Source organism: Ureibacillus chungkukjangi (genome assembly GCF_044795995.1).
In the GTDB taxonomy this organism is placed as follows: Bacteria; Bacillota; Bacilli; order Bacillales_A; family Planococcaceae; genus Ureibacillus; species Ureibacillus chungkukjangi.
This window is the reverse complement of the sequence record NZ_CP085009.1, coordinates 2,206,171-2,263,841: the sequence shown is the minus strand read 5'-3', so window position 1 is coordinate 2,263,841 and position 57,671 is coordinate 2,206,171. Positions and strand designations below refer to the sequence as shown.

The window sequence follows — 57,671 nt, the reverse complement described above, 5'->3', positions numbered from 1 at the left end:
GCATGAAGTTGGAACGACACGAATACATGACGGATATAGCATGGCCAACGTAGATGTATTCCAAGCTAAAATCTTTGGAACTGGTGGACATGGTGCATATCCTCATCTTGGAACAGATCCTATTTGGATGCTCGGACCGGTACTACAGGCGCTACACGGGATTGTTGCAAGAAATATATCTCCATTAGATGCAGCAGTTGTAAGTATTGGTGAAATAAAAGCAGGCTCCGCGAGTAATATCATTCCAACTGAAGTCTATTTACAGGGGACACTTCGAAGCTATACACCTGAGGTTCGTATAGAATTGGAGCAACGTTTAGAAAAAGCATTTTCAATTGTAGAAGCATTCGGTGGGTCTTATGAATTAGAGGTTTTACATGGGGAGCCCGCTTTATATAACAGCCCACTAGTAAATACCACATTAAAAGAAGTAGTATCAGAGCTTTACCCAACAATGAACATTATTGATATCCCCTTTGGTTTAGGGGGGGAGGATTTCTCTTATATGACAAAAGTTGTTCCTGGCTCAATGATTTTCTTGGGTTGTTCGATTCCAGATGGTATGAAGCGGGATCTCCATACACCTATTTTTGATATTGATGAAAGATGCTTACCGATAGGGACTGCAATATTAACTCAAACATTATTAAATTATTTGCTTGGAAGAGCACAGCTTCCGCAGAATTATCTGAATAGTGAAAATGAAGCGATGTGAATGGAAGGAGGAAGATTTATGAAGCATCATATTGCAATACTTGGATTTGGAGTGGTCGGCCAAGGATTCGCCGAAATTATTCAAAACAAGAAGCGACAACTAAAAGAGCAATTTGGACTTGATGCAGTCATAGTAGCGGTTAGTGACGTGATGAAGGGCTCACTCTATCATCCTGAGGGACTTTCAATAGAAAATTTATTAAAAGTCGTAAAAGAAACAGGAAAGCTAGATGCATATCCAGATCAAAAGGGGTTAGTTCGCGGGTTAAATAGTTTTGAAACAATTCGAAATTCTAACGCAAACACAATTGTTGAGGTTACTTTTACTGATGTAAAAACGGGCCAACCAGCAATCGATCATTGTAAATGTGCCTTTGAACATAGAAGAAATGTCATCATGAGCAATAAGGGACCAGTTGCTTTAGCTTATCCCCAATTGCATGCCTTAGCACAGAAAATGCAGGTACAATGGGGCTATGAGGGCTCTGTAATGAGTGGTACACCTGCTCTACGTATGCCAATAACTTCATTGGCAGGAAATGATATTTCAGAAATACAAGGTATTTTAAATGGTACTACAAATTATATGCTGACACGCATGGAACAAGGCTTCTCTTATGAAGAGGCTTTGAAGGAAGCGCAAGCTCTTGGCTACGCAGAGGCAGATCCAACAAGTGATGTTGAAGGATTTGATGCTCTATATAAAATTGTCATTCTATCGAATGTTATTTTAAACTATCCATTAAAAATTACTGATGTACAGTGTCAGGGTATCTCTCACTTAACTAAAAACCAAATTGAACAGGCAAAGGCAGAGGGGAAAACCTGGAAGCTAATTGCCAAATTGAAAAAAGAGGAAGATAACATTATCGCCTCTGTAAAACCAGAAATGATAGCTTTAGATCATCCTCTAGCTAATATTACTGGCGCAACAAATGCTATTACTTACACTTGCGATCTTGCAGGACCAATTACTTTAATAGGGGCTGGAGCAGGAAAGGTAGAAACAGGTTTTTCTATATTAATCGATTTGATAAATATTCATCGAACGAGAAAGTCTGTGGAGGAGGGAGCTTGTGGAAAGGACATTATTACAGAAGAGAATGTTGTTAGCAGGTGAGTGGGTAATCGGTACAAATTTAATAGATGTTGAAAATCCACAGGATGGAGAGATTATTGCTCAAGTGCCTGCTGCAACTAAGGAAGAAGTGCTTTTTGCTATTCAAGAAGGGGTACAGGGTGCAGAGATTGCAAGTCGTTTATCAACCTTTGAAAGAATGGGCATTTTGAAAAGGGCAGCGGATTGGATTGATGAAAAGCAATCACTTTTTGCAGAAACCATAGCTACAGAAGGCAGTAAAACAATTCGTGAAGCTAGAAAAGAAGTTATGCGCTGTATTGAAACTATCCGAATTTCTGCCGAGGAAGCAAGACGAATCCATGGTGAAACAATCCCCTTTGACCAAACGGCAGGAAACGAGAATCGAGTGGGCTATTACCAGCGGTTCCCGATTGGATTAATCGTTGCAATTACGCCCTTTAATGACCCTTTGAATTTGGTTGCCCATAAATTAGGACCAGCAATTGCAGCTGGTAATTCAATCATCATCAAACCATCCTCAGTAACGCCAATTAGTGCTTTGTTGCTTGCAGAAGCATTCACACAGGCAGGCCTACCTAAAAAGATTTTGTCAGTTATTACAGGTCATTCAAGTGAAATTGGAGATGTTCTTGTTTCACATCCAGACGTTCGTATGATTTCCTTTACTGGCGGCTATGAAGCAGGAAAAATAATTTCATCTAAGGCAGGCATTAAAAAACTAAGTATGGAGCTTGGATCTAATTCTCCTTGTATCGTGCTAAAGGATGCAGACATTCTTGAGGCGGTTAAAGCAATTGCTTCAGGTGCATTTTGGGCAGCGGGACAAAACTGCCTGGGTGTCCAAAGAGTTTATATTGAAAAGGAAGTTTACAAGATTTTTGAAGAATTAGTAGCAGAAGCAACGAAGCAACTTTCAGTAGGAGATAAGTTAAGCGAAGAGACGGAAATGGGTCCTTTGATTACAGAAAGAGAAGCTATTCGAATTGAAAAACTAGTACAGGAAGCGCTAAGAAATGGGGCATCACTTCTTTGTGGGGGTACGAGAAAAGGTGCTTTCTATTCACCTACCGTCCTAACTAATGTCGATTCAAATAGTAAAATCGCTCAGGAGGAAATCTTTGGTCCGGTTTTAATCCTTGAAAAAGTTAATGATTTAGAAGAAGCAATACAAAAATCAAATAATGTCTCCTATGGTCTTCAGGCAGGTATCTTTACACAAAACCTTGATAATGCCTTTAAAGCCATTCGCGAATTGGAATGCGGTGGCGTTATTGTAAATGATAGCAGTGATTTCCGAATTGACGCAATGCCATTTGGTGGTGTTAAACAGTCAGGGATTGGAAGAGAAGGGGTAGCATTTTCTATACAGGAGATGACCGAGCAAAAGGTAGTATGCTTTAAACTTAACTCTAATTTCTAATCTAATAGATTGTTCATTTAAAAAACTAGGAGGTTGGTTTTCGATGAAAAAAATTGCACTAATGTTTTTAGCAGCATTAACCATGCTTGTATTGGCAGCGTGTGGTGGAGAGGGTGAAGCATCAACTGATGGTGCCGGAAAACTTGCACAGCTACAAGACGCAGGTAAAGTTAAAATCGGTTTTGCAAATGAAGTACCTTATGCATATGAAGAAAATGGTGAGATAAAAGGAGCCAATGTAGATATTGCAAAAGCTGTATTTAAAGAGCTTGGAATTGAAGAGGTTGAAGCACAATTAGCGGACTTTAGTCAGCTTATTCCTGGAGTACAAGCGAATCAGTTTGATGTTATCACAGCAGGAATGGCCATCAAGGCAGATCGTTGTGAACGTGTTTTATTTAGCGAACCTGAGATGAAATACGGTGAAGGATTAATCGTTGCAGCTGGTAACCCAAAAAATATTCAAAGCTATAAAGATATTGCAGCAAATTCAGATTTAAAAGTGGTAGTAATGGAAGGCACAACTGAAATTGAATTTTTAAAACAAGAAGGGGTAAGCCCAGAGCAAATTATTACAGCTCCTGATATTCCTGCAACCTTCTCTGCTGTTCAAGCAGGTCGTGCAGATGCAACAACAGGTACTGAAATGACGGTGAAGATGGCATTGGAATCGGCAGGTACTGACAAATTAGAATTTGTTGAAACATTTGAGCAACCAGCAGTTGATGGAGTACCGAGCTATGGTGCAGCAGCTTTCAACTTAAATAACGAGGAATTACGTACTGCCTATAATGAGAAGCTAGAAGAGCTAAAAGAAAACGGAACAATTGCAAAAATACTAGAGGAAAATGGCTTTAGTGAAATTAGTAACATGGTTGAAGTTGGATCAGTTACAACTGAGCAGCTTTGCGGTGGAGAAGGTTAAGCTGAAATTAAATACTAGTAAAAGAAATGGTTTCTTAATAGGGACAAGCTTCTTTCGTGAGGAAGTCCCTTTTTTTTCATAACCATTTATAGTTTTCTAATTATTCAATAAGAAAGGGATGATCAATATGAATGCCATTATTGAAATACTTCCACAACTACTGCGAGGCTTACAGATAACTGTTTCAGTTTTACTAGCTTCAGCAATTATTGCCTACATAGTAGCGTTTATTGCAGGTCTTGCAAGAGCATCTAAAAATACAATTTTAAATAAAATTGCAGGTGTCTATATTGAAATCTTTCGAGGCACTTCTTTGATCGTTCAATTGTTCTGGCTGTATTACGCTATTCCTATGCTCTTTGGCATTCAATTGGGTTCAAATTGGTGGACGGGTGTAATTGCGATTGGACTTAACTATGGTGCTTATTTAGCTGAAGTTGTTCGTGGTTCTATTTTAGCTGTAGACAAAGGACAGACAGAAGCATCAATTGCTTTAAATATGTCGAGTTATCAAAGAATGCGTTTGATTATCTTGCCACAAGCAGTCAGGATGATGCTCCCGGAGGTTGGAAATTATACGATTCAAATGATGAAAGCAACCTCACTCGTATCGCTTATCGGAATGAGAGATATTTTATACTACGGAGATATCATGCGTAGCACTAATTTAGCTCAGGCTCCTTTAGTGTATGTTGTTGTTTTACTAATGTATTTCATTCTTGCACTTCCATTCATCTGGTTAACTAGAAAAGGAGAAACACTATCGAAGAAAGGGGTGGCTAGCCAATGAGTTCAAACTTTAGATGGGAAACATTTGTAGAAGCATTTCCACTTGTATTGCAAGGGTTAGGTTTGACTGTCGGATTGACCTTCGCATGTTTTGGATTTGCATTACTCTTCGGTTTTGTATGGATATTCTTAAGACGGATACCTAATAAGCCAATCGTTTGGATTTGTACATGGGTAATGGAGTTTATCCGGTCGACCCCACCATTAGTTCAGCTATTCTTTCTTTACTATGCTTGGCCAGTGGTACCAGTTGTGGGTGTTACATTAGAGCCTTTTACATGTGCTGTTTTAGGTATTGGTATACATTACAGTACGTATATTGGTGAAATTTATCGTTCAGGGATTGAAGGTGTTGACAAAGGACAATGGGAGGCTTCGACTGCACTAAACTTTTCAAATGCAGATAAATGGAAAAAGATTATATTGCCTCAAGCCATACCGCCAACAATCCCAATGCTAGGAAACTATTTCATTATTATGTTCAAAGAAGTTCCATTAGCATCGGTAATAGGTGTGGGAGGAATCCTATTTATGGCAAATTCCTATGGAGCTTCACATTTTGCATATCTAGAACCACTAACAATTGTTGGAATAATTTTCTTAGCATTAAGCTACCCATCATCCATTTTAATTAGGAAATTAGAAGTGAAAATGAATACACGCTTTGACAAGAATGCAGTTTTATCAAAATCGAAAATGAAAACAATCCAAGGAATGAATCTTGAGGGGAGCGATCGTATTGTCTGAGACATTAGTGAAAGATAAAAAGAGTAGTATTTTATTAAATTCTGAGCCAATTGTTAAATATCGTGATGTCACGAAATCTTTTGGTGACGTACATGTACTCAAGGGCATCAATCTTGATATCCATCCAGGTGAGAAAATTGCGGTAATTGGACCAAGTGGTTCAGGTAAAACAACAATTATTCGCATGCTAATGACTCTAGAGGAACCGAGCTCAGGGGACATAATTGTCAATGGAACAAATTTATGGAAGATGGACAAAAAGGGTTTAAGTATTCGTGCAAATGAAAAACATCTACGTGATGTTCGCGGAGACATTGGAATGGTCTTTCAGCATTTTAATTTATTCCCCCATATGACGATTTTAGAAAATTGTATGTCTGCACCAATACATGTCAAAAAAGAAAATAAGGAAGAGGTCCGAGAAAGATCTATAAAAATGCTGGACCGTGTAGGACTGGGCGATAAATTAGAATTCTATCCATCACAGCTTTCTGGAGGACAAAAGCAACGTGTAGCAATGGCTCGCGCTTTAGTCATGAGACCGAAAATCATGCTGTTCGATGAAGTTACATCAGCGCTTGATCCTGAATTAGTAGGTGAAGTATTAGAGGTAATCCGTGATATCGCAAAAAATGACGATATGGCAATGGTATTAGTTACACATGAAATGGACTTCGCTCTTGATGTGGCAGATAAAGTATTATTTCTAGATCAAGGGGTAATTGCAGAACAGGGGGCAGCTAGGGATGTACTCGAACATACAGAAAATGAACGAGTACAAGCATTCTTAAAAAGATTTAGAAGGGGATAAGCAAAAAAACGAGTAGAATTTCACTTAACTGAAATTCTACTCGTTTATTGATATTAATATACTTTATCTCCATTGAAGATAGAATTTTTTACTACTACATAGTCGACTGTACGGATTGAGTCTAGTTTACTTCCACCAGCATAAGAAATAGATGATTGTAAATCCTGTTCCATTTCTACTAAAGTATCCATTAAAGATCCTTTATGTTCCACGTACATTTTTTTACCTTCAACGTTTTTCTTTTCGCCCTTTTGGAACTCAGAAGCAGAACCAAAGTATTCTTTAAACATTTTACCGTCTTTAACAACTGTTTGGCCTGGAGATTCCTCATGACCAGCAAATAGAGAACCGATCATTACCATTGAAGCGCCGAATCGAACTGATTTTGCGATGTCACCATTTGTACGAATACCACCGTCAGCAATAATTGGTTTAGTTGCTGCCTTTGAACACCAACGAAGTGCTGCTAATTGCCAACCACCAGTACCAAATCCTGTTTTAATCTTCGTGATACATACTTTACCTGGTCCAATACCAACTTTAGTTGCATCGGCTCCTGCATTTTCAAGCTCGCGAACTGCTTCAGGAGTACCTACATTGCCAGCGATAACAAAGCTTTGTGGTAAATGATGCTTAATATGCTTAATCATATTAATAACAGCGTTCGAATGTCCATGAGCAATATCGATTGTTATGAATTCAGGAATTAACTCTTCTACAGCTAATTGCTCAATGAATGCATACTCTTCTTCTTTAACACCAACAGAAATAGAAGCAATCAATTTGCGAGAGTGCATATTTTTTATGAATTCTGAACGAGTTTCCGGGTTAAATCGATGCATGATATAAAAGTAACCATTTTCAGCTAGGTTAATGGCAATCGTTTCATCAATAATAGTTTGCATGTTTGCAGGTACTACTGGCAATTTAAATTTATGACCCCCAAACATAATGGAAGTATCACATTCTGATCGACTATTTACTATACATTTATTTGGGATTAATTGAATATCTTCATAATCAAATACGTTTTCCATTTAAGAACACCTCTAAATCACGAATATTTTTTAGTAATAGGCATTAATTGTTCGCCCTTTGGTAATTTACCTTATTTTTGAGACTATGTCAAAGTATTTCTAAATAAAGCGCGTATTTTTTAGCTTGTCCGAAAGAAGTGAGTATATAAACCAAAATAGATGAAACTTTTAATAATATATATTATGTAAGAATTATTGACATAAAGTTAAATATATTTGAATAAAAGTAGGGCATTGTAATCATATTAAATTTCGAAGGAGATGATATGATGCCAAGAAGATCAGAAAATCAACATGTAGAAGCAACACCACATTTTGATGGCAAAGAGACGTTAAATAATCCACCAGGTACTGCAAACGAAAAGCTAACAGTCATACAATCAAACACTCGAGAAGAATTTGGAATTGAAAAAAATCCTTTTAAATTTAAACCTAGAATCGATCCTGTGATGCAACGATTTGAAAAACTGATGCGAGGAACAAAAAGAGACTAAAAAATACATCTCGTTCAATTTGAACGGGATTATTTTATCGTTTGGGGGGAGTTTTGTATAAGTAATTATTTTGAATCAAAAATAACACGAAACTAAAAATCAATTTTACATATAAGGCTAACGCACAATAGGCTTACATCTCTCCTCATAAACTAGAGGAAGGAGGGAGCTAATCGATGCTTGATAAAATCAAACTTTTAATTGGTCAGCCGATTGGCGTTGCGTTTAAAAATGGACTTAGCGTCTCGGGTGTCTTATGTGATGCAGATGAAGACGAAATTTGTTTATTAGAATACTTATATCAACAAAAATTTGTACAAAAATATTATGATTATGAGCTAATACAAGGTATTTATATATTCCCTAGCTGTGATAATGATTTACTAAATTAATAAAAACTTGAATAATATACAATGAGGTATCTTAATAGTAGGGTACCTTATTTTTTTTAAAACCACTCTAAAAAGGCAAAATGTGCGGACAAGTATTTAATTTTGTCCGCACATTGTCTCATTCTTTAAGTTTTCTCCATAATGTAGCTCTGTTTATGCCAAGCCGCTCAGCTGTTTTCGACTGATTAAAGTTTTCTTCTTTTAATACAAGCTCAATGATTTCCTTTTCGATATCCTTTAATGTTCCCTTAAAGGATAGAGCCTTTAAAGCAAGTTTTTCTACATTTAAAACATTTTCAACTGTCTCATGTTGAATGACAATATAATTTTCTTTTAAAGCAATTTGTTTCATGACAAATCGTAAATCATCAATATTGAAGGGATAGGTAGTTTCCTTTAACAAAGACAACGATTCGTCTTTGATCTTAACAGCAACAGTTCCATATTTTTCATGGAAGGAGGATAAAAAATATTGTACAAAGCCTTCAATATCCTCTTTTCGTTCATTCAAAGGTGGAAGTTCAACTATATTAGAAATTTTACTTGTAAAAGGTTCAAATTGAATGATGTTTTCTAATAGTACAAACACATGTATTTTTAAGTTAAGGCACATTTCGATAAAAGCTGACAACTTATCATGATTATCTTTGATTCGTGATAAATTTTGAAATTTAATTGTACGGACACTGTTTAAGGGAATCTTATCCAATTGGTTGATATTATATTTTTCAAAATTAATTGTTAAAAGTAAGCCTTCATTACACTGGTCATGTATATAAGTAGAAATAAAATCCTTACCGGTTCCTTTTTCACCGATTAAAAGGATAGGCTCGTTTATTTGATAAAGAGTTTTGATTTGCTGCAATATAAACTGGATTCTATCTGAATTAGCAATTAATGGCGCATATAAATTTTCTGTATGTACCTTTAAGCCTTCTTGATTTAAAAGCTGGTCATGTTTATTGAAGATATATATTTTATATGAAAAGGTGGGCGAATAGTGTCCCTTGATTTCGATTATACAATCTTCTACAACATAATTTTTTGTAGCTTTTTCATTATTTAGATTAATGTCCGTATTTAATATGTACATCTCACTCTTTAAATCATTAGTAAATTGTATTGTGGTAAAATGCTCATAGACGATATTGTTTTGATTATCGAGAAGAACAAAATTTTTATAATTTTTCTTCGTGATAATCTCGAATATTTTACTAGGTATATTTACTTTATTTATGTAATGAAATAACTCTGTTGCTTGTTCTAATGATCTAATAATCGTTACCTTGCTAGCGTGAATTAGAAATCCTTTTAGACCGTATGCTTCACTTGTTTTTAAGGTAATTGTATCTCCAATAATTTGCTTATAGCCTTTATTTTTCAGCTCTACAATTAAAGGGGGAACTTCATCAGTATGTTCAATTGTGAATACTGAAATAGGAAGATCCATTAAATCGATTGTCGACTTCGCAAATGTGGTTATATCAGGAAAACTAATAAGTGCAGATTTATCGCTTAAATTTGAAGCTAGCGTAAGCGAACGAATCATATCGTAGCCTGTAATATTCATATCAATAACGGGCGTTTTCACTGCCTCTTTAATGAGCCTGGCTGTAGTGCCTCTACTAATGAATATATTTGTTTCATATTCTTTTGATAATGCAATATCAACACCCGCTTGTAATTCTCCTATAGATACACAGATCTTCATATCGGGAAAAAGTGGAGTACATTCTTTTATTATAGGTAACATTGCTTCATAGGGTGCAATTATATGTACATTTATCTTCATACTTTGAGCCACCTTTCTACATTTAAGTATAGCTTTACGAGGTCTATGTAGTATCAAATCAGATTTTAATATTTATTGTATCATGAAGTTTAACTAGTAGAAATGAATAGGTGTAAAATCAAGGGAAAGTCGGTTTATTTTGAAGTTTTCCCTCTATTATTCAAGTTACAAAAAACCATTTTCATAACTGATTTAGAAGTTTGTTTCTTCTAAATCAGTTATTTTTTTTGCTTTAAAAAATGGGAGAAAACGCTATTACATAAGTGTTTCAGGTGGAATATAAAAATATTTCATTTATTACAAATATTACAATTTATTTCTATTTTTATATCAATATGTATATTTCTGTAAGTCCGTGGACAGAACTTATTTCGTAATTCAATTACAAATTTCGAGATTAATTGTCAGGAGGACGAAGAAATGAAAACTAAATTAACCTTAATGATGCTACTTATCGTATTTTCGATATCTACAACAAATGTATATGGGATGGAAATTGATCGAGCTGCTATGCATACCGATGATGAAGAGGAGAGCTTAATAATCACAGATCCATTAGGTGACGGATTATTCGATGATGCGTTAGATCGTGATGTTGCATTTTACAAGATGCTACAACCAGAAGTTTACAAGGTAAAAGAAGGGGATAACCTATTCCGAATTGCTATAAATAACCAAGTTGAATTGAAGGACTTAATGGAGTGGAATGAACTATCAGATTATACAATACATCCGGGTATGGATTTAATTCTTTATGATGATGGAAGTGAAAAGGAAGAAGTAACGATAGTAGCGAATGCTTCCGTAAATACAACGCAAAATGTAGAAAAGAATGTGGCGAAAAAACAGCCAAGTAAAACGGAATCTAGTCAACCTAAAGTAACTCAGAGTTCGTCTGAAGAACCCGCTTCTGGAAAAGAGCTATTAGTAACTGCAACGGCTTATACGGCTTATTGCGAAGGCTGCTCTGGGACAACAGCAATTGGAATTGATTTACGTTCTAATCCAAATCAAAAGGTAATTGCAGTAGACCCAAATGTCATTCCATTAGGCTCAAGAGTGTGGGTTGAAGGATATGGAGAAGCGATTGCTGGTGATACTGGTGGAGCTATCAAAGGGAATAAAATTGATGTTTTTATCCCAACTCGTAACGAAGCACTTCAATGGGGCCGCAAACAAGTTAGAATAAAAATTATTAATTAATAACAAAAGCTCTAGGGATTATAAATCTCTAGAGCTTTGCTTTGTTTCGGTTAATTATTAATAATAACTAATATTTATACATAAAAGAAATTAAGCTGTAAACCAAATTTACATGTGAGTATCTTTTTATCTCAAAAGTTTGACATTTATGAATCGGAACTTTTTTCCCATGGTATAGTTTGAAAAATGTACATCTACGTAAGGTATAGCCTATGAATTTTATGAAATCGCATACATGTGGTATTGCTAGTTGTCTTAGTTTAAAGACAAAAAGCTTATCAGATAAGTGTTTATATAGTTATGTTAACTTTTCTGACATTGATGAAAATAATTTATGAAAATTGTATTGACATAAGGGGAATATAATGTAAAATTAAGTTAAATAAAGCGTGTTACATTTCCTAACATCATAGAATAATATAACGTAACATGAAGAATCTTTTTTTAAGAAGGGAGAATGAATTTTATGGAAGCTGTTGTAGTGCTAATGGATAACCTGTGGGTAGCGATTGGTGCAATTTTAGTATTCTTTATGTTAGGCGGATTTATTTTACTCGAAGCAGGTTCAACAAGAATGAAAAATGCTGGTCATGTAGCTGGCAAAACAATATTCACTGCTGGTCTTGGTACTTTAGTATTTTGGGCTGTAGGTTACGGGTTTATCTATGGAGATGGAAATGCATTTATCGGATTATCGAATTTCTTCTATGGAGATACAACAACCGCAGCAGATGCAGGTGGGCTAACACCAGCAGTCGATTTCTCTTTCCAAGTGATGTTCGCTTTAGTTGCACTGACAATTGCGTTTGGTGGATTTGCTGAGCGTGCAAAACTATCTGTCTACGTAATCTTTGCTATTCTTTTCTCTGCTTTAATTTATCCGGTAGTTGCACACTGGATTTGGGGTGGTGGCTGGTTAGCTGAACACGGTAAACAAGACTTTGCTGGCTCTACAGTAGTTCACTTAACTGGTGCAATGGCTGCTTTAGCTGCAACGATAATTTTAAAGCCTCGTATTGGTAAATATAACAAGGATGGCTCTTCAAATGTCCTTGCTGGGCATAACCAAGTATATACTACTTTAGGTGTTTTAATTCTTTGGGTAGGTTGGTTTGGTTTTAACGGAGCAAGTACTTTCGGTGTTGCTGATGGCTTCTTAGGATATGTTATCCTAAACACTCAATTAGCTGCTGGTGCTGGTGCAGTTGCCGCAATGTTTACAGCTTGGGTTAAAACTGGTAAAGCAGATGTACCAACAACATTAAATGGTGCACTTGCTGGTTTGGTTGCCATTACAGCTTCTTGTGGATTTGTAGCTCCTTGGGCTGCTGTAATCATCGGTTTAGTCGGTGGTGTAATGGTAGTATTCAGCATGCAATTATTTGAAAAACTTAAAATTGACGATCCAATCGCTGCTTTATCTGTTCATGGTACTGTAGGGGTATGGGGTACACTTTCTAACGGTTTATTCGCTTTACCTGCATTATCAACTGACATCGGTTGGGGTCAAGCTGGATTGTTCTATGGCGGTGGCTGGGAACAATTAGGCGTTCAAGCTTTAGGTGTTGTTGCTTCTGGTGCTTACGCATTTGTAGTTGCATTTGTTCTTCTTAAAATTATGGATAAAGTTATGGGTGGTCTTCGAGTTACAGAAGAAGAAGAAATCATGGGCTTGGATATTTCAGAGCATGGTAGCTATGGATACCCAGAGCAAATGGCTTTAGAAGAAGTAAAATTAACTACTGCTGCAACAAAAGATAAATTCTAGTAAACTACTAATCAAAAAAACCTTATACTTAAACAAAAAGCCTCTGACATTCAGAGGCTTTTTCTATAAAGGAAGTGATCTCTATGGAAACGTATGAGTCTATAAAGGAATGGAAGGATGCCCATATACCCTCCTACCTATCAAATAACGTTGAGCTCAATACATTTCATGATCAGGTAATGCTAAAAGTACTGGAAATTGCAATAGAAAGAACAACATTAAAGAAATCACCGTGTAAATTTACTTGGTTTATAACGGGTAGTGGGGGGCGCCTTGAACAAGGGTTAATCAGTGATCAGGATCATGGGATTGTTTATGAAAAATACACTACCGAAAATGACTTGTATTTTAAGAAGCTTGGTGAAGAATTATCAAAAGGATTAAATATTGTTGGATATCCATATTGTTCTGGCAATATAATGAGCTCAAACCCGATTTGGTGTAAATCATATAAGGAATGGAAAGTCCAGTTGTATAAGTGGATGGAAGAAAAAAGCTGGGAATCCATTCGATACTTGCAAATTTTTTATGATGCTAGAGCTTTGTATGGTGATACAGAATATATAAATCAATTAAAAACGATGATTTATGAACAGCAGAAAGACTATCCAACATTGTTGAAGCGTTTAATGGAAAACGTAAAGCTACTTAAAAATGCCATTGGTCCAATGGGTCAGATCTTAGTGGAGCAACACGGGGTTTACCAGGGGCATATTAATTTGAAATATGCTGCATTTCTACCTTACGTCAACTCGGTTCGACTTCTATCTATTAAAGAAGGTCTTATAGAGACCTCCACGTTAGAGCGGATTGAAGTGCTGCGAGAAAAGAAGGAATATGAAGAATTGCTTAAAGACAGCTATAGAAATTTCGAATTACTCATGAACTATCGTTTAACTTTATTTCAAGTAAAAGAGTATGATGATACGCACTATTTAAATTTAAAAAATCTAACGAAGGACCAAAGAAAAGAGATTAAACGAATTCTTAAATATGGGAAAAAACTCCATGATGCTGTAATTGAATTAGTGAACGTGAAAGAAATTTAAGGAGTGCAAATGAAAAGGGTGTTGATATGGCATTTGAACCATTTATGCAATTACTAAGAGGGATTCAAGGAAAGCGTGTACATGGTGGTATTGGTGGTATTCAGAATTCTCAGCAAATGGCTTATTTGAGACATTTACAAAAAGAGATTAATAAAGATGATGCATTGAATACACCATTAGATAAGTTGAAAGTGGTGGTTTTTGATATTGAGACTACTGGATTTTCTCCTGAAAGAGGAGATGCAATTTTATCCATCGGGGCAATAAAGATGAATGGGTTAACAATATTGGAGGAGCAACAATTTTATTCTCTAATTCATTATGAGGACGAAATTCCACAAGAAATCGTTCAACTTACCGGAATTACAAATGATTCCGTACGTGAAGCGCCGCCAATTTCAAATGTCTTAATGAACTTCTTCGAATTTGTACAGGATTCTACTCTTGTTGCCCATCATGCAACTCATGAAAGAAGTTTCATGCAATATGTAAGCTCAAAGCATTTTAAAACACTGTTTAAGCATCGAATTGTAGATACATCCTTTCTTTATAAATTAATAGATCGAGATTTTGATAATGTTTCATTGGAAAAACTTTGTATAGAAAATAATATACCGATTGTTGAGCGTCACCACGCATTAGGAGATGCAAAAATGACCGCTCAAATTTGGCGTATTTATGTAGAGAAAGTTATCGAATTAGGTTGCGAAACATTAAATGATGTATACAATCAATTTGCAAGAATATAATAATAGATTTTTATTTAGAGTGTAAACAAAGTCTTTTTCTTTGTTTACACTTTTTATGTGTGGATGAACTGCTTTTAATTTCCTTTTAAACATAAGCTATATTTATAGTAAAAAATCTTATATCATATTAATATAGTAAGGATTGAATAGTAATAGATTAACTTATTGACTTGATATAATAAATAAAATTCAATTTATAAGTTGGTTATTCTCATAAATGTAAAGAAAAGATAGGTGATAGAAAGATGGATAATATATCAAATGTTAATAATATTTTAAAAGATAAAATGAAGATTGTTCCTTTCAATGATGTGGAGAATTTATGTCTAGTTGGTCCAGTAAAGCTACCGGTAAAGCAAGAGGGTTTTGAAACAACTTTTCAATGGTACACATGGGTAACAACAGAGAAACAACATGATACAAAGGACTCTATACTTAATTCGATTGTCAAAGCAGAATTGGCATCAAAGCAGCAGTCTTCAGTATTGGTGTTTGGTGATTTTACAAACGCAGACGACGCAATTATTCGTATGCATAGTATTTGTCATACGGGCGATATTTTTGGGAGTCAGCGTTGTGATTGTGGCTATCAGCTTCATGAGTCTATGAAAATGATTGTTGAGCATGGCTGTGGTGCTATCTTTTATTTAGCGAACCATGAAGGTCGTGGAATTGGATTGTTCTCTAAGTCCTTGGCATATATTTTACAGGAAGAGGGCTATGATACGGTAGAAGCCAATCATGCACTAGGATTTGAAGATGATTCAAGAAATTATGAAGAAGCGATTCGTGTACTTGAGGCATTAAGATCTAAACCAGTTACATTGATTACAAATAATCCTCAAAAATTAGCTGCCTTAAAATCTCATGGTCTTCTTGCACATAATCATATTCCCTTATGGGGCGGTTTAACTGAAACAAATCGTCATTACCTTGAAACCAAGGTGAAAAAGTCTGGACATATTTCAGAAGAACAACTAACTGTTTAAGGAGTGTGTATGTGTAGTGATGAAGACAGACAGTGATTACATGCAATTAGCTTTAGAGTTAGCTGCTTCAGCCAAGGGAAACACAAATCCCAATCCATGTGTTGGAGCAGTTCTTGTAAAAGATGGTGTCATAGTTGGTACCGGCTTACATAGAAAAGCAGGTGAACCACATGCAGAGGTACATGCTTTTAATATGGCAGGGGAACACGCAAAGGGAGCAACCTTATATGTTACGTTAGAGCCTTGCTCACATTACGGCAAAACACCGCCTTGTGCAAATCTGGTCAAAGAATCAGGAGTTAGTCGTGTTGTAGTCGCTACTATGGACCCAAACCCATCAGTTGCTGGAAGAGGTATTAGTTTATTAAGAGCTGCAGGTATTGAGGTTGAGGTCGGCTTATTAGAACAAGAGGCACGTAAATTAAATGAACGCTTCATTCATAATATGGTAGCTAATAGACCGTTTGTTATTTCGAAATTTGCGATGACAATGGATGGGAAAATAGCGACTCATAATGGCCATTCTAAATGGATTACGAGTGAAGAGGCACGATTACAAGTACACAAGCTTCGTCATGAAATGGATGGAATACTGGTTGGAGTAGGGACCGTTTTAGCGGATAATCCATCCCTTACGACAAGGCTCCCACACCGTGAAGGGGAAAATCCTATTCGTATCATTTTAGATAGTGAATTAAAAACGCCGTTAAATGCTAATGTTGTCAATACGGCTGTAGCACAAACGATAATTGTTACGAGTGATGAGGTTGATGAGGCAAAGGTGAACCGGCTAACTGAAAAAGGAGTTCAAATCCTAACTGTTTCAAAAACGGAACAAGGGTTAAACTTGGAAGAAATGCTTGACGAATTATATGAAATCGGTATTACGGATATTTTAGTAGAAGGTGGAGCAGAGGTAAATGGCTCCTTTTTAAGAGCAGGATTAATTAATAAGGTTCTTGTTTTTATGGCACCTAAATTAATAGGTGGGCGTAATTCGAAAACGCCTTTTGCAGGTATGAATATTGATAGTATTGAGGATGGACTTCAGCTAGAATTCGATTCGATTGAACAAGTTGGTCCAGATTTATGTATTACAGCATATCCTGCGGTAGAAATTGTTTAAGCCGGTTGGTATTTACACAAGATAACCGATAGTAATTATCAAAAGAGAGATTTAGAAAGTAGGAGCTTTTTGTGAGATTTGGTTTTGATATTGATGATACACTCATTAATTTAAGAGAGCATGCATTTCATATTTATAATCGAAAGCTCAATCAAAGTATTGGGCTTGAAATATTTCGTGAATTAAAAACAGTAGAAATCCATGAAGCATTTGGATTAGATAGCGTAGCTGGCGGCAAGATGTGGAACAGCTTATTAGAGGAAATCTACTTCACGGATTGTCCAGCTTTTGTTGGAGCAATAGAGCTGTTAAACCAACTTGAACGTGAGGGACATGAAATCTTTTATATTACATCTCGTCCCAAAGGATACTGTCAAAAAACACGACAATGGGTGAAGGACAAAGGATTTCCCGTACATGATGAGCGTTTTTTCTGTGGTATGCAGGACCAAGAAAAAATCGATATTATAAAACAATTAAATTTAGATTACTACTTTGATGACAAGCCTGCAGTTCTTGATACATTAAAGGAGATTACAACAAGTATTTATGTGAAGGACCAATCCTATAATCAACAAGTGAGTATACCGAGAGTAAAGGAATGGACGGATTTTTCATATTAAAATATTCGAGATATCTTAGTTGCGATGGAATAAATCATATTTTTATGATATATTGATATCCTGATGTATTGAAATCGAAAGTTTTCTTGCATCGTCTGGCAGTGTGGTATATAATTATATCCGCTGTTTTTATTTGGTTTTATTGTTTAAGATAGGGCCATTCAATGACAAAAGATATACTATCAATATATCTTGCAAATATAAATGATAGGTGGAATATAAATGAATTACAGAGTTTTACTTTATTATCATTATACGACAATTGAAGATCCAGCTGCTTTCTCAGCCGAACATTTAAAGGTATGTAAAGAGATGAATCTAAAAGGTCGTATTCTAGCAGCAAATGAAGGTATCAATGGTACTGTTTCAGGTACGATTGAAGATACAAATGCTTACATGGAAATGATGAAGAATCATCCATTATTTAAAGGAATTGTCTTCAAAATTGATGAAGCTGACAATCATGCTTTCAAAAAAATGCATGTTCGTCCACGTCCAGAGCTTGTAAACCTAAGCTTAGAGGATGATGTGAATCCACATGAAATTACTGGTCGATATTTATCTCCAGAAGAATTCTTAAATGAAATGCAAGATGATAATACAGTAGTACTAGACGTTCGTAATACTTATGAATATGATGTGGGTCACTTCCGTGGTGCGATTCGTCCGGAAGTAGAAACATTCCGAGATACACCACAATGGGTACGTGATAACCGTGAATTATTTGAAGGAAAACGAGTGTTAACATATTGCACAGGTGGTATCCGCTGTGAAAAATTCTCTGGCTGGTTAAAGCGTGAGGGAATCGGTGAAGATGTTGGTCAATTGCATGGTGGAGTTGCTACTTACGGTAAAGACCCTGTTGCAAAAGGTCAGCTTTGGGATGGTCAAATGTACGTATTTGACGAGCGCTTAACAGTGCCTATTAACCAAGTAGAGCATGTAATCGTCGGAAGAGATCATTTTGATGGTACACCTTGTGAGCGTTATATTAACTGTGGAAACCCAGATTGTAACAAACAAATTATTAGTTCAGAAGAAAATGAATTAAAACATTTAGGCGGTTGCACAATTGAATGTTCAAAACATGAACGCAATCGTTTCATTGAAAGACATAATTTGACTGAAGAATTCGTTCAACAACAGTTAAAATGGCTTGAGGAGCAAGAAGTAAACGCATAATAGATAGCATGAATGGTGGGGAGATTTTTTCCTCACCATTTTTTACATACTATTGTTAAAATGCATCTACAACTAGAAATATGATAATATTTAAGATAATTAACGAGATAATGTGAGGTGAAGGGCATGACGAAGGCGCGTATTATATTACATGTCATATGAATAGTGAAGAAAGTGTCTTTAATTCTATTAATCTATGTATATGAAATATTTTTTGAATTTAATTGTGAATTATTATGGTGAGTGAAAATATGTCTAAATAATTTTTAAATATTTATTATGAAATAACACCCTTTCAAAATGAATAGGGTGTCTTGTATGTCAATCTATAAATAAGTGCAATAATATTTGTTATTTATATTTTTTTCTAATCAATAAAATCATTTATATCTATATTAAAACGTTTTACAAAAACGTCATCCTCTAGTCCAAATTTACTTAAATGGTTATTTCTCCCTATATGGCAATCTGAACATAATGTTATTGAATTTTCAATTGTTGATTCTCCTCCTAAAGAGAAAGGTATTATATTTGCTACTATCAATTGAGTTGAAGGGGCAGATAATCCACAAGCCTGACAAATAAAATTATCCCTAACAAAAACTTCATAGCGTCTTATGGATATAGATTTTATTTTATTTTTCAAATTAATATCTTTCGTTTCAATAATTAAAGAATCCGGATTATTTAGTAATAAGAGCTCCTCAACCTTTAGTTCAAGTTCATCTGCTATTTTTTTTAATAAACTATTCGAAGGATTACTTACGCCTCTCTCTACTCTACTTAATTGTGAGTGACTCATACCTATTCGATTTCCTAATTCCCTTAAACTAAGACCTTTCACTTTTCTAGAAATCATAATTTTTTCCCCTAAAGCATTCATCTAAAGCCTCCTGTAACGCTAATAGATAAATTATAAAATAGAAAGATTAAATTAGACAGTTTTTCAATCTAAAATATTATTGACTAAATATACATTTATAAATAAAATAATTTAAAACACCAATATGCACCGAAATGCACCAAAAAGAACCGGTGCGAACACATTTTTTTAGAAAATTATGATTTTTAAGTATAAAAAATTTTTAGACTTGAAATTCACTCTTCATAATTTGTAAAAATAATCAAGGTAAGAAAGGAAAGATTCGGTGGGCTTAATAAAAAAAATAGAAACAGCAGTAGGTACAATTTACGAAAGATATGATAGCGATAGTAAGATGATTCAAAGGACTGGCGCTGTTGGATTTGTAAAAGAATATAAAGGGAAAGTGTATTACATAATTACGGATATAAATGGGGTTAGTATTAAGGAAGCAAATAAATTTCTTAATTTTTCATTAGAGGATTCCAGTATTAAAAAGCGTGAGCAAGCTTTTTCAGCATTAAAAATATTTTATTCGTATATTAGTTTATTCCAGTTAAATAATTATAGGGACGGAATCGATAATGAGAACCTTAATAAGCTACTCAAATTCTTAAAAGGAGGGAAACAAAATGGTAATATCTTAGATTTTGATTTTAAATTGGAGAGGAAACATTCTACTTTACGACCTTATTTGTCAGTCTACAGAGAATTTTATGATGTAATTTTTAATATTAGAGAAGGTCCTTTGTTTAAAAAAACATTAGTTCAAAACTATCAACATGATACAAGTGTATATAAAACCGAAAAATATAGTGTAAATCCTAAAGCTTTAAAAATTACAGTTTTACCTAAATATATTAGAGAAAATGAATATCAAAAAATATTAGAAATTATTGATGATAAATTCTCGATAAGAGATAGGATCATTGTTATGTTGATGTACCAATATGGTCTTAGAATTGGTGAAGTTTTAGGTTTAACAATTGAAGATATCGATTTTGATAAGAATGATCTTGGTTACTTTGTCCTTAAATTAAGAAATAGAATAACTGATAAAAGTTTCCAACATGCTAAAAGATTGATGGTCCCTCAAAAAAGTGAAGATTATACAAAAGAGTATTACAGCTGGGAAGGTATTGGATTATGGACAATCCTTATAGAAGATGAAGAACTTATAGATTTAATTGAAGAGTATTATGAAGAATCTAGAGATGAAATTATTTTCAATAAATCCAAAAAAAAACTAGAGAACCTTAAAAATAAATCTAAAGCCGACAAAGTTTCTGAAAACAATAATGTTAGGGAAAATCAATATTTGTTTTTAAATCAACAAAATTACACTCCCTTAACTGCTTCTGGTTGGGGTTATAGGATAAAGCAAATCTTTGAACTAGTAGGAATAAAAACTGATAAAGAAACGAAAAAAAATAATTTAAGTCATCGTTTTAGGCATGGATTTGCAATGAAAAAAATTTCCGAAGGTTATGATGAAATGAGATTATACAAGGCATTACGGCATTCTGGACCGCATAGCGTAAAAATTTATTATAATCCGACTCCTGAAGATCAAGCGAGTATTTTAAAAAATCAAAAAGTAAACTTAGAAAATCGAGGTTTGAAATGACAAATTATTTTTATAAACAAATTCTTTATGAAGAGATTAATACCTTACGGGATAAAGATGAAAATCTTATTCTCCTTTTAAAAGGTTATATCGAAGGTTATTTCCCATTATTAGAGAGTGTAGGATCAGGTAAGGAAAGAGAGAAGTACATGTTTGCTAGTAAAAAGTTAATACAATTAGTTAATGAATATATAGAAAATGGAATGTCAACACTAAACTGGACAATCTTTATAAGGACCTGTTCTTGAATTCCACTGGCGATAAATAACCTAGTGTTCCGTGAATTCGAATGTTATTGAACCAATGAACATAATCATTAAGTTCAAGAGCGAGCTGTTCAAGAGAAGCGAAGTGTGCTCCGTTTGCGAATTCGGTTTTAAATACTTTGAACATCGCTTCGGCCACGGCGTTATCATAGGGACAACCCTTCATACTTAATGATCTTTGAATCCCAAATGTTTCTAGTGCCTCTGAAATTAGTTTGTTATCAAACTCTTTTCCACGGTCTGTATGGAACATCTTGATGTTATGTAAATTCCCTTTAATGCTGGCTAATGCTTGATACACAAGGGCTGCTGTCTTATTAGGACCGGCACTGTGACCAATAATTTCACGGTTGAAAAGGTCGACAAATAAGCATACATAGTGCCATTTTTTCTCAACACGGACGTATGTTAAATCACTTACAACTACAGCTAATTGCTCTTCTTGTTTAAACTGACGATGTAACTCATTTTTGATGGGTGCTTCATTACAGGTTTGTTTATACGGCTTGTATTGTGCCACGGTATACTTTGATACCAGTCCTAATTGTTTCATGATTCGACCGATTCGACGTCTAGAAACTACCATCTTCTGCTTCTTTAATTCTACTTTTAGTTTACGAGTACCATAGTTACTACGGCTTTCTTTAAAGAGTCGTTCAATCTCGTTGGAAAGTTCTACTTCCTCTGTGTTATGTGCTTCTTTTTCACTCAAATTGGCATGATAATAGTATGTGCTTTTGGCGATGTTGAGGACGTTACACATTGCTGATATTGAATATTTGTGAGCGTTATTTCGAATCACATCTATTTTCGTCCCATGATCAGCGCTGCTTGCTTTAAAATGTCATTCTCCATCATTAAACGTTGATTTTCTTTACGTAATTTTATTAACTCATTTTCTTCATCAGTACGGTTCTCTTTCGCAGTGAAGGCCCCAGTTTCTTGATGGTTTTTAATCCAGCGATCTAATGCAGATGGCGTGATTTCATATTCTCTACAGATATCTGCACGAGACTTTCCATTTTCATAAAGCTTGACTAATTGAAGTTTAAATTCTGGTGTAAAAGTTCGACGTTGACGTGACATAGTAGCACGCTCCCTTAGGTTAGTATGTTAAGTCTACTAGCCCTTATAGTATCTGTCCAACTTAGTGTAGCCGATTCAAAACACTAGCGAAATAAATTGGTATAAATTCTGTGATATGATGCAACGGTTAAATGAAATGATTGAAATTAAAGATAATACCAATAATTTTTCAAAAGTAATAAGAAATATGATAATAAATTTCTACCTTTATGTTGCTAATAATTTTTTATTAGAAGAAGAAAATATAAATAAAATTAAACATTTACTTATTAATAGAGAAGTCCGCTATGTAATACCGTATTCAAAGATTAGAGAAGGTGCTTTTTTTTATACTAATTACCCTAAATGTAGTAACCCTGAAAATATTTATCAATTACTGATTGATGATAAAAAAAGTGTAGCCTCACGGTTGGTAAATATAAATTTTAACACTAATAACACCTTCTTGTTTAAATTATTTGAACAATTCACCTTACATTGTATTAGTAATTTAGTCTATGAGGACTCTTTTACAACACCAAAAGAAAGAATAAATCACGTCTGTTCACGAGCTTTTTTTTACTTTTTTGAGGAGAGTTTAAAAGGAGATGTATTTATAAAGGAAGATATATCGGAAAAAGTTGATGATATTCAGCAATTAAATACACTGGCATATTTTAATCCTTCTAAGTTTATAAAACAATATAAATTTTTTAAGAAACTAGATAGAGAAGTGAATGCTAAGTCGTTTAATTCTGGTGCTTACTTAATTAAATTTTATTTATACATAGATGAAATATCTATAAAAAAAAATGGTGTCAGTATACTTGATAAAGGTATATTCCGTAGGGATTTCTTATTCTATAATAAAATGCTAACTCATATAGAATTAGGTTATGAAATATTAGTTCTTTCACCGTTTGAACCAATTCCTTTAAGTAATAAATGGTGTGTAGTACCAAACAATAAAGAGAAATTTACTTCTGAATTAAGTAGGAGTAATTATTATATTAATTTCACAGAAGTTAAAAACAAGTATCTAAGAGATGAATTGAAAACATATATCTGGAATTATAAAAATAGCCATTCTGTATTAAAAGGGGTCGTGCCAAGGTTAATTAATTTCCTAAATGAATTTGATAAATATCGAAAGGAGTTTGAGAAACTCACAACTTTCTACAATAATAAACTATCCTTACTTGACGATTTTCTTTTACTTTATTGTGTAACACTTAAAAATCGCAAAACAAATAAGGGAGAAACATTAAAGGAAAGTACTTATTTACAAACAATTAATCAGATTAAACAGTATCTACGATTTTATCAAGAAAAATATAATATTCCAGAACTAACAATTCAAAATTTGAAAGTGAAAACTAGTCGTTTAGATGGTGGAAACCCATTTGAAGCGGATGATTTTAAAGAAATAAAAAATGAATTTATAAAGCTTAAAGAAAATTCAAAAACTGTTGATGAACAAATTGATTCGGAACTTATTAACATTATTTTTTCCTTGTCATGTCAAACTAAACTCCGTTTAGGAGAGATTTGCAATTTAAAAAGAGACTGCATAAAGTCAATTAGTGAATCAATGGGCATAGGTGAGATTAGCTATATATCAAAAACATCCAACGGTGAAAGTGTTCCCACCTATCTATTAGTAGAAGATATCCAATTAATTCAAAAAGCTATAGACCTTACTGAGGAATATAATGATGAAGCAACATTAGACAATAAAGGATACGTATTTCTAACAATGTTCCCTACTAAAAGAATGTCAAATAGAAGGATAGGTAGAGTCTACGCGAAATATAGGTTGAATTTTAAAAATATCATTAAATCGCTTCACAAAGCCGGCAGAATAAGAACTCGATACGAACCCAATGATGCTAGAGATACTTTTATAGATAGTGCATGGAAGCAAGTTGAGTCTGGTAATATTACCCCAGCTATAGCTGCTCAGATTTCAGGTAATACAGCAAGGGTTGCAGCTAATTCCTATAGAAAACAACTCGACAAGGATTATTTAGAAGCTACTTATATGATTACTATAGGCGGTAGAGAAGTAGATGGAAGTATTGTTGATAATGAAATGGAAATAGAAAAATTACAACAAGTAGTGTCAGGGGCAGGAGCTTGCAATAGCAAGAACTGCATTAAGCAAAATGAGGTATATGAAGGGTCAGTAGATAGTGAATATTTATGTTTGACATGTAGGAAATTTGTAACTTCCTCAGATAGAGTGGATATATTTGAAAGGTATATGAATTTTTATCATGAAAAAGAAGAAGAAGCTGAGACTATAAATGAAAAAAGGTATTATAATTCGTTAGTTGAATTATATGGTTCTTATTTAACAGAAATTTTGCATTTTCAAAAGGAGAATATTCTTTAATGAATCTAACAAAACTAACGACAAGTTTGAAAAATGAAAGTTTTAACGAAGCAATAGATTTGAATACAAGTGATTATTTAGATATATCATATGAGATTGTAGAAGGAATTAATTTTAGAGACGATTATTGGGATTTTTCAAACCTGATGAAAAAAGAGACTATTAAAAAAACACATACTATATACAAATTTAATGATTTAAAATCTAATATCTTTAAGTATTATTTAAAAAAATTAATAATAAGACTATTATATAGTGGGGAAATACGGGCTAGTACCATTTATGGTAAATATTGTAGAATTAAGAATTTTATTAAATACTTAGAAAATGAAGTGCATATTACAGTTCCAACTGCAATCTATGATCAAATTATTCAAAACTACCTTAAAAAATATGAATATGAAAGGTATAGATATCATATACAATTTAGCATTAAAGAATATCTTATAGAGATTGAACATAAAGATAATGCATTTAATTTAAATGATCTCAGAAGCTTATTTACTCCTAGAGACATGCATAAGGTACAATATGAAATTGAAAATGGGAAAACTCCAAATATACCAGATAGAGTGTTTAAAGCGATACTTCAACAAGCAATTAGAGATTTAGAAAATGAAGATATTAATTTGGTTGATAGAATGACAGCTGGATTAATTATTCTTCTTTCACAAATAGGTTTAAGAATAGGTGAAGCTCTCTTGCTTGAAATTGGAAGGTTAAAAGAGGAAGAGATATTTAATGGAAAGAAAAAGTCAGTTAAACTTGAATTTTGGACTTATAAAACTACTGGTACTGAAGATGGTAAATGGACTATTACTTTTATGACATCATTAGCTATTAAGGCATATAAAAAATTGGAGGAATTGGGTGAGATTCGTAGAAAAAATGGTAGTAAATATTTATACCCTAACCCTGAAGGTGGTGCGTACAGTAGTACTGCTTGGGGTACTAATTCACTTAGATTTTTTATAAGGAACCAGGAAATAATTGGAATGGATACACTTTCAGAAATTGAAATGAATCAAGTTGCTAAAATAGAAGTAACAGATAATCTGGTAAATAATATGAGAAATTTCACCTCAGAAGATATTGGGAAAGTTTTTTTAAAAGTTAATGCCCACCAGTATAGAGTAGCAGTCTGCAATTATTTAAGAAAAAAACCAGGGATAAATCTACAATGGATAAAAAAACACATGAATCATTTAGAAGAAGAAATGACCATGCATTATTTTAGAGATGATAATAAAATTATAGAAGAAACAATTTTGAAGAGAAGTTCGAAACAAAGTGATTTATTAGAAACTGAAAAAACAAGAATATTTGATGATGAAATTCGAAAAGAACTAGATGATCCATATTATATTGAAGCATATAATACTATAAATAAGTTTTTAAAGAGAAACAAATTAAAAATTTATAAAGATTTGAATCATATTATAAGTGTGTTTCAAAATACACCTATTTTAGATAGTGAAATTGGCTTTTGTACAAGTGCTATGGCGAAGTTATGTGAAAGACAGGAAAAGCTTAATCAATTAGAAAGATGGTTTTATTTAAGACCACATGTACCTGATATTATAAACTTCAATTTAACTAATAGGAGACTTATAACAAAACTCGAACTTGTAAAACATAATAAGAAAGTATCAGATAATGACACCCGATATCTACGGGAATTTGAAATACAATCAAAAGCTTTCAGCTATTTTTTTAATGAAAAGTTTATTCCAGAATATGAACTATTAAAAAAACAAATAGAAATTAACGGAACAACCAATCTAGTTAAAGATAATCCTCATTTAGAACCTATATTAAAACAATTGAAAGAGGTAGATGAACTTGTACTGGAATGTAGTGAATGGTTGAAAAAAATATAGTCGAGATAGTTATAAGTGAAGTGAAAAAGTTAGAAATAAATAACGGTGATTATGAAGGATTAAGTCCTAAATTAAAGGAACAACTGTTTAAAGCAGAATATTACATTCAACAAAATATTGAAAAACAAAAAGAGATATATAAAGAGATTAAAAATAACAAGTTAAATATACTTAATATAGCTGAAAAAGCAGGAATTCCACGAAGTAGTGTATACAAGTCGAAAGATACCCTTGAAAAATACATCAATGGTCGTATTGTTGAGGTTGATAAGGAGGATATATTATCTTTACATAGATTAACAAGGCAAAAAAAATCACTAGTTGAGCTAAATGAATTTATTGAAAAAATACAAAATCATTTAATAGAAACAGAAATATTAGAGTATAGAATATTTGAACTTGAACAACAAATAAAGAGCTTAATTATTTCAAATCAAGATTTGATTTCAAGAGAGTATAAAGCTCAACAGGAAAATGAGTCGTTGAAAATTCTATTAAGAAAAGCTGGAATATCTAATGTATTAAATTTTAATAATAATTAACATTTTTCTAATTTAGATAGTAATATATATAAATTACTAATATAGCCTTATTCTGTTTTGCAGAAGGGCTATTTTTTATGCTTAATGCTATTCTTTATTAATTGATAAAAATATTTGTTATTATGAAAAGTAAATACAATCAGTTTGGAAATAGGATTTTTCTTAAGGAGTAGGTAACGCGTTATGCCTAAAAGAACAATTCTCCTAGTGGATATGAACTCCTTTTTTGCTAGTGTTCATCAAGCAGAAGATCCCTCATTATTAAATAAGCCAATTATTGTTGGAGGAACTCCAAATAATAAGTATAAGGGTAAGGTAATTGCTGCTAGTTATGAGGCTAAAGATAAGGGTGTATATACTACGATGAGTATGTATGAAGCACTTAAAAAATGTCCGAATGCAATTATTGTAGAACGTGACCATACCCTTTATAGTAGATATTCGAAAATAATTATGGATTTTTTACGTGTAATAGGGCCCATTGAAATAGCTAGTATTGATGAGGCGTATGTAGATATAACAGAAAGAGTTGCAAATGGAACAGCGCCTATCAAAATAGCTAAGTATATACAAGAAATATTGTGGGCTAAGTTAACTCTGGGATGTAGTATTGGTTGTAGTAGTACTAAAACATCAGCTAAAATGGCAGCGGATATAAAAAAGCCCTTTGGGTATGTTCATCTAGAACAATTACAGTTTTGTTCATTCTTTCACCCACAAAAGTTAAGTAAATTACACGGATGCGGTAAAAAAACAGAGGAGAAATTAAATAAACATAATATATACACAATTGGAGATTTAGCTAAAGCCGATCCACTTCACTTAAAATTAATACTTGGTGTTCGAGGAGAGTGGCTTCAGAAAGTAGCTCTAGGTAAAGGTTCTGATAACCTAAATACCATAAGAGAAAAAGGAGATAAGACAATAGGAAAAGAAAAAACCTTCTCCCAGCCAACTTCTGATTCAGAAGAAATTCTGGATTTAGCAAAAAAAATGATTGAATTATTGTGTAGTAGATTAACTAATAAAAATTTAAGAGCTGGAACAATTGCAATTGTCTATAAAAAACACTGGGAAGAAGGTAGACATTCTAAAAGTATTACCTTAAAACATGGTACTTCAAATCCTGAGGATTTATATAGCATGGTAGAAAAGCTTTACGAGGAAAATTTGAGCGAAATACCTATTGTGTTATTTGGTATACGTTTGAGTAATTTTAGGGAAAATAGCTTTATCCAGTTAACTTTATTTTGAATTTACTAAAGGTAGTCGGGAAATATTAAATTTTATAATATTCCTCGACTTTTATTATGAAAACAAATGAAATTTTAATTAATTTTGTAAAATGGCGCTAAAGAGCAAAATTTGATTATAAGATTGAGAACAAACTACACTAAGTATGCATATAATGTATCAATTCAACTTTACATACCACACCGGGGTATGGTATTATCTTTTCGAGATAGGAGGTTTTATAATGGACGAATTAGTAAATGATGTAAATTGCGATACATGGAATGATTCGTCTTGTCGAAAGAGTCATCATCCAGAACGTGTTAAAAAGGACTTAACAACTCGCTTAAATCGTATAGAGGGGCAAATCAGAGGGATTAAAGGAATGATTGAAAAGGATGTATACTGTGATGACATAATTACACAACTATCTGCAACTCAATCAGCATTAAATAGTGTAGCGAAAATCCTTTTAGAAGGTCATATAAAAGGTTGTGTAGTAGATCGCCTGTCAGCAGGGGAAGAGGAAGTTTTAGATGAATTAGTATTAACAATTCAAAAACTCATGAAAAAATAATTTTTTCAGCTCTATATACCCCTATAGTGTATAATTGAAATTTTATTCTAAAAAAGGAGAGAAAAATATGAAAAATGTAACTATAAATGTTCAAGGAATGTCTTGTGGTCATTGTGTTAAAGCTGTTGAAGGAAGTGTTGGAAAATTAGAGGGTGTTAACAAAGTAATTGTAAATTTAAATGAAGCTAAAGTAGATATTCAGTATAATGAATCACAAGTTTCTTTAGATAAAATCAAGGAGACGATTGAAGATCAAGGATATGAGGTAGAATAAGAGTGCTTTTAAGCACTCTCTAATTTTCAAAAATATATACCCCTATGAGGTATCGAATGGGTGTGAATAACATGACTAATAATTTTAAAGAAGCAAGTATACAAATTGAAGGAATGACTTGTGCTGCATGTGCAAATCGTATTGAAAAAGGGATCAACAAAATGGATGGAGTAGAAAAAGCAACGGTCAATTTAGCTCTTGAAAAATCATCTATTAAATATGATCCTTCAAAACTTTCTGAAGAAGATTTCGAAAAGAAAATTAAGTCTCTTGGATATAGTGTTGTAAAACAAAAAGTAGAATTTGATATAACTGGTATGACATGTGCTGCTTGTGCAACTCGAATCGAAAAAGGTTTGAACAAAATCACAGGTGTGTCAACGGCAAATGTCAATTTAGCACTTGAAAAAGCAACACTTGAATTTAATCCAATAGAAGTAACAATTTCTGACATTATTGCAAAGGTAGAGAACTTAGGGTATGGTGCACACCAAAAGAAAGATGACAAACAAGATGTGGACTATCGAGAAAAACACATTAAAGATCAACAGCGTAAATTTATTATTTCAGCTATTTTATCTTTACCGTTATTGTGGACTATGGTAGGACACTTTTCATTTACATCATTTTTATATGTTCCAGAATTATTAATGAATCCATGGGTACAATTGATTTTAGCAACACCAGTTCAATTTATCATCGGAAAACAGTTTTATGTGGGTTCTTATAAAGCTCTTCGAAATGGTAGTGCAAATATGGATGTACTTGTTGCTATGGGTACTTCAGCTGCTTATTTCTATAGTTTATACCAAACTATCGTAAGAAGTGATACACATCATGGTCCCCAACTATATTTTGAAACAAGTGCTGTATTAATTACGCTTATCTTATTAGGTAAATTATTTGAAGCAAAAGCAAAAGGACGTTCATCTGAGGCAATAAAAAAATTAATGGGACTTCAAGCTAAAAATGCAATTGTACTTCGTGATGGTATTGAAAAGGAGATACCGTTAGAAGAAGTAGTCACTGGTGACATCATCTTAGTAAAACCGGGTGAAAAAATTCCTGTGGATGGTGAAGTATTAGAAGGAACTTCAGCAGTTGATGAATCGATGTTAACTGGTGAGAGTCTACCCGTTGATAAAAATACTGGCGATATTTTATACGGTTCGACTATAAATAAAAATGGATTTATTAAAATGACTGCGACTAAAGTTGGCCGAGATACTGCTTTAGCACAAATTATTAAAGTAGTAGAAGATGCGCAAGGTTCTAAGGCGCCAATTCAACGTTTAGCAGATAAAATATCAGGGATTTTTGTTCCTATTGTAATAGCTATTGCTATTCTTACTTTCTTAGTATGGATCATCTTGATAAATCCAGGTAATTTTACGCAAGCACTAGAAGTATTAATTGCGATTCTAGTAATTGCTTGTCCATGTGCACTTGGTTTAGCAACGCCTACTTCAATTATGGCTGGATCAGGACGTGCAGCTGAATTAGGAATTCTTTTTAAAGGTGGAGAGCATCTAGAACAAACACAAGGTATTGATACAGTGGTAGTTGATAAAACAGGTACAGTAACTCATGGTAAACCTGTATTAACAGATATTCTTTTAAATACCAATCTCGATGAAAATAAATTTTTATCGTTAGTTGGTGCTGCAGAAAAACAATCTGAGCATCCATTGGCTCAAGCAATTGTTCAAGGTATACAAGATAAAGGAATCGAACTAGGTCATGTCCAATACTTTGAGGCAATCCCTGGTTATGGTATACAGGCAACAGTTTCAGGTCAAGGTGTTGTAATTGGTACACGCAAATTGATGCAACAATACGGTATTGATATCCAAAAAGTTCAACCAACTATGGCGGAGCTAGAGAGTAACGGAAAAACAGCTATGTTAGTTGCGATAAATGGACAGTATGCTGGTTTAGTAGCCGTTGCAGATACTATTAAAGAAACATCTAAAGATGCTATATCTCGCCTACAAAACATGGGTATTAAAGTCATAATGATGACTGGAGATAATCAACGTACTGCTCATGCTATTGGAAAAGAGGTTGGCGTTGACTCGGTTATTGCAGAAGTACTTCCTGAAGGTAAAGCAGAAGAAATTAATAAGTTGCAGCATCAAGGTAAAAGGGTAGCAATGGTAGGTGATGGTATTAACGATGCGCCGGCACTCGCAACAGCGGACATTGGCATGGCAATTGGTACAGGTACTGACGTTGCAATGGAGGCTGCGGATATTACATTAATTCGTGGCGATTTAAATAGTATTGCAGATGCAATTTTAATGAGCCGTAAAACAATGAGAAATATCAAGCAAAACTTATTTTGGGCATTTGCCTATAATACAATTGGGATTCCAATTGCAGCAATAGGTTTACTAGCTCCCTGGGTAGCTGGAGCTGCAATGGCATTTAGTTCAGTATCAGTTGTACTCAATGCTTTACGTTTGCAAAGAGTAAAATTGGGAAATACGCTACAAAAATAACTTCTGTACTATACTTTGATTACCGTGTACTAAAAAAAGTGGGTTAATTTCCATTTATGAAATTAAAGATTACACATAGATACCATTAACTTTTAAAAAAAGACTAAGAAAGAATGCCCTTTTATAAGGGCATTCTTTCAGACTGTAGACAAACTCGAAATTTCGAGTTTGCCTACAGTCTTTTTTATTTTAAAATATAATTATTAATTACAGTGAAATTTACTAGAGGTGATAGATATGATGACGAAAAACAATAATCATGAACGTGATCAAATTGAAATGATAACTATTGATCAACTTGTGCCACAGAATCATCTTGTTAGAAAGCTTGAAGCGGCGATTGATTTTTCTTTCATCTATCCACTAGTAGAACCATTATATTCTACTTTAGGTCGACCAAGTGTCGACCCAGTTGTATTAATCAAAATGACTTTTGTTCAATATGTATTTGGCATTCGTTCAATGCGACAAACAATAAAAGAAATCGAGACAAATATGGCTTATCGATGGTTTTTAGGTTTCGGTTTTCATTCGGAAGTACCTCACTTTTCTACCTTCGGTAAAAATTATGAACGTCGTTTCCAAGATACCGACATCTTTGAACAGATTTTCTATAGAATTCTTAAAGAAATCGCAGATAAAGGATTACTTAGTGCCGATCATATTTTTATAGATTCAACTCATGTTAAAGCCAGTGCGAATAAACGCAAATTTGAAAAGAAGATGGTACGAAAAGAAACTCGTGCATATGAAGCAAAACTTCAAGAAGAGTTAAACCAAGATCGAGTTGATCATGGGAAGAAACCATTTCCTCCAGACAAATTTGATAAGGAGGAAATGAAGGAAATTAAAGAGAGTACGACAGACCCTGAAAGTGGCTACTATGTAAAAGATGAACGGACGAAGCAGTTTGCCTATTCATTCCATGCGGCAGCTGATCGCTATGGATTTATACTTGGATCTATTGTCACACCTGGGAATATTCATGATAGTCATATGCTTCAACCCCTTGTTGAAAAGGTAATGGAAAAAGTGAAAAAGCCACTTGCGGTTGCTGCCGATGCTGCTTATAAAACACCTGCGATTACGAAATTCCTATTTGACCAAGATATTCAACCGGCACTACCTTATACACGTCCAAAAACGAAGGATGGATTTTTGCGCAAACACGATTATGTATATGATGAGTACTATGATTGCTACCTTTGTCCGGAAGGGCAAGTCCTTAAATACTCGACTACCACTAAGGAAGGTAAACGCCAATATAAATCGAACCCAACTCAATGTGCAACCTGTCCTTTACTTGCTCAATGTACAAATAGTAAGGATCATCGAAAAATTATTGAACGTCATATTTGGGCAGAGTATGTTGAAGAAGCGGACCACCTTCGTCATCAAAGTGATATCAAACAAATATATGCGAGACGTAAAGAAACAATTGAACGTGTCTTTGCAGATGCGAAAGAAAAGCATGGTATGCGATGGACAACCCTACGTGGGATTAAAAAATTGTCCATGCAAGCGATGCTTACTTTTGCTGCCATGAATTTAAAGAAGCTTGCTAATTGGACATGGCAAGCTCCAGAAATGATCTAAATTAGAATACTCGAAGAGTACTTTTACTTAGAATAAGTCTGTAAAATACCCAAAAAACTTTCAAAAATACAAAAGGCCTTCAGAATGTGACCATTCTGAAGGCCTTTTGTCGACAATCTGGAATGCCCTTTTATAAGGGCATTCTTTTTTTTGAACAAAAACTCTTTAAAAAGTAGTTACGAATATTTAACTCGTATTTTGAATCCATAGCTGCTCCGTCTCATTTTCCCCCTAAAACCTGCGTTATATTTCGTGTACTTGCTCCGAATCTACACAATTTAACATATCTGATTCAAAATGGTTATTAAAAAAATTATCAAATATATCAAATTTAATTCAATACTAATGACCCCTAATAAAAAATTGGAATTGTCCTTTTGATTTAAACAGGGATGTTAATTGGATAAAATTTAAGATTTACTCACTTATTACAATTATATATCTAAATTTAAAGTAATGTTACAGCTTTAAAACTGCACATTTTCTCCATATTTTTATTTTAAAATTAACGAATCGCTAAATAAAAGATAAATAGTTATGGAGATTTGGTATATATGAGAAAAACAATCCTTTTAATTATTGTGTTAATTGCATTTTATTCATTAAATGCAACGTATGTCTTTGGTGCTACCACTTCAGGAACTCCAAATATTGTGAGTGAATCTGCAATAGTAATGGAAGCAAATACAGGAAAAATACTATTTGAAAAAAATGCTAATAAGCAAATGTATCCTGCAAGTTTAACCAAAATTGCTACAGCCATATATGCGATAGAAAATGGTCACTTAGACGATGAAGTTATTGTAAGTAGTAGTGTTAGAAGTGTAGAAGGAACAAGAGTGTATTTAGAAGTAGGAGAGAAAGTGACATTAAAAAAGTTGATTCAAGGGTTATTGATAAATTCCGGAAATGATGCTGGGGTTGCAATAGCAGAGCATTTAGACGGTAATGTTGAACAATTTTCTAACAATTTAAGTACATATCTGAAAGATGTAATTGGAGTCCAAAATACTAATTTTGAAAATCCACACGGATTATATAATAAGGACCATTTTACAACTGCTAAAGATCTTGCGAAAATAACCAAATATGCTTTGCAAAATGACACTTTTAAAGAAATATTCAGTACAAAACAACTGGATTGGATAGGTGATTCATGGGATACGACTCTTATTACTCATCATAAAATTCTTAAAGGCGAAATTCCTTATGAAGAAGTTACTGGTGGAAAGACAGGGTATATTAATCAGTCAGGTTTTACATTAGCAACAACAGCCGAAAATGAAAATCTAAGTTTAATTGTTATTACTTTAAATAATCCTACTGAGGAAACATCTTACCATGACACAATAGAACTCTTAAATTATGGATTCGAAAATTATATAACTGAAAGTATCGAAAAAGGTATTATTTTTACAGTTGGGGATAAAAAATTTAAATCAGCTAAAAATCTTTATTATACTTCTTTACTAAATGAACAAATTAGTAAAAAAGCAACTAAAGATGGGACTTTAAATTTTACAACAAAAGAAGGAAATTTAGTTGATACTTTTCAATTAGAAAGTGTAAAGACCACAATTCAGAAAGAACAAAATAAAAAAATTGATGAGGTAAAATCTTTCTCAAAAAATAGTATGGAAATTTTACTTTATCTAGGTATTCTTTTCTCAATTATAGTATTTTACTTTTGGTTTAAAGCTTCAATCATAATTAATAGGAGTAAACATCAATGAGATTAAAACAATTAATTAAAACTCTTGATATAAAATCTGTACTAGAACCAAAAGTAGAAAACCTCTCAATATTAGGAATAGCTGATAATTCTGTAGATGTTTTTAAAGGATATCTATTTGTTGCTATTGAAGGCTTCACTGCAGATGGTCATAATTATATTCCACAAGCAATTGAAAATGGGGCATGCGCAATAATTGGTGAAAAAAGTATGGATTCTTTACCAATACCATATATCCAAGTTTCTAACAGCAGAAAAGCGTTGGGTATAATTGCAAATAGTTTCTATAAAAATCCTTCTAGTAAAAAAGTAATGGTAGGAATTACAGGTACTAATGGTAAAACAACAACAAGTCAAATGCTAAAACATATTATGGAAAGTAACGGTCATTCTTGTTCTTTAATTGGAACAATCCATAATGAAATTAATGGACAAGTCCTTAAAAGTAATAATACAACTCCAGGTACTTTAGCTTTACATAAACTACTATCTGAAAGCAAAGATGAGGTAGTCATTATGGAAGTATCATCACATGGTTTATCTCAGTATAGAGTTGAGGGGATAAAGTTTGATTTCTGTTTATTTACAAATCTTGAGCATGAACATTTAGATTATCATAAGACAATGGAGGACTATTTTCAGGCAAAGTTATTATTGTTTGATTATTTAAAGGATAGTGGTCAGGCTATTGTGAATAGAGATAATGAATGGGGCGAGAAATTAATAGGTATTTTGAACGAAAGAGGAAAAAACGTCTATTCCATAGGCTATTCAGATAAAAATACTTTACAAATAATAGATCTTATTATTGAAAAATCAATAATTAAATTCACTGAAAAAAAGAACACTAATTGTCTTTCATCTCCGATAATGGGTGTTCATAATATGTATAATACTGTTATGTCATACAGTGTAGCTAAATTATTAGGAATTGAATATAAGAATATAATTAATTCGTTAAGAGGTTTTCAAGGAGTCAAGGGTAGGTTTCAAATCATCAAATTACGGAATGGTGTAAATGTGGTAGTGGACTATGCACATACAGCAGAAGCAATTTCTAATTGTATAACAACAGCCAAAAAATATGGAGCTAATAAAGTTACTCAAATTTTTGGTTTCAGAGGAAATAGAGATAAAAGTAAACGAGAAGGAATGATTTTTGTAGCTAAGGAGTTAAGTGATCAATTTGTACTAACTTTGGATGATTTAAATTCAGTTCCAGAAGATGAAATGATTGAGTCATTAAATATTATAAATTCCCACTGTGGTAACGATCAAGGAATCGTAATACCTGATAGAACTAGTGCAATAAAATGGGCGATTGAAAATAGTGCTCATAATGATTGGATAATAATCACGGGAAAGGGACATGAAAATTATAACCAAAAATTTCATTTACCTACAAAATCTGACGAAGAAACTGTTTTATATATTGAAGATAATCTCTATCAGTAATTTTTCAACTGTACATGAGCAATAAAAATGAAATAAAAAACCTCGTTTGTTGAAGTGACCCCTAAAAGTTAGACACGGTTATTTCATTAGGCAGCTTGGGTAAAATGAGTTCGGTATTGTACCGGACTCATTTTTAATTTTGCCTTTATCCGTTTCATGTTGTAGTATTCGATATATTTTTCTAATTCTTTTTTAAAATGCTCTACACTCTCAAACTCCTTTAGATAAAGGAGTTCTGATTTCATAATTCCAAAGAAATTCTCCATCACCGAGTTATCGTAACAGTTCCCTTTACGTGACATGCTTTGTACAATTCCTCTTGTCTCAAGAGCGTGTCGATATTGTTTCATTTGATAGTGCCAGCCTTGATCGGAATGTAATAGTAGCTGGTGGTCTTCTGGTAAGCGCTCGAAAGCTTGGTCTAACATTTCTGAAACAAGAGAATAAGTTGGCCTAGAGCTAATTTTATACGTAATAATTTCTCCGTTAAACAAGTCTAATACAGGTGATAAAGCTTCTCGCCGTATAACTTAAATTCAGTAATATCCGTGACCCATTTTTCATTTGGGGCATCTTCAGTGAATTTACGATCCAAAATATTTGGCGCAATTTTACCAACTGTCCCTTTATAAGATTTATATTTCTTCATGCGAACAACACACTTTAAACCAAGTTCTTTCATGATGCGTTGAACTTTTTTATGATTCACTTTTTGACCACGGTCCGCCAATTCATCCCGGATGCGACGGTAACCGTAACGGCCTTCATGTTCGTCGTAAATTGCCTGGATTTCAGCTTTTAAATCGGCATCTGGATCAGGACGATTCATCTTCTTTACTAAATCGTAGTACGTGCTACGTGTAATTTGTGCGAATGCCACAAGCGCCTTCACCGAGTATTTATGCCTTAATTCATAGATGACCTTTACTTTGTCTTCTTTGGTGATTTTTCCTTGTTTTGAACTAAGGCGTTCAACTTTTTTAAATACTCATTTTCCATACGTAAACGTTCGATTTCTGCTCGAAGTGCTTCTGTAGAGCCTTCAACTGGTGTTCGTTTATGTTGTTTATTGGATTCTTTTTTCATGGATGGACGCCCCTTTTTCTTTGATTGAAGGGCATCAAATCCTTGTTTTTCAAATTGTTTTCTCCAAACACTAATCGTTGAAGGAGCAGCTATGTTAAAGACCGCAGCTGTTTCGTTTAAGGACATACCGTTTTCAATCATATAAGTTAGTACGTCTAGTTTAAACTGTTGTGTGTAGTTTGTATATTGTTTGACGAAGGCTTTTTCACCATTGTGTTCAAATTGTGTAACCCATTTTAGAATCGCTTTATTATCAGTTCCTAAGGATTTAGCTATTTCATGAGAACTTTCGTTTCCATTTAAATAACGCTCAACTGCTTGTAATTTCTCTTCTGCCTTAAATTTAGCCATAAAAAACTGCACCTCCAATTGTTAGATGTGTCTAACAATTGGGGTGCAGTTCATTGTAAACGAGGTTTTTTCTATTTATAATCATAAAGTAACTTCTATGCTACCAATCATACCGGATTCTGCATGTCCAGGGATAGTGCAAACATATTTATATTCTCCTGGAGTAACAGGAATAAATGAGATAGCTTGTTTCTCACCAGGAAGGCTATGAATATGAATCTGATTATTTCCTTTATTATGATGATGCTGGGAAGATTGTGTTTCGATACTCGTAGCTTCAATATTAACAATCTCAAAATCATGCTCACTCTTCCCAATGTTGTCTAATGTAATTTTCAATTTCTCTCCAGCTTTTACTTTTATTTTATCTGGTAAGAAAATATTATCATTTGCAGTTACAACTAGGTTTCGAATTGAACCATCTACTTGATTGGATTTTGAGGTTGGAACAAAGGATCCAGATTGATTATATGTAACTATTGTTATCAAAAATAGAAAAGTCAAAACAATAGGATTGCTTAATAAAGATTGTTTTTTGATAATTTGCTTTTGCATGATTCTGTACAATAGCAACATGATTGCTACGTAGAGTATAAGCGTCAATTTTATTAATTGGTCGTGATATTCGGAATCCATCATCGCCCCTATCATTGCACCCATTGTTCCACCCATTAAACCTGCTAAGATACCGTCGAAAATCGCCAACCAACCAATTGGGACCCCTACTATAAAACCAGTAGCTATACCGACAAAAGCTGAAATAATCGTAGAATAAAAGAAGGCATCAGTTAGTAATATTCCAGTGATTATGCCTGTAGTGAACCCAACCATCATACCCAACACCATAGAAATCATCATTCCAGCCATAATTGTTATTTTTTTTCTGTAGAGTACTGTATCGATTATCAATTTTGATGTGAAAATAAGAATAAGTAAAAAGGTCAAAAGTACAGTAAATGTCAACTGGTTCTCTCCTTTAAAATAAATCTATTTTCAATATATGTTTCAATTTTTTTAGTATTCTTTTTTGATTATCATTAAAGATTTTATTGGTTTAGAAATCTGCATAATTTTTTCATATTTTTAACTTATAATTAAGCTTTCTGAGAGGGTGGTGTCTATTTTGAATAAAATTTCAACAAAGTTGGCGTTATACTTTTTTGCTGCTGTACTTATATTGGAGTTATTTCTGATGTTTTATCTTCACCGAAACATTATACACAGTAGAGTGGATGAAGAATTTTCTAGATTGTTAGCTAATGGGGAAAATCATAGAGATGTATTAATTGAAAATTATTCTGAATCTACAATAAAACATATCGTATTGATGGAAAATAATAATGATAGAGAAGTAATGATCATTAATAATGAAGGTGTGGTAATTAGCAGTTCTGATGAGAATAATCCAACCTTAGAGAAATATGTCCCGTTAGTTATGAAAAGTAAGTCTAAAACAGATAGAATTTTAGTTTCAGACTATAAGGATTCACCCTATATCGTAAGTTTACATCCTTATCAAAATGGTGAGCATTCCGGTTATGTACTAATGTATCAAAGTACAAATTCAATTAATCGAATGGTGAATGAGTTAACTATGCACTTTGGACTAGCAGGTGCAACGAGTGTAGTAATTATTCTCATTATTTACGGATTACTATCAAAAGTCCTTACACGACCTTTAATCATTATGAAAGAGGCTACTGAGAAATTAAGTAAGGGAGATTTTAAAGTTACACTTCCATATGCAAGTAAGGATGAACTTGGAGAATTGGCAGTTGCGATTCAAAAGCTTGCAAAGGATTTAGAACGCTTAAAGAAAGAAAGAAATGAATTCTTAGCCTCAATTTCACATGAGTTAAGTACGCCTCTAACTTATTTAATTGGTTATGCAAAAGTGGCGATGAGAAAAGATCTAAATGAAAAAGAGCGAGATCGTTACCTTTCTATTATTGCTGAAGAAGCTGACGGTATGAAGGATTTAGTAAAAGATTTACTTGATTTAGCAAGGATTGATGAAAATTCATTTACAGTAAATAAAGAATATTTTTGGTCTCAGCCTTTCCTAGATAATATATATAAACTCGTAGAGCCGTCATTTTTGAATAAAGAACTAAAATTAAAAACCGAAAGCAAAAAGAACTTTCAAATTTACGCTGATCCATTACGTTTACAACAAATTGTTATTAATCTTTTGGATAATGCAATGAAATATTCCGACTATGGTAAAGAAGTACGATTAGAGGCCTATAGTTTGAATGGTAGAGCAGTTATTTCAGTAAGTGATGAAGGTATCGGTATCCCTTCAGATGAAATTGAGTTTATTTTCGATAGATTGTATCGGGTTGAAAAGTCACGTTCTCGTACATATGGTGGCTCAGGGATTGGACTATCAGTTGTTAAAGAGTTAGTTGAGGCGCATGGAGGTACGATAGAAGTAGAAAGTAAACTGGGGAAAGGAAGCACATTTAAAATAATGATTTAATTAGGAGGCTCAAATAATAATGCAAACAGCTCTTTTAGTAGATGATGAACAAAGAATGTTAGATTTAGTTGAATTATTTCTGAACCCTCAAGGAATCAAGTGTATCAAGGAAACGAATGGGAAAAATGCTATTGAAATACTAAAAAAAGAAAAAATACACTTTGTGTTATTAGATGTAATGATGCCAGGAATGGATGGCTGGGAAGTATGTAATGCAATTCGGGAATTCTCAAATGTGCCAGTTATTATGTTGACAGCGAGAACAGATAAAACAGAATTAGTAAAAGGTTTAAACAGTGGTGCTGATGATTACATTACGAAACCTTTTGATGAAAGAGAATTAGTTGCAAGAGTTAATGCAGTTTTAAGACGATCTCCAGATGAAGAAAGAGAGTCAAATATCCATTACAATGATTTTACGTTAGATATTGAAAGGTATTCTTTACAATACCTTGATTTAAAAGTTCAGCTAACGTTAAAAGAGTTTTTTATTTTAAAGGCGTTATTATCTAGACCCAATAAAACATATACGCGTGAAGAATTGTTGAATTTAGCTTGGGAATACGAAAGTGAAACAGATATCAGAACAGTTGATTCTCATATTCGTAATTTAAGGGACAAACTAAAAAAGGCTGGATTTCCTACTGGTAATTTTCTAAAAACAGCATGGGGTATCGGTTATAAATGGAGTTAAGGAGAAAATGACAATGAAAAAGATAAAAACCTTATTTGGACTACTATTGTTATCTAGTATCTTAGTAGCTTGTAATTCTGAACAAAAATATTCTTTTGATAATGTAAAAAACGAACAAATTGACCATGTTCATGGTTTAGGGTATGCAAATGGAGGAAATGAGTTCTTAGTTGCAACCCATAATGGACTCTATCAATTTGACGAAAAGACATGGAAAGTAGCGAATAGTCAAAAACACGATTATATGGGATTTGCAGCTGTAAGAGACGGCTTCTATTCAAGTGGACATCCAGAGGAAGGTTCAAATCTAAAAAACCCATTAGGTCTTATTAAAAGTACAGATAAAGGTGCTAATATGGAACAATTAGCCTTTTATGGGGAACTAGATTTCCACTATCTTGCAGTGGGTTATGATAGTAATATAATTTATGTCTTTAATGAAACACCTACGGATAATTTAGAGGGCGGTTTACATTATTCAACTGATGAAGGTAAGACATGGACTAAAGTAGCCCTAAATGGATTCAATTCATCTTATATATCTAATTTTTCAGCACATCCATCAAAAGAAGGACTTCTTGTAATCGGTAGTAAAGAAGGAATTTATTTGTCAGAGGACTATGGACAGAATTTTTCTGAATTAATTTCTAATGAAATGGTAACCTATGTAACTTTGAATGAAGAGGGAGGAATTTATTCCAGTATTGATGAGAGTCAACAAGTATATTTAAAATTATTTACATTAGAGAATAAGAAAGTAAAGGATATTAAACTTCCGAAGGAAACAAAGAATGATCCAATCATTTATCTTGCAGTGAATCCAAATGAGCAACAAGAAATAACAATAGTTACAAATAATTTGTCAATTTATCAAACAAATGATCAAGGAAATTCATGGAATAGCCTTGCTAAAAATGGAAACTTAGCTATTGAATAAGGTAGTGAATAATAGAAATGTATAACTTTTTATCACAAATCAGTCAAGTCATCAGTCAGCCTATTTCTGTATATTTAAATTCATATGAACATTCTCCAATTGTTATTGCACTTCTACTTGGATTAATCGGTGCCTTTGCTCCATGCCAACTAACAGGGAATATCAGTGCAATTACTTTGTACGGAAATCGTACAATTCAAGTTGATAAAAACTGGGGAGAGATTCTTACCTTTATAAGTGGAAAAGTTTTAGTTTATTTTTCAATTGGATTATTAGCTTGGATCTTTGGCCAATCCTTGGAGTCTAAAATAACAGAATACTTTCCAATATTTCGAAAAGCGATTGGTCCACTTTTAATCTTAACTGGATTTGTACTTCTTGGAATTATAAGGTTGGGAATTTTGAACAAACTTTCTAATTATGTCCCAGCGAATATTAAGACTGGAAAGTTTGGCTCTTTCTTGTTAGGGGCTAGTTTTGCAATTGCTTTCTGTCCAACGATGTTTGTACTCTTTTTTGTATGGTTAATGCCAACAGTTGTTTCTACATCCTATGGAATTGTACTACCAGTAATATTTGGTATTGCAACATCCATCCCACTAATGATTATATTAGGTTTAGTTTGGTACTTTGATGTGAAAAGTTTAATTATGAAAAAAAGTATGAAACTTGGAAGAATAATTCAAAAATTTGCAGGGGGTGTCCTAGTAATAATTGGTCTCTTTGATTTAATTACTTATTGGGGTCTATAAAATATAAAAGTATTAAATAAAAACTAGGGTAAATACTTAACAGTAATAATTATAGCTATTATTGGAGGTATTTTTAAATGCAAATGAATTTTGAAGAGTGTATTAGAGCATGTATTGAGTGCATGGAGTCTTGTAACAAATGTTTTGACGCATGTCTAAAAGAGGATAACGTAAAAATGCTAGCAGAATGTATTAGAACATTAAGAGAGTGTGCTGACATTTGTGCATTAGCAACAAAATCAATGCAAACAAATAGTCCATTTATTAATCAAATTTGTCAATTGTGTAGTGAGATATGTCAAGCATGTGGTGACACATGTAATAAACATGAACATCATCAACATTGTAAGGAATGTGCAGAAGTATGTTATAGATGTGCTGAATCTTGTAGAAAAATGGCTGTATAGTTGTAGTTTTATAAAAACAATTGATAATTTAGAATAAATTTTGATTAAAAATCCTGTGTTGATATACAGGATTTTTCTTATTCCAGAATCTGGTCAGTTTGTAGAGCAACTCCTTTAATGAAAATTAAATCTAATTGTTAATTTTAAAGGAACTTATGAAATTGTATACTTAACGTTACGGGGCAGTTTAGTAAAATAAGTCCTTATATGGGAGGCTAGTAGTGTGACATATTGTATTGGTTTTAAATCTAAAACTGCAGTATTTTTGATAGCTGATAGTATGACTTCAAGTGGACGAAATCAAGAAATTGATGAAGCATTTGGTGAATATACTACTTTTGGTGAATTTGTTAAGGAAGAAAATAAAACTATGCAAGATAGAAGGTATAAAGTCTTTAAATTGCCTGGTAATGTTTTAGTTACATTTGCAGGTGATGTTGAAGATGCACTCGAGGTACTGGAAATGTATAGAAAAGAACTCGAAAAGGGATTAAAACCAATAACCGCTTTCGAAAAAGTGTTATCAGCCGGTCCATTCTCTCGTGTAGAATTACTTATGGGTTTTATGGAACAAGATATGCCTAAGTTGTATTCATATAATTACATGGGTAACGGTCAGTTCAAAGAAGAACATTCTTCAATACACCTAGGTTCGGGAAGAGAACACCAATATTTAAGTGATAAAAGCTCACAGTTTGTAGATTTCATAACAAATGATAATTTTGGAGATGGAATATGTTTAGTTTATACGCTTGCATTTTTACAAAATTTCGCCATTAAAAATCCTTTAAAGTTGTTTGATGTAGGTGGCTTTTTCTTTGGGGGATATGTACATACAGGAGGAGTACAAAGAATGTGGAATACCACTTATTTAATGTACGCTGTAACTCAAAGTAATGGGGAAAGAAATCTTCATTTAAATTATCAAGTATCATTAACTCGAAAAGAAGATCTATTGTTAGTTTCTTCTAGCTTCTTAGATCATGAAAGGGTTTATTTGCAAGAAATTAATTTGGAAGAAGAACCAAATCTTATCGATTTGGAAAACCGAGTAAATGAATTACGTGATGATTATTGGGAAGGAAAATTTACATTTATAGTTTTATTAAATCAATTAAATTACGGGTTTACTGTATGTTATATGGAAAATCCAAATAAAAAATCTGAAATAAATATTGTAACTGATAAAGCTAAAGGGGAAGTACGCTACATTTTGTCGTCTGATTTAGTAAAATATCTATTATATTCCCCTATTGTAAAAGAAGAGGATATTGATCCAACATGGGATAGGAATAATCCAGCACACCTTGAGATTCCTATGAGATGGTTTCGGTAAAATTTTATCAGGACAGTTGGAGCAACATACGATACAAACATTTAGTTGCCAAATTAGAGTATATTTTTATTTAAAAAGACAGGGCAGTAAGATTGGTTAAACGAAATTAATGAAATCAATTTAAAATCCTCGAAAAGTGTATCTTATTTTTAATATAGGTAGTGAAAGTAAATGTATCTAATTAGAGGTGAATTAAAATGAAAATAAATAATGAGGAATTCATAAATGGGGGGAGACCTTTCACTGATTCAGACGATGTTTTAAGAGGTAAAAGAGGGGTATTTCATAATATAACCAGAATTGGAAGGGTTATTATGGAGAAGAGGCTTATAACAGATTAGTGAAAGAGAAAATTGAAAAACGGTGAAAAGCAGTTATAAAACTCTGTTGCATTTCCTGGTTATCTTAACTCAATGGGGTGAAAAAATGAGAGATGGAAATAAAATCTGCTTTCCTGATAAAAATATTTACATAATGGACAATCATAAGTGGGCTTTCTATATATGGGAACTTGCGAGAGAAAAATCAATTATTAATCCTAATGCTACATTAATCCATGTAGATGCACATCTGGATGACTGTCCATTCGTATTACAAGACAATCCAGAATATTTAGAAATTGAAGAATTGTCCTCTTTAAAAAGATTTACAGAAAACCATATAACCTATGACACATTTATTTGGCCAGCATTCGGTAGAGGTACAATCGATAATATTATTTATGTTTCTGACTTTAGCAGCGAACCGTTTGAGGATTGGGCAACTAATTATGTTAAGGGGAGAACATATACAGGATTAAGAGTACGAACTATGTCTAAATTACAAGAAATTATTGAAAATGGATTAGTAGAATCATTTGTAAATGACAAATCATTAATACTTAACTTAGACTTAGACTTTTTTAATGAAGAGAACTTTCATGGGAGAAACCCTAGATTGAAACCTGATGAAGAAGTATACAATTCCTTAACTTATCTTAAGAATGTTTATAATTGGGATCTGATTACAGTTGCTATTTCTCCTGAATGTTGTGGTGGTGAAGAGCCAGCACAACATCTATTAGATATATTTATCGATGTATTTGAGATTGATATTGCCAAATTAATTTCATGGGACATTGTTTAGTTCAAAAATTTAGGATGATTTTACATCATTTTAAATAAAATCTATTCACCAAATGTAGATTTATAATACAGATTGATAATTCATAAAATCCTGTGTGATATGCAGGATTGTAAGCGTCAAGTAGAATTGGACACATTTTGCTAATTAATTTTGAACAATTTCGTTGATTCTTCTCCCACTCCTTTGTAGAAGTAGGAGAAAGAATTATTAAAATGGCATCTTGCCAAGTTCTAGTTCTAATTCATGCTTTTCATCTTGAAGTTTGGATACTTTCGCCTTTAAAGAGGCAATTTCCTCAAGTAATCTATCGATCTTCGTTTCATTATTGATTCCTCTTTCATATGGTGAACCAATCCACAAAGTGTCGAATATGAAATCTTCGATATCATGCTCAATAATCTTGTAAAGATTGCCATCCTGGATATTTTTTATAGAGCCATCCGATAACCAGCTCTCAACTTTTTGATGGTCACAAGATTAAACCTAATTCTAATATGATTTCTCTTACTTCATTTATATTTAAAATCTTCATTTAAATGAAATCTCCTTATACCCATTTGCTAATGTTAAAACATACCTTGACGATGCTTCATTCGATAGCTATCATCATTCATCTGTACAACTTCTACTCTGTGTAAAATGCGATCTAAAATAGCTGTAGTTATACCTTCATCTCCCAATAATTCGCCCCATTGATCAGGACTCTTGTTAGAAGTCAAAATAATTGAGCTACGCTCATAAAGATGATTTATCAGATGAAAGAATAGATTTGCTTCACGTGAATCCATTGCCATGTACATTAAGTCATCAATAATTACTAAATCAGAAGATTCAATTCGGTTTAATTGCACCTGTGATTTCCGTGTAAATTCTCTGGTTTTTAAAAGATTGATTAATTCACCCATAGTCACAAACATGACGTTAAATCCTTTTTGAATTGCTTCAATTCCTAATCCTATGGCCAAATGGGTTTTACCAACACCAGGCGGTCCTAATAGAATTAAGTTATATTGTTGCTCTAGCCAATTTAGCTCTTTTAGTTGGTTTAATTGCCTTTCGTTTAAAGAGGTTTGATCAGATAAATCAAATAGTTCCAGCGTTTTCATATAAGGAAACTTCGCCCAACGCATTCGTTTTTCAATACTCTTTTCTTCACGTTTAGTTAATTCGAATTCAACGATTTCTTTAATAAATTCCCGATAAGTCCATGTGGACTGTTCCGCTTTTCTTAATATATTAGGCAGCTCAGTGGCTGTTTCTGTTAATCTTAGTTGTTTAAAATAGTTTTGTAGATTTTCTAAGCCATCATTCATGAGATGACACCCCCTAAAATATCTGTGTATGTGCTGATAGAACGTGTTTCTACTTTGATATTCCTTGTTTTTAACCTACTCGATTCGAGAGGTGGAACTGGTAGTTCTTTGCTTTGAATCTTGCTTATATACTTTGCAATATCATGAAAATCATTGGCACTTGTGAAATGCTCGTCAACACATTTTATTAGGGTTTCATCGATATAATCTGGATAATCATTGGTTGTTTTATGGATGATGGCCAGCTGGTCCCTTTTATATCGAGGATACTCAGCTAGGACCTGATTAATATATGTAGTCGCTAGTTCAGTATTATTAAACTGGCGAATCACTGTTTCTTTATAGGCTTGGATACCTTTTGAACGATCACGTTCATGATTTCGATTTTTGACTAATTTTCCTTTGGCTAATTCAAGACGATGCTTCGCTAGAACTTCACCATCAGGACTTCGTTTAATCACCAGTTGCTGCTGATTGCTTTCATCTACAGCCATTTCAATTGAAACAAGGTTTAGACCTCTTGGTCTATATGTTCCCAGTGGGACAGAGTAACGATTAGATTTATAGTGTATGGTGTTGTCCTTATTAACGGTTCTTGTTATACTAATTGTATTGTTACTCTCTATTGAGAGTGGGTTAGAGACTGGCTTTAAGTGTTGCTTTTCGAGGAGAAACACTTCTGTCGGTCTCTTTTTTGTACCGTTATGTACTTTGTAATTACCCGTACGTTTCAGCCACTCTATACATCGTTCATTCCAATTATCTATAGTAGTGAAAATACGGCTATCTGCGAAATTTCCTTTCACATACTTCACTACATTTTCAATTTTACCTTTCGATTCTGGATCTGCTTTACGACATAAATATATTCTGAACTTACGTTGTTGTTTATAGGATTGAAATTCACCTGTTAAAATAATATCCCCGGCATTTTCACTGACTGTTATTAAATGATCTTGGTCGTAGACAATCTCTTCTGGCATCCCTCCAAAATACTGAAAAGCATTTTCGTGGCTTCTTATCGTATCGCGTGTTGTAAATGGTCGATCTTGCCATTCTACATATTTGTACCGAGAGTGCGATAATACAAAACAAATACAGTACAGTTTCACTTCAGTATTTTCTTTCGTTTTTTGACGAGTTTCTCCCCAGTCAACTTGCATTTGTTTTCCCATTGGCTGTTCGATTATGGCCTCATATTGCCTAACTTTTTTGGTTTTCTCAATTTGATATTCTTCTCGTAACTCACTGACATACATGCGCATCGTACTTTCTCCAACAACCAATTTAGGATGACGTTCTAGTAACCAATCATGCAGTTGTGCAGCACTTAAATGAGGATGTTCTTTGAGCCAAGCGACTAACCAATCTTTATAAGGGTCTAATTTTTTCTTTCTGGATTTTAATGTATTCGCCCACTCATAAGCCTGTTCAGGCGACATTTCCAAATAGCTATAAACCGTCGTTCGAGATATTTTAAGCTGTTCTGCAATCTGTGTTACAGTAAATCTTTGTTCTTTCATTTGTTGGATTGCTAAATATAACATCAATTTCTTTTTCACCTTTCATCATGCCCCCGATTACCAATCTACTACCAATTTAGTATAAAGGATAAGGGTTATTTTTGGCGAAAGTGTTCAATCTTATTTAGCGATATCTGTCCATTTTATTTTAGCGTTTACAAGGATTTTATCTTATTCCAAAATCGGACGTAATTCTTGCAAAAGAATTGTGTCTTTTTCTGTTTAAGGGCCATTTAATTGAATAGCTTAGTAGATTCTTACGATATTCTCGTTCTGAATAACTAAAAAACGATAAAAAAGAAACCAAAATTAATAATCTAAATAAGTTTGGCTTCTTTTAAGATGAGCTGATATTTATGTTTTTTTATTAAGAGCATTCTGTTTTTTTCTTTGTTTTCCAAAATAAAATTACAATCAAAAGTATACTAATGATAATTTTCCATTTCGTTTCAAAAAACATCAAACCATATAATGCACTAGCTTCAATTATTAGTGAAGGGATTTTTCCAAGGGTACTTGCAATAGTGAAAGTTCGTAAAGAAACCTTAGACAAAGCACTTCCTAGTGTCACTCCTCCTGAGGGGATAAAAGGTAAAAGTCGAAAACATAAAATTAACCAAAATGCATTCATTCCTTCGGTTTTTTCCAATTGTTTTAATTGAGGATGTTGTAGCCTTTTTTTATTTTTCCATTTATTAAGCCATTTTCTATAAAGGATAAAGCTAATAATTGAACCAAGTGCTTCTCCCAAAATAGAAATAAGTAATCCATTCATATAACCAAAAAATAATACATTTGCAGCTGTAATAAAAACACTTGGTAACAAACCCAAGATACTTATTAGAATATTACTTATTAAACTAAGCCAAATAGCAAAAGGTCCAACTTGTTCAAATAGTTGTATTAATGACTCTTCCATAAAACCTCTCAATCTTTTGAAACTTATTATTCATATTTACTCTATAATACACCACACATATGCGTATAATAAAACCCTTATAAATTCAGAAAGTCACATTTTTTTATAAAATTTAAACATCAACTTACATTTTTTTACATAATACATATTTACTTCAAATTTAATGGATAAATTATAATTAACCCCAAAGTAATTAATCTTAAAACAAAATATTTTTTCATTTATGAGGTATTAATAATATAGATATCAAAAATATTGGTAATAGGTATGAATCAAATTTGAGGGGTTGTTAACATATGAAATCAATTCTAATTGTTGAAGATGAACAATATATGTTGGACTTACTAAATATTCATTTGAGAAATGATTATATTGTTTCAATGGCAAAAGACGGAGCAGAAGCATTACAAGTAATAAGCCAAATTGAATTTGACCTTATCATTTTAGATATTATGCTCCCATACGTAGATGGGTGGACAATTTGTCAAAAAATTAGAGAGAAAAATGATACACCAATTCTAATGTTAACAGCAAGAACGGAGTTAACTGATAAAGTTCGTGGTTTGGAGATTGGTGCAGACGATTACTTAGTAAAACCTTTTGAGTTTGATGAACTAAAGGCACGAATGAAAGCGTTATTACGTAGAACCGACCAAATGAAGAGCAGAGAGGTGTTGAACGAAAATATTCTTTCATTCTCAAACGGTCTTTTCAGAATGGATTTAAATAGTCGTGAGCTTTATATAAATAAGCATTTAATTGAGTTAACCACGAAAGAATTTAATTTACTTTCACTCTTAGCAAATTCGCCAACTCGGATATTTACAAGAGATATTCTATTAAATCAAATCTGGGAAGAGTACGAAGATAGGGACTTAAGAATTGTTGATACTCATATAAAAAATATACGAACAAAGGTAAAAAACATTATGAACGGAGAAAAGTTCATTAAAACAGTTTGGGGTATTGGTTATCAGTTCATTGTACCAGGAGAGCAAAAGTGAAGATAAGAGGTATCGTTGTAAAGTTTGGTCTAATCATTATGCTTCTGTTTTTAAGTATCCTAATCCCCTTTGCAATATTAATTGATCGTATTTTTCTTAATGTTTATTCGCTACATGTTAATGAAAATGTAAATGAATTGGCAGATAAACTCGAAATAGCGGTAAGTCATTCGATGAAAAATGAACCCGAATTTTATGAATATCTAAGTGCAATTACAGATGAGGAGATTGTAGTCTTTAACGAAAAAGGTGTAATCATTTCCAATCATGTTTTTGAATTTCATACGGGTACATCCATTCCGAAAGAATGGCTGAAAACAATGCAAAAAGGTGAAGAATTTGAAAGGGAACGTTTTGATCCAATAACTTTTGAGAAGTATTTTTTTGTTGGACAACCAATTATGGTAAGCGATGAGTTTAAGGGAGGCGTCCTTGTTTTTTCTTCAATTGACGAGATTCATCAAAAAATGCATGCGGTAAGAGATTGGATTATTATTTCAATTTTTGCAGCTATTATTTTGGCTTTAGGTTATGCAATATTTCTTGCCAAAAGACTCTCTAAACCGCTACTAAAGATGGAGACGGCCACTAGAGAAATCGCAAGAGGAAATCTAAGTACAAAAGTACAAATTAATTCAAACGATGAAATTGGTTCTTTAGCTAGTGCCATTAACGATTTAAGTATCGAATTAAATAATTATCGGACGAATAGAAGTGAATTGCTTGCTAACATATCGCACGAATTACGCACTCCTATTTCTTATTTAAAGGGGTATGCACAGGTAATTAAAGATGGTCAGTATAAAGATGAAGAAGAATTAAAGGTATACTCGGGGATTATAGAAAAAGAATCAGAACGACTAGCTAAACTTATTGAAGAATTATTCGAATTGTCAAAAATGGAAGAAGGTATTATCAACTTATATGTTCAATCTATTGAAGTTGAAGAAGTCATCGAATCCGCACTTCAAAAAGTAGAATTAAAAGCAAAGAAAAAAAATATCTCACTACTTTATGAAACAGAGAAAGGAATATCATCCATTCTTACTGACGGACTTAGATTAGAACAAATACTATTAAATCTTTTAGAAAATGCGATTAATTATACAGAAAAAGGAAGTATCTCGGTGGAAACAAAAAAATGTAAATCAGGAATTTGTATCACGGTTGAGGATACTGGCTTGGGCATTCCAGAAGTCGATATTCCTTTTATTTTTGATCGTTTCCATCGTGTTGAGAAATCACGTTCAAGACATATGGGAGGAACTGGTTTAGGTCTAGCAATTGTCTTTGAACTTGTAAAGCAATTAGAAGGAACAATTACTGTTGAAAGCGAGTTAGGTAAAGGTTCTAAATTTCAGTTAACGCTTCCTGATGAACTCCAAAAAAAATCATACAAAAATAAAAATTAATATAAAATTTGCTTTTAGTTATAAGTAAAACATCAATGTAAATATACAAAATAGGAGATAGGTTATGTGCGGATTTACAGGATTTATCGGAGAAGTAAATAATCCGGAAGAAGTATTAGGTGAAATGATGAATCAGATTATCCATCGGGGACCCGATTCAAGAGGGACATTTGTAGAAGGAGTAGCAGCACTTGGTTTTCGTCGATTAAGTATTATTGATTTAGAGCATGGAAACCAACCGCTTTATAATGAGGATAATTCACTTGTACTTATATTTAATGGTGAAATATATAACTTTGAAGAAATACGCGACGATTTAATTGCTAAAGGACACATTTTTACAACGCAAACAGATAGCGAAGTGTTAATTCATGGTTATGAAGAATACGGTGAACAGCTTGTTCAAAAACTTCGTGGAATGTTTGCCTTCGTTATCTGGGACAAAAATAAAAAGAAATTATTTGCAGCTCGAGATCAGTTTGGTATTAAGCCATTTTATTTTGCTTATATGAATCGAACATTGATGTTTGGATCAGAAATTAAAAGCTTTCTACCGCATCCAAATTTCATAAAAAGATTAAATCAACAAGCTTTGAAGCCTTATTTAACTTTTCAGTTTCCTGTTTTAAATGAAACATTCTTCAAAGGAGTATATAAACTGCCGTCAGCGCATTATATGACTTTTGAAAACGGTGAAATTAAAACAACACGTTACTGGGAGCCTACTTTTGAGCCTGTAGAACGTTCTATAGGAGAAATAGTCGAAGAAATCGATGAAGTAGTCTATGAGTCTATAAAATCCCATCAAATTTCAGATGTTAAGGTGGGTTCATTCCTCTCAAGTGGGGTAGATTCCAGTTACGTAGCATCCGTGCTAAGACCAGATAAAACGTTCACAGTAGGTTTTAGTGACCAAAATTTTTCGGAAATTGATAATGCTGTCGATCTTTCAAAAGAATTAGGGATAGAGAATATAAATAAAGTTTTAGATCCTGATTTGTGCTTTGAACAATTAGATGAAATTCAGTATATGATGGATGAACCACATTCCAATCCATCAATAGTACCCCTTTATTTCTTAGCAGAATTAGCCCGTAAACATGTTACTGTTGTACTTTCGGGTGAGGGAGCAGATGAACTCTTTGGGGGATATGCTGAATATGATGAAACCACTAATATGCGAAAATATAAAAAGTTTCCTAGTTTTATCCGTAGACCATTAGGTGAATTAGCTAAACAACTACCCGAAATACGTGGTAAGAATTTTCTTATGAAGGGTGGATTACCGATTGAGGATACATTTATAGGACAAGCAACAATTTTTGAGGAAAAAGAAGCAATTAAAATTTTAAATGAAGAATTCAAAAAAGCCCCATCGGTTAAGTCAATTGTGAAACCAATTTATGATAAAGTGAAGAACCAAGATGATGTTACTAAAAAGCAAATACTAGATTTAAATTTATGGTTAGTCGATGACATCTTATTGAAAGCGGACAAAATGAGTATGGCTCATTCTATTGAACTACGAGTGCCTTTTTTGGATAAAGAAGTAATGAGAGTTGCATCTACAATTCCTACTCGTTATCGTGTTAATGAAAAAAATACTAAATATTCTTTAAGACTTGCGGCTAATAAAACTCTTCCAGAAGCATGGGCAAAGAGAAAGAAATTAGGGTTTCCTGTACCGATTCGACTTTGGCTTCAAGAAGAAAAATATTATAAAGAAATAAAAAAGACATTTGAAAGTAAAACAGCTAGTCATTTCTTTAACCAGTATGAAATTTTAAAATTATTAAACGACCATTATGAAGGTCGTGCAAAAAATCAACGTAAAATTTGGACTATATACATGTTCCTAATATGGTATAGTCGATACTTTGAATAGTATACTAAGTTCGTATTTAAGTTAGGTAGCAGAGGATGTGAATCAATGTCTACAAAATTAAAGGGTACAATTAGTCTACTAACGTTCGCCTGCCTATTAGCGGCTTGTTCATTAGAAAGTGAAATTAAGACAAATACTTTGAATACAACCACAGATACTTCAATTACCAATCAAAATGAAAATGTATTAACAGTCTTAACAGTTGAATCTAGTAGTCGTGAGCCAGTTCCAAATTTGAAAATCACATTATCAGATGTTTTAACCGGAAAAGAAATTCATTCAGTAGTTAGCTCAAATGAAGGTGAAGCACAGCTGAATGGATTGGAAGAAGGAAAAACATACTTAATAACTGCATCAATATCAGAAAGTAACTATCCGTCTGTGGAAAAGTTAACTTTTAAGAATTCTAATCCTTATCATGTTATTATTATGAATTCTAATTCAAATCAAAATATCGAAGTTCCGACAGTAATGCAAAATCCGGAGTTACCGAATGGCTGTGAAATTACATCACTAACAGCGGTCTTAAATTATTATGGTTTACAAGTAACTAAAACAGATATGGCAGATAATTATTTACCACAACAAAATTTTCGCTTTGAGGAAGGTATACAATTTGGAGCTGATCCAAACGTTGCTTATACGGGAAGTCCTTATGAAAAAAGAGCTACATCATATGTTTTTGCGGCACCTATTGTGAAAGCTGCAAAAAGTGTAATTTCAGATAATAATTTGTCTTTGCAAGTAACAAATGCAAGCGGACAATCACCCCATGAAATATTAAATCTAGTTAAACAAGGTGTACCTGTTGTAATGTGGGTAACTCTTGATTTATCAGAACCAAGGAAAAATAGCGGATGGATAATAGATGGTACAGATCAATACCATGAAATGTATCAGAATTTACATGCGGTTGTATTAATGGGGTACTCAGAGAATAAAGTGACAATTATGGATCCACTAAAAGGTAAGGTGGAACATGATAAACAAGATTTCCTGACAAGTTATGAAGAGTTAGGAAAACAAGCAGTTGCTATTCACAAATGAAAATAGGGTTTGAATTTTTATGAACCAAGCTTTTCTTAACTGCTGATGGTTTTTCGATAAAGTACAAACCATAAGGTTTGTACTTTTTATATAAAGGAATTTCTTAATGAGATTAATAGTTACGGAGGTGTAGTATAGGAAAAATAAACCTTATAATTATTATCTTTTAGCATTCTTTTTAGTGGCCAATATTATTTGTTGCAAATAAATTCATCCTCACTAATTGTGAGTTAATCTGCTTTTTTAAAAAAATAGTATGAGATTTAACAAGGGGAACTACTATGTATATTGTAAGTTTGCTTGATAATGAGAGTGAAAATAGAAAAGAATATATACTAAATAATTTCTACATTCCAATTAATTTAATTGAATTTAAAATAGATGTTACAGATATCAAACGAGCATTTGAGGTAGCAAAAAATCGATTATCTAGAATTATTAATTCTATTGAGGAAATTGAAATCAAAGTGATTACTGTGAATAATTGGATTTTTTCTTTTAGAAATAATGAGGATGGAATGAAAGTGGTTTATCGCATCTCTACAAATAATGAAGAGAAATAAAGAATGAAAATAATAGTGAATTTTAATTAAAAATCCTGTGTATGCAGGATTTTTTCTTGTGATAAATTTCTAATTATGTGAATCGGCTACACTAAGTTGGACAGATACTATAAGGGCTAGTAGACTTAACATACTAACCTAAGGGAGCGTGCTACTATGTCACGTCAACGTCGAACTTTTACACCAGAATTTAAACTTCAATTAGTCAAGCTTTATGAAAATGGAAAGTCTCGTGCAGATATCTGTAGAGAATATGAAATCACGCCATCTGCATTAGATCGCTGGATTAAAAACCATCAAGAAACTGGGGCCTTCACTGCGAAAGAGAACCGTACTGATGAAGAAAATGAGTTAATAAAATTACGTAAAGAAAATCAACGTTTAATGATGGAGAATGACATTTTAAAGCAAGCAGCGCTGATCATGGGACGAAAATAGATGTGATTCGAAATAACGCTCACAAATATTCAATATCAGCAATGTGTAACGTCCTCAACATCGCCAAAAGCACATACTATTATCATGCCAATTTGAGTGAAAAAGAAGCACATAACACAGAGGAAGTAGAACTTTCCAACGAGATTGAACGACTCTTTAAAGAAAGCCGTAGTAACTATGGTACTCGTAAACTAAAAGTAGAATTAAAGAAGCAGAAGATGGTAGTTTCTAGACGTCGAATCGGTCGAATCATGAAACAATTAGGACTGGTATCAAAGTATACCGTGGCACAATACAAGCCGTATAAACAAACCTGTAATGAAGCACCCATCAAAAATGAGTTACATCGTCAGTTTAAACAAGAAGAGCAATTAGCTGTAGTTGTAAGTGATTTAACATACGTCCGTGTTGAGAAAAAATGGCACTATGTATGCTTATTTGTCGACCTTTTCAACCGTGAAATTATTGGTCACAGTGCCGGTCCTAATAAGACAGCAGCCCTTGTGTATCAAGCATTAGCCAGCATTAAAGGGAATTTACATAACATCAAGATGTTCCATACAGACCGTGGAAAAGAGTTTGATAACAAACTAATTTCAGAGGCACTAGAAACATTTGGGATTCAAAGATCATTAAGTATGAAGGGTTGTCCCTATGATAACGCCGTGGCCGAAGCGATGTTCAAAGTATTTAAAACCGAATTCGCAAACGGAGCACACTTCGCTTCTCTTGAACAGCTCGCTCTTGAACTTAATGATTATGTTCATTGGTTCAATAACATTCGAATTCACGGAACACTAGGTTATTTATCGCCAGTGGAATTCAAGAACAGGTCCTTATAAAGATTGTCCAGTTTAGTGTTGACATTCCAATGAGAAACCATGTTGAGTTAGAGCCTAATACTGTAAGAAGAGAAGTAACTATATTGGAACTCACTTGATCTATACACTTTCGAAAATCTCTTCAACTAAATCAGAAAATGGAAGTTATTATTTAATTATAGTGGCTTATCTTAAATAAAATAGCGCTTATTTTTAATAATTAAATTTTTTACTTCTATTAGTAAACTATTTTATCTTTTATTGATGTCTTTATTTTTGCCTATGAATGCCTCACATATTCTTCATAAACTATAGTAGTAAATATAGTAAGGAGGAATAAATATGTCAACTTGTCAAAATCTTGCGGATATTATCGGTGGTGAAGTTATTCAATCTACTCTTGTTTGTGTAGTGATGCGTCTTCGAGATATTGGAGCAACCATTTTAGGTCGTCGCACTCTTTCTCCATTAGTACTACCATTTATGTTATCTTTTGAAAAAAATGGTCTTAACCTAGGAGAAACTGTGCTCCTTGAAAAAGAAGTTAATCCAATGCTCGATGCTTTACAAAAAAGAGGGCTTAAAGTAACTGCATTCCATAACCACTGGTTGTTTGAAGAACCAAGGTTAATGTATATGCATTGGGAGAATGCTGGAAT

The 57,671-nt window shown here is 33.1% G+C and carries 53 protein-coding genes and 1 pseudogene (2 of these 54 only partly in view); 44 read left to right on the top strand and 10 right to left on the bottom strand.

Annotation, left to right across the window (positions count from 1 at the left end; genetic code table 11):
- The 7 genes from LG296_RS11195 to ehuA form a co-directional block, all read left to right on the top strand.
- Positions 1-715: the 3' portion of a M20 family metallopeptidase gene (locus LG296_RS11195; RefSeq protein ID WP_107934897.1), read on the top strand. The gene continues 524 nt to the left of window position 1, outside the view; 715 of the gene's 1,239 nt are visible here — the last part of the coding sequence; its start codon lies off the left edge, out of view; it ends in the stop codon at positions 713-715.
- An 18-nt stretch (positions 716-733) separates the two neighbouring features.
- Entirely contained in the window at positions 734-1,834 is a 1,101-nt protein-coding gene (locus LG296_RS11190; protein WP_107934918.1) for a homoserine dehydrogenase, read from the top strand.
- On the top strand, positions 1,818-3,236 hold the full coding sequence (locus LG296_RS11185) for an aldehyde dehydrogenase family protein (protein ID WP_107934919.1): 1,419 nt from the start codon (positions 1,818-1,820) through the stop codon (positions 3,234-3,236). The genes LG296_RS11190 and LG296_RS11185 overlap by 17 nt, the downstream gene beginning before the upstream one ends.
- 43 nt (positions 3,237-3,279) lie before the next feature.
- The gene (gene ehuB, locus LG296_RS11180; protein WP_107934898.1) at positions 3,280-4,161 is read left to right on the top strand and encodes an ectoine/hydroxyectoine ABC transporter substrate-binding protein EhuB; all 882 of its coding nucleotides are present in this window, start codon (positions 3,280-3,282) and stop codon (positions 4,159-4,161) included.
- Positions 4,162-4,288: 127 nt separating this feature from the next.
- Positions 4,289-4,951, top strand: coding sequence for an amino acid ABC transporter permease (locus tag LG296_RS11175; RefSeq protein ID WP_107934899.1), 663 nt, complete (start codon positions 4,289-4,291; stop codon positions 4,949-4,951).
- Positions 4,948-5,697 carry an ectoine/hydroxyectoine ABC transporter permease subunit EhuD gene (ehuD, locus tag LG296_RS11170; RefSeq protein ID WP_107934900.1) on the top strand — a complete coding sequence of 250 codons (750 nt, stop codon included), beginning with the start codon at positions 4,948-4,950 and terminating at the stop codon, positions 5,695-5,697. Before LG296_RS11175 ends, ehuD begins: the two co-directional genes overlap by 4 nt.
- Positions 5,690-6,508, top strand: coding sequence for an ectoine/hydroxyectoine ABC transporter ATP-binding protein EhuA (gene ehuA / locus LG296_RS11165; protein ID WP_282433272.1), 819 nt, complete (start codon positions 5,690-5,692; stop codon positions 6,506-6,508). The genes ehuD and ehuA overlap by 8 nt, the downstream gene beginning before the upstream one ends.
- Positions 6,509-6,561: 53 nt before the next feature.
- On the opposite strand, the gene guaC is transcribed toward ehuA, so the two are convergent.
- Entirely contained in the window at positions 6,562-7,545 is a 984-nt protein-coding gene (guaC, locus tag LG296_RS11160; RefSeq protein ID WP_107934901.1) for a GMP reductase, read from the bottom strand.
- Positions 7,546-7,814: 269 nt separating this feature from the next.
- Between guaC and LG296_RS11155 the strand changes: the two genes are divergently transcribed.
- Both LG296_RS11155 and LG296_RS11150 read left to right on the top strand, forming a co-directional pair.
- Entirely contained in the window at positions 7,815-8,039 is a 225-nt protein-coding gene (locus tag LG296_RS11155; RefSeq protein ID WP_107934902.1) for a hypothetical protein, read from the top strand.
- Between the two features lie 176 nt (positions 8,040-8,215).
- Positions 8,216-8,431: a hypothetical protein gene (locus tag LG296_RS11150; RefSeq protein ID WP_107934903.1), complete on the top strand. Its 216-nt coding sequence runs from the start codon at positions 8,216-8,218 to the stop codon at positions 8,429-8,431.
- Between the two features lie 118 nt (positions 8,432-8,549).
- Here LG296_RS11150 and LG296_RS11145 read toward each other — a convergent pair whose 3' ends face one another.
- Complete coding sequence (locus tag LG296_RS11145) at positions 8,550-10,223, bottom strand: sigma-54-dependent transcriptional regulator (protein ID WP_107934904.1); 1,674 nt, start codon at positions 10,221-10,223, stop codon at positions 8,550-8,552.
- Positions 10,224-10,643: 420 nt separating this feature from the next.
- Here LG296_RS11145 and LG296_RS11140 point away from each other — a divergent pair, with 420 nt between their 5' ends.
- The 8 genes from LG296_RS11140 to LG296_RS11105 all read left to right on the top strand — a co-directional run bounded on the left by LG296_RS11140 (position 10,644) and on the right by LG296_RS11105 (position 18,912).
- Entirely contained in the window at positions 10,644-11,426 is a 783-nt protein-coding gene (locus LG296_RS11140) for a 3D domain-containing protein (RefSeq protein ID WP_107934905.1), read from the top strand.
- A gap of 466 nt (positions 11,427-11,892) precedes the next feature.
- Positions 11,893-13,194: an ammonium transporter gene (locus tag LG296_RS11135; RefSeq protein ID WP_107934906.1), complete on the top strand. Its 1,302-nt coding sequence runs from the start codon at positions 11,893-11,895 to the stop codon at positions 13,192-13,194.
- Positions 13,195-13,277: 83 nt separating this feature from the next.
- Positions 13,278-14,243, top strand: a complete 966-nt coding sequence (locus LG296_RS11130) for a DUF294 nucleotidyltransferase-like domain-containing protein (protein WP_107934907.1) — start codon at positions 13,278-13,280, stop codon at positions 14,241-14,243.
- 26 nt (positions 14,244-14,269) lie between these two features.
- Positions 14,270-14,992, top strand: a complete 723-nt coding sequence (locus LG296_RS11125) for an exonuclease domain-containing protein (protein WP_107934908.1) — start codon at positions 14,270-14,272, stop codon at positions 14,990-14,992.
- A 245-nt stretch (positions 14,993-15,237) separates the two neighbouring features.
- On the top strand, positions 15,238-15,981 hold the full coding sequence (locus LG296_RS11120) for a GTP cyclohydrolase II (protein WP_107934909.1): 744 nt from the start codon (positions 15,238-15,240) through the stop codon (positions 15,979-15,981).
- 19 nt (positions 15,982-16,000) lie between these two features.
- Positions 16,001-17,107: a bifunctional diaminohydroxyphosphoribosylaminopyrimidine deaminase/5-amino-6-(5-phosphoribosylamino)uracil reductase RibD gene (gene ribD, locus LG296_RS11115; protein ID WP_107934921.1), complete on the top strand. Its 1,107-nt coding sequence runs from the start codon at positions 16,001-16,003 to the stop codon at positions 17,105-17,107.
- A 71-nt stretch (positions 17,108-17,178) separates the two neighbouring features.
- Complete coding sequence (locus LG296_RS11110) at positions 17,179-17,730, top strand: 5' nucleotidase, NT5C type (RefSeq protein ID WP_107934910.1); 552 nt, start codon at positions 17,179-17,181, stop codon at positions 17,728-17,730.
- Between the two features lie 222 nt (positions 17,731-17,952).
- Positions 17,953-18,912, top strand: a complete 960-nt coding sequence (locus LG296_RS11105; protein WP_107934911.1) for a rhodanese-related sulfurtransferase — start codon at positions 17,953-17,955, stop codon at positions 18,910-18,912.
- A gap of 367 nt (positions 18,913-19,279) precedes the next feature.
- On the opposite strand, the gene LG296_RS11100 is transcribed toward LG296_RS11105, so the two are convergent.
- Positions 19,280-19,795, bottom strand: coding sequence for a helix-turn-helix transcriptional regulator (locus LG296_RS11100; RefSeq protein WP_107934912.1), 516 nt, complete (start codon positions 19,793-19,795; stop codon positions 19,280-19,282).
- 265 nt (positions 19,796-20,060) lie between these two features.
- On the opposite strand from LG296_RS11100, the gene LG296_RS11095 reads away from it, so the two are divergent.
- Both LG296_RS11095 and LG296_RS11090 read left to right on the top strand, forming a co-directional pair.
- The gene (locus tag LG296_RS11095; RefSeq protein WP_107934913.1) at positions 20,061-21,401 is read left to right on the top strand and encodes a tyrosine-type recombinase/integrase; all 1,341 of its coding nucleotides are present in this window, start codon (positions 20,061-20,063) and stop codon (positions 21,399-21,401) included.
- A complete protein-coding gene (locus LG296_RS11090; protein WP_107934914.1) occupies positions 21,398-21,649 on the top strand; it encodes a hypothetical protein in 252 nt (83 codons plus the stop codon). Before LG296_RS11095 ends, LG296_RS11090 begins: the two co-directional genes overlap by 4 nt.
- On the opposite strand, the gene LG296_RS11085 is transcribed toward LG296_RS11090, so the two are convergent.
- A protein-coding gene (locus tag LG296_RS11085; RefSeq protein WP_404426987.1) for an IS3 family transposase occupies positions 21,630-22,753 on the bottom strand; the annotation gives its coding sequence in 2 pieces (ribosomal slippage) (positions 21,630-22,507 and positions 22,507-22,753; 1,125 coding nt in all). The genes LG296_RS11090 and LG296_RS11085 overlap by 20 nt on opposite strands.
- A gap of 115 nt (positions 22,754-22,868) precedes the next feature.
- Here LG296_RS11085 and LG296_RS11080 point away from each other — a divergent pair.
- From LG296_RS11080 to LG296_RS11035, 10 genes are all read left to right on the top strand, one after another.
- A complete protein-coding gene (locus tag LG296_RS11080) occupies positions 22,869-25,127 on the top strand; it encodes a hypothetical protein (protein ID WP_107937423.1) in 2,259 nt (752 codons plus the stop codon).
- Positions 25,127-27,007 (top strand): hypothetical protein, encoded by a 1,881-nt coding sequence (locus LG296_RS11075; protein WP_107937421.1) that lies wholly within the window; start codon positions 25,127-25,129, stop codon positions 27,005-27,007. The genes LG296_RS11080 and LG296_RS11075 overlap by 1 nt, the downstream gene beginning before the upstream one ends.
- Positions 26,989-27,549, top strand: a complete 561-nt coding sequence (locus tag LG296_RS11070) for a hypothetical protein (RefSeq protein ID WP_107937418.1) — start codon at positions 26,989-26,991, stop codon at positions 27,547-27,549. The genes LG296_RS11075 and LG296_RS11070 overlap by 19 nt, the downstream gene beginning before the upstream one ends.
- A 183-nt stretch (positions 27,550-27,732) precedes the next feature.
- On the top strand, positions 27,733-28,803 hold the full coding sequence (locus LG296_RS11065) for a DNA polymerase IV (protein ID WP_107937417.1): 1,071 nt from the start codon (positions 27,733-27,735) through the stop codon (positions 28,801-28,803).
- 223 nt (positions 28,804-29,026) lie between these two features.
- Positions 29,027-29,359 (top strand): metal-sensitive transcriptional regulator, encoded by a 333-nt coding sequence (locus tag LG296_RS11060; protein WP_107937415.1) that lies wholly within the window; start codon positions 29,027-29,029, stop codon positions 29,357-29,359.
- Positions 29,360-29,426: 67 nt separating this feature from the next.
- Positions 29,427-29,633 carry a copper chaperone CopZ gene (copZ, locus tag LG296_RS11055; RefSeq protein ID WP_107937413.1) on the top strand — a complete coding sequence of 69 codons (207 nt, stop codon included), beginning with the start codon at positions 29,427-29,429 and terminating at the stop codon, positions 29,631-29,633.
- Between the two features lie 71 nt (positions 29,634-29,704).
- The gene (locus tag LG296_RS11050) at positions 29,705-32,134 is read left to right on the top strand and encodes a heavy metal translocating P-type ATPase (protein WP_107937425.1); all 2,430 of its coding nucleotides are present in this window, start codon (positions 29,705-29,707) and stop codon (positions 32,132-32,134) included.
- A gap of 237 nt (positions 32,135-32,371) precedes the next feature.
- The gene (locus tag LG296_RS11045) at positions 32,372-33,730 is read left to right on the top strand and encodes an IS1182 family transposase (RefSeq protein ID WP_107937411.1); all 1,359 of its coding nucleotides are present in this window, start codon (positions 32,372-32,374) and stop codon (positions 33,728-33,730) included.
- Positions 33,731-34,284: 554 nt separating this feature from the next.
- Positions 34,285-35,463: a D-alanyl-D-alanine carboxypeptidase family protein gene (locus tag LG296_RS11040; RefSeq protein WP_107937409.1), complete on the top strand. Its 1,179-nt coding sequence runs from the start codon at positions 34,285-34,287 to the stop codon at positions 35,461-35,463.
- Positions 35,460-36,917, top strand: coding sequence for a UDP-N-acetylmuramoyl-L-alanyl-D-glutamate--2,6-diaminopimelate ligase (locus tag LG296_RS11035; protein ID WP_107937407.1), 1,458 nt, complete (start codon positions 35,460-35,462; stop codon positions 36,915-36,917). Before LG296_RS11040 ends, LG296_RS11035 begins: the two co-directional genes overlap by 4 nt.
- Before the next feature lie 86 nt (positions 36,918-37,003).
- On the opposite strand, the pseudogene LG296_RS11030 reads toward LG296_RS11035, so the two are convergent.
- Both LG296_RS11030 and LG296_RS11025 read right to left on the bottom strand, forming a co-directional pair.
- Positions 37,004-38,354: pseudogene (locus tag LG296_RS11030) on the bottom strand (IS3 family transposase).
- A gap of 81 nt (positions 38,355-38,435) precedes the next feature.
- Positions 38,436-39,317: a cupredoxin domain-containing protein gene (locus tag LG296_RS11025; protein WP_107937405.1), complete on the bottom strand. Its 882-nt coding sequence runs from the start codon at positions 39,315-39,317 to the stop codon at positions 38,436-38,438.
- 160 nt (positions 39,318-39,477) lie between these two features.
- On the opposite strand from LG296_RS11025, the gene LG296_RS11020 reads away from it, so the two are divergent.
- From LG296_RS11020 to LG296_RS10985, 8 genes are all read left to right on the top strand, one after another.
- The gene (locus LG296_RS11020) at positions 39,478-40,836 is read left to right on the top strand and encodes a cell wall metabolism sensor histidine kinase WalK (protein WP_107937403.1); all 1,359 of its coding nucleotides are present in this window, start codon (positions 39,478-39,480) and stop codon (positions 40,834-40,836) included.
- Between the two features lie 19 nt (positions 40,837-40,855).
- Positions 40,856-41,530, top strand: coding sequence for a response regulator transcription factor (locus LG296_RS11015; RefSeq protein WP_107937401.1), 675 nt, complete (start codon positions 40,856-40,858; stop codon positions 41,528-41,530).
- Between the two features lie 13 nt (positions 41,531-41,543).
- Positions 41,544-42,467: a F510_1955 family glycosylhydrolase gene (locus LG296_RS11010; RefSeq protein WP_107937399.1), complete on the top strand. Its 924-nt coding sequence runs from the start codon at positions 41,544-41,546 to the stop codon at positions 42,465-42,467.
- A 17-nt stretch (positions 42,468-42,484) separates the two neighbouring features.
- The gene (locus LG296_RS11005) at positions 42,485-43,219 is read left to right on the top strand and encodes a sulfite exporter TauE/SafE family protein (protein WP_107937397.1); all 735 of its coding nucleotides are present in this window, start codon (positions 42,485-42,487) and stop codon (positions 43,217-43,219) included.
- A 77-nt stretch (positions 43,220-43,296) separates the two neighbouring features.
- Positions 43,297-43,626 (top strand): four-helix bundle copper-binding protein, encoded by a 330-nt coding sequence (locus LG296_RS11000; RefSeq protein WP_107937395.1) that lies wholly within the window; start codon positions 43,297-43,299, stop codon positions 43,624-43,626.
- A 223-nt stretch (positions 43,627-43,849) separates the two neighbouring features.
- Positions 43,850-44,962 (top strand): hypothetical protein, encoded by a 1,113-nt coding sequence (locus LG296_RS10995; RefSeq protein WP_107937393.1) that lies wholly within the window; start codon positions 43,850-43,852, stop codon positions 44,960-44,962.
- A gap of 197 nt (positions 44,963-45,159) precedes the next feature.
- Entirely contained in the window at positions 45,160-45,303 is a 144-nt protein-coding gene (locus LG296_RS10990) for a hypothetical protein (protein ID WP_181418110.1), read from the top strand.
- A gap of 85 nt (positions 45,304-45,388) precedes the next feature.
- Entirely contained in the window at positions 45,389-46,087 is a 699-nt protein-coding gene (locus LG296_RS10985) for a UPF0489 family protein (protein WP_107937391.1), read from the top strand.
- Positions 46,088-46,294: 207 nt separating this feature from the next.
- Here the strand turns inward: LG296_RS10985 and LG296_RS10980 are convergent, their stop codons facing one another.
- From LG296_RS10980 to LG296_RS10965, 4 genes are all read right to left on the bottom strand, one after another.
- On the bottom strand, positions 46,295-46,447 hold the full coding sequence (locus LG296_RS10980) for a hypothetical protein (RefSeq protein ID WP_181418125.1): 153 nt from the start codon (positions 46,445-46,447) through the stop codon (positions 46,295-46,297).
- 206 nt (positions 46,448-46,653) lie between these two features.
- Positions 46,654-47,400 (bottom strand): IS21-like element helper ATPase IstB, encoded by a 747-nt coding sequence (istB, locus tag LG296_RS10975; protein ID WP_107937907.1) that lies wholly within the window; start codon positions 47,398-47,400, stop codon positions 46,654-46,656.
- Entirely contained in the window at positions 47,397-48,947 is a 1,551-nt protein-coding gene (istA, locus tag LG296_RS10970) for an IS21 family transposase (RefSeq protein WP_181418126.1), read from the bottom strand. Before istA ends, istB begins: the two co-directional genes overlap by 4 nt.
- A gap of 343 nt (positions 48,948-49,290) precedes the next feature.
- Positions 49,291-49,842, bottom strand: coding sequence for a TVP38/TMEM64 family protein (locus LG296_RS10965; RefSeq protein ID WP_107937866.1), 552 nt, complete (start codon positions 49,840-49,842; stop codon positions 49,291-49,293).
- Between the two features lie 296 nt (positions 49,843-50,138).
- Here LG296_RS10965 and LG296_RS10960 point away from each other — a divergent pair, with 296 nt between their 5' ends.
- The 7 genes from LG296_RS10960 to LG296_RS10930 all read left to right on the top strand — a co-directional run.
- A complete protein-coding gene (locus LG296_RS10960; protein WP_107937865.1) occupies positions 50,139-50,846 on the top strand; it encodes a response regulator transcription factor in 708 nt (235 codons plus the stop codon).
- On the top strand, positions 50,843-52,258 hold the full coding sequence (locus LG296_RS10955) for a HAMP domain-containing sensor histidine kinase (protein WP_107937864.1): 1,416 nt from the start codon (positions 50,843-50,845) through the stop codon (positions 52,256-52,258). Before LG296_RS10960 ends, LG296_RS10955 begins: the two co-directional genes overlap by 4 nt.
- A 64-nt stretch (positions 52,259-52,322) precedes the next feature.
- The gene (gene asnB / locus LG296_RS10950; RefSeq protein ID WP_107937863.1) at positions 52,323-54,143 is read left to right on the top strand and encodes an asparagine synthase (glutamine-hydrolyzing); all 1,821 of its coding nucleotides are present in this window, start codon (positions 52,323-52,325) and stop codon (positions 54,141-54,143) included.
- Positions 54,144-54,188: 45 nt separating this feature from the next.
- On the top strand, positions 54,189-55,190 hold the full coding sequence (locus LG296_RS10945) for a C39 family peptidase (protein ID WP_107937862.1): 1,002 nt from the start codon (positions 54,189-54,191) through the stop codon (positions 55,188-55,190).
- Between the two features lie 281 nt (positions 55,191-55,471).
- A complete protein-coding gene (locus tag LG296_RS10940; RefSeq protein ID WP_107937861.1) occupies positions 55,472-55,753 on the top strand; it encodes a hypothetical protein in 282 nt (93 codons plus the stop codon).
- A 156-nt stretch (positions 55,754-55,909) separates the two neighbouring features.
- A protein-coding gene (locus LG296_RS10935) for an IS3 family transposase (RefSeq protein ID WP_404426987.1) occupies positions 55,910-57,033 on the top strand; the annotation gives its coding sequence in 2 pieces (ribosomal slippage) (positions 55,910-56,156 and positions 56,156-57,033; 1,125 coding nt in all).
- Positions 57,034-57,354: 321 nt separating this feature from the next.
- On the top strand, positions 57,355-57,671 hold the 5' portion of the coding sequence (locus LG296_RS10930; RefSeq protein ID WP_107933147.1) for a DUF1259 domain-containing protein. It continues 67 nt past the right edge of the window; the window shows 317 of its 384 coding nt (coding positions 1-317); the start codon lies at positions 57,355-57,357; its stop codon lies off the right edge, out of view.

Bases quoted from the DNA above. Each gene is read 5' to 3' on its own strand.
- LG296_RS11140 (WP_107934905.1), top strand. From the start codon at position 10,644: ATGAAAACTAAATTAACCTTAATGATGCTACTTATCGTATTTTCGATA.
- istA (WP_181418126.1), bottom strand. From the start codon at position 48,947: ATGTTATATTTAGCAATCCAACAAATGAAAGAACAAAGATTTACTGTA.
- LG296_RS11120 (WP_107934909.1), top strand. From the start codon at position 15,238: ATGGATAATATATCAAATGTTAATAATATTTTAAAAGATAAAATGAAG.
- LG296_RS11015 (WP_107937401.1), top strand. From the start codon at position 40,856: ATGCAAACAGCTCTTTTAGTAGATGATGAACAAAGAATGTTAGATTTA.
- LG296_RS11135 (WP_107934906.1), top strand. From the start codon at position 11,893: ATGGAAGCTGTTGTAGTGCTAATGGATAACCTGTGGGTAGCGATTGGT.
- LG296_RS11155 (WP_107934902.1), top strand. From the start codon at position 7,815: ATGCCAAGAAGATCAGAAAATCAACATGTAGAAGCAACACCACATTTT.
- LG296_RS11000 (WP_107937395.1), top strand. From the start codon at position 43,297: ATGCAAATGAATTTTGAAGAGTGTATTAGAGCATGTATTGAGTGCATG.
- LG296_RS11080 (WP_107937423.1), top strand. From the start codon at position 22,869: ATGATGCAACGGTTAAATGAAATGATTGAAATTAAAGATAATACCAAT.
- LG296_RS10985 (WP_107937391.1), top strand. From the start codon at position 45,389: ATGAGAGATGGAAATAAAATCTGCTTTCCTGATAAAAATATTTACATA.
- LG296_RS11075 (WP_107937421.1), top strand. From the start codon at position 25,127: ATGAATCTAACAAAACTAACGACAAGTTTGAAAAATGAAAGTTTTAAC.
- LG296_RS10990 (WP_181418110.1), top strand. From the start codon at position 45,160: ATGAAAATAAATAATGAGGAATTCATAAATGGGGGGAGACCTTTCACT.
- LG296_RS11005 (WP_107937397.1), top strand. From the start codon at position 42,485: ATGTATAACTTTTTATCACAAATCAGTCAAGTCATCAGTCAGCCTATT.
- LG296_RS11145 (WP_107934904.1), bottom strand. From the start codon at position 10,223: ATGAAGATAAATGTACATATAATTGCACCCTATGAAGCAATGTTACCT.
- ehuD (WP_107934900.1), top strand. From the start codon at position 4,948: ATGAGTTCAAACTTTAGATGGGAAACATTTGTAGAAGCATTTCCACTT.
- LG296_RS11070 (WP_107937418.1), top strand. From the start codon at position 26,989: ATGGTTGAAAAAAATATAGTCGAGATAGTTATAAGTGAAGTGAAAAAG.
- LG296_RS11105 (WP_107934911.1), top strand. From the start codon at position 17,953: ATGAATTACAGAGTTTTACTTTATTATCATTATACGACAATTGAAGAT.
- LG296_RS10940 (WP_107937861.1), top strand. From the start codon at position 55,472: ATGTATATTGTAAGTTTGCTTGATAATGAGAGTGAAAATAGAAAAGAA.
- guaC (WP_107934901.1), bottom strand. From the start codon at position 7,545: ATGGAAAACGTATTTGATTATGAAGATATTCAATTAATCCCAAATAAA.
- LG296_RS10945 (WP_107937862.1), top strand. From the start codon at position 54,189: ATGTCTACAAAATTAAAGGGTACAATTAGTCTACTAACGTTCGCCTGC.
- LG296_RS11045 (WP_107937411.1), top strand. From the start codon at position 32,372: ATGATGACGAAAAACAATAATCATGAACGTGATCAAATTGAAATGATA.
- LG296_RS11065 (WP_107937417.1), top strand. From the start codon at position 27,733: ATGCCTAAAAGAACAATTCTCCTAGTGGATATGAACTCCTTTTTTGCT.
- ehuB (WP_107934898.1), top strand. From the start codon at position 3,280: ATGAAAAAAATTGCACTAATGTTTTTAGCAGCATTAACCATGCTTGTA.
- LG296_RS11060 (WP_107937415.1), top strand. From the start codon at position 29,027: ATGGACGAATTAGTAAATGATGTAAATTGCGATACATGGAATGATTCG.
- LG296_RS11185 (WP_107934919.1), top strand. From the start codon at position 1,818: ATGTTGTTAGCAGGTGAGTGGGTAATCGGTACAAATTTAATAGATGTT.
- LG296_RS11050 (WP_107937425.1), top strand. From the start codon at position 29,705: ATGACTAATAATTTTAAAGAAGCAAGTATACAAATTGAAGGAATGACT.
- LG296_RS11130 (WP_107934907.1), top strand. From the start codon at position 13,278: ATGGAAACGTATGAGTCTATAAAGGAATGGAAGGATGCCCATATACCC.
- ribD (WP_107934921.1), top strand. From the start codon at position 16,001: ATGAAGACAGACAGTGATTACATGCAATTAGCTTTAGAGTTAGCTGCT.
- LG296_RS11150 (WP_107934903.1), top strand. From the start codon at position 8,216: ATGCTTGATAAAATCAAACTTTTAATTGGTCAGCCGATTGGCGTTGCG.
- LG296_RS11035 (WP_107937407.1), top strand. From the start codon at position 35,460: ATGAGATTAAAACAATTAATTAAAACTCTTGATATAAAATCTGTACTA.
- copZ (WP_107937413.1), top strand. From the start codon at position 29,427: ATGAAAAATGTAACTATAAATGTTCAAGGAATGTCTTGTGGTCATTGT.
- LG296_RS11010 (WP_107937399.1), top strand. From the start codon at position 41,544: ATGAAAAAGATAAAAACCTTATTTGGACTACTATTGTTATCTAGTATC.
- LG296_RS11125 (WP_107934908.1), top strand. From the start codon at position 14,270: ATGGCATTTGAACCATTTATGCAATTACTAAGAGGGATTCAAGGAAAG.
- istB (WP_107937907.1), bottom strand. From the start codon at position 47,400: ATGAATGATGGCTTAGAAAATCTACAAAACTATTTTAAACAACTAAGA.
- LG296_RS11100 (WP_107934912.1), bottom strand. From the start codon at position 19,795: ATGAATGCTTTAGGGGAAAAAATTATGATTTCTAGAAAAGTGAAAGGT.
- LG296_RS11190 (WP_107934918.1), top strand. From the start codon at position 734: ATGAAGCATCATATTGCAATACTTGGATTTGGAGTGGTCGGCCAAGGA.
- LG296_RS11090 (WP_107934914.1), top strand. From the start codon at position 21,398: ATGACAAATTATTTTTATAAACAAATTCTTTATGAAGAGATTAATACC.
- LG296_RS10960 (WP_107937865.1), top strand. From the start codon at position 50,139: ATGAAATCAATTCTAATTGTTGAAGATGAACAATATATGTTGGACTTA.
- asnB (WP_107937863.1), top strand. From the start codon at position 52,323: ATGTGCGGATTTACAGGATTTATCGGAGAAGTAAATAATCCGGAAGAA.
- LG296_RS11040 (WP_107937409.1), top strand. From the start codon at position 34,285: ATGAGAAAAACAATCCTTTTAATTATTGTGTTAATTGCATTTTATTCA.
- LG296_RS11175 (WP_107934899.1), top strand. From the start codon at position 4,289: ATGAATGCCATTATTGAAATACTTCCACAACTACTGCGAGGCTTACAG.
- LG296_RS10965 (WP_107937866.1), bottom strand. From the start codon at position 49,842: ATGGAAGAGTCATTAATACAACTATTTGAACAAGTTGGACCTTTTGCT.